Source organism: Streptomyces zaomyceticus, from assembly GCF_014656215.1.
Taxonomy (GTDB): Bacteria; Actinomycetota; Actinomycetes; order Streptomycetales; family Streptomycetaceae; genus Streptomyces; species Streptomyces zaomyceticus.
Map to the genome: position 1 here is coordinate 1 of NZ_BNBZ01000011.1, position 57,671 is coordinate 57,671.

The following is a 57,671-nucleotide window of genomic DNA, read 5'->3' on the forward strand; positions in this document are numbered from 1 at the left end:
TGGTGAAGGCGGGTGGTGCGTATGTGCCGGTGGATGTGGAGTATCCGGCGGATCGTGTGGCGCAGATTCTTGGTGATGCGCGTCCGGTGATGGTGATCGACGATCTGTCGGTCCTCGCGGAGGCGGATGGTTTCGCTGATGATCCGGTGTCGGTGTCTGTTTCTCTTTCGCATCCGGTGTATGTGATTTTCACGTCGGGTTCGACGGGCCGGCCGAAGGGTGTGGTGGTCGAGCATCGTTCGGTGGGCGCTTATCTGGAGCGTGCTCGCGCGGTCTATGGAGATGCTTCGGGTTCCTCACTTCTGCATTCCTCGGTTGCTTTCGACCTGACGGTGACGGCTCTCTATACGCCGTTGGTGTCGGGTGGCTGTGTTGTTCTCGGTGATCTGGAAGAGAGTTCCGGGGATGTGATCCGGCCTTCGTTCATGAAGGTGACGCCGTCGCATCTGGGTCTGCTGGAGGCTTTGCCGGCTGAGGTGTCTCCGTCGGGGACGCTGGTCACGGGTGGTGAGGCGCTGGTGGGTGAGGCGCTCGCCTCGTGGCGGGAGCGTCATCCGGATGCGCGGGTGGTGAATGCGTATGGTCCGACCGAGGCCACGGTCAACTGCACCGATTTCTGGGTCGAGCCGGGTGCTGGGGTGGGTTCGGGTCCGGTTCCGATCGGCCGTCCGTTCTGGAATACCCGCGCCTACGTCCTGGACAGCCGTCTGCGGCCGGTGGCTCCGGGTGTCGCGGGAGAGCTCTACATCGCGGGTGTTGTTCTGGCCCGTGGTTATTGGGAGCGTCCGGACCTGACGAGTGAGCGCTTCGTGGCGGATCCGTTCGGTCCGGCCGGTGCGCGGATGTATCGCACGGGTGATGTGGCCCGGTGGAATGCCGAGGGTCAGCTGGTGTATGTCGGCCGGGTCGACGACCAGGTGAAGGTGCGGGGATTCCGTATCGAACTCGGCGAGATCCAGGCCGTGGTGAGTGCCTTCCCGTCGATTTCCCGCGCCGCTGTCGTGGTCCGGGAGGACCGGGCCGGGGATCAGCGTCTGGTCGGCTATGTCGTGGGTTCGGCGGACGGGCTGCGGGAGTTCGTCGCTCAGCGTCTGCCGGACTACATGGTCCCCTCCGCGTTCGTCGAACTCGACGAGCTGCCGCTGACCTCCAACGGCAAGCTCGACCGCAAGGCCCTGCCCGCACCCGACTACGTCACCGAGTCCGCCGGCCGCGCCCCGCGCTCGCCCCGTGAAGAGATCCTCGCGGGTCTGTTCGCGGAGACGCTGGGTCTGACCGACGCCGTCTCCATCGACGACGACTTCTTCCAGCTCGGCGGACACTCCCTGCTCGCCACGAAGCTCGTCAGCCGCGTCCGCAGCGTCCTGGACGTCGAACTCGCCGTCCGGCAGCTCTTCGACACCCCCACCGTCGCCGGCCTCTCCGCCGCGCTCGACGGTGCCGACAGCGCCCGCTCCGCCCTGCGGGCGGTCACGCCCAGGCCCGAGCGGATCCCGCTCTCGTACGCCCAGCAGCGCCTGTGGTTCCTCAACCGGTTCGAGGGCCCCAGCGCCACCTACAACATCCCCGTGGCCCTCCGTCTCGACGGTCCTCTGGACCGTGAGGCGCTGCGCCTGGCGCTCTCCGACGTGGTCGCCCGGCACGAGAGCCTGCGGACCGTCTTCGCCGAGGACGGGGACGGCGCGTACCAGATCGTCCGGAGCGTGGAGAACGTCCGGTTCGAGCTGCCCGTCGTCGAGGTGGCACCGGAGGAGTCCGAGGCGCGGCTGAAGGAGGCCGTGCGCCGAGGGTTCGACCTCTCCTCCGAACTCCCGCTCAGGGCCACGTTGTTCGCGGTGTCCGAGGACGAGCACATCCTGCTCCTCCTCCTGCACCACATCGTGAGTGACGCGTGGTCGCGTGGTCCGCTGGCGCGGGATCTGACCTCGGCGTACGCGAGCCGGGTCGCCGGCGGGGCGCCCGCGTGGCAGCCGCTGCCCGTCCAGTACGCGGACTACAGCCTCTGGCAGCGTGAACTCCTCGGTTCGGAGGAGGACGCGCAGAGCGAGATCTCCCGTCAGCTCACCTACTGGAAGGACGCCCTCGCCGGGCTGCCGGACCAGCTGGAGCTGCCTTTCGACCGGTCGCGCCCCGCGGTCGCCTCGTACCGCGGAGAGAGGATTCCGTTCGAGGTCCCGGCCGCGCTCTACCGGCAGGTGGTGGAGCTGGCCCGGGAGGCCCAGGCGAGTCCGTTCATGGTCCTCCAGGCGGCGCTGGCCGCGCTCCTCACCCGTTTGGGCGCCGGGGAGGACATCCCGATCGGTACGCCGATCGCCGGCCGTACGGACGACGCTCTCGACGACCTCATCGGCGTCTTCATCAACACGCTCGTCCTGCGTACGGACACCTCGGGCCGGCCCTCCGCCCGTTCGCTCGTCGAGCGGGTACGGAAGCAGAACCTGGCCGCGTACGCCCACCAGGACCTGCCGTTCGAGCGGCTCGTCGAGGTCGTGAATCCCGAGCGGTCGCTCGCCCGGCACCCGCTGTTCCAGGTGCTGCTCGCGTTCAACAACACCGACACGGCCGTGACCGGCGCGACGGCAAGGCAGCTGCCCGGCCTCAGCGTGTCCCGGGCCGCGGCCGAGACGGGGGCGGGCAAGTTCGACCTGTCCTTCGCCTTCGCCGAGCAGCCCGGCGAGCGCGGCGAGCCCGGGGACGCCGATGCGAACGGTGCGGGTGGTGCGGGCGCCGGTGCGCTCGACGGCGTCCTGGAGTTCAGCACGGACCTGTTCGACACGGCCACCGTCGAGGAGCTCGGCCGGCGCTATCTGCGTCTGCTCCAGGGCATGGTCGACGCCCCGGACGCTCCGCTCGACCTCATCGGCCTCCTCGATGGTGTGGAGGAGGAGTTGGTGGTGTCGGGGTGGAACGAGACGGTGTGTGAGGTGCCGGGTCGTTCGGTGGTGGAGTTGTTCGCCGAGCGGGTGCGTGTGTCGCCGGATGTGGTGGCGGTGGTTGCCGGTGGTGAGTCGGTTTCGTATGCGGAGTTGGATGCGCGTGCGGAGCGGTTGGCTCGGGTGCTGGTGGCGCGTGGTGTGGTGGCGGAGCGGTTCGTGGCGGTGGCTCTGCCGCGGTCGGTGGAGTTGGTGGTGTCGCTGGTGGCGGTGTGGAAGGCGGGGGCCGCTTATCTGCCGCTGGACACGGAGTATCCGGCCGACCGGCTGGCGTACATGCTCGCCGACGCCGACCCCGCGCTGGTCGTCACCACGAGCGAACTCACCTACGAGTTGCCGGACTTCGACGCGCCGATGCTTCTGCTCGACGACCCGTCCCTGCCGGCCGAGCTCGCCGGCGCCGCCGAGGCGGACGCGCCGACGCTCACCGGCTCCGGTGCCGACAACTCCGCGTATGTGATCTATACGTCGGGGTCGACGGGGCGGCCGAAGGGTGTGGTGGTTCCGCAGGGTGCGTTGGTGAACTTCCTTGCTTCGATGGGTGATCGGTTCGGGTTGGGGGTGGAGGACCGGCTGTTGGCTGTGACGACGGTCGGGTTCGACATCGCGGGTCTTGAGCTGTTCGTGCCGTTGCTGAGTGGTGCTGCTGTGGTGGTGGCTGCTCGGGATGTGGTGCGGGATCCGGCTGGTCTGTGCCGTCTCGCGGTCGAGTCGCGGGCGACGGTGATGCAGGCGACGCCTTCGTTGTGGCGTGCGGTGCTGGCCGAGGATCCGTCGGTGGTGGGGCGGCTGCGGGTGCTGGTGGGTGGTGAGGCGTTGCCGTCGGATCTGGCGGTGGGTCTGGCCGAGCGCGCGGTGTCCGTGACCAACCTGTACGGGCCGACGGAGACCACGGTGTGGTCGACGGCCTGGGAGGTCACGCGGGACAGTGCGAGGGCTCCGCGGATCGGTCGTCCGATCTGGAACACGCAGGTGTTCGTTCTGGACGGTGGTCTGCGTCCGGTGCCGGTGGGTGTTCCTGGTGAGCTCTACATCGCCGGCGAAGGTGTCGTGCGCGGCTATCACGGCCGGCCGGGTCTGACGGCGGAGCGGTTCGTGGCCGATCCGTTCGGTACGGCGGGTTCGCGGATGTACCGGACGGGTGACCTGGTGAGGTGGACCAAGGACGGGGAGCTCGAATACCTGTCCCGTGTCGATGACCAGGTCAAGCTGCGTGGATTCCGTATCGAGCTCGGCGAGATCGAAGCCGTACTCGCCTCCCACGAGAGCGTCGCTCAGGCGGCGGTACTGGTACGGGAGGACCGCCCCGGCGACAAGCGCCTCGCCGCGTATGTGGTGGCGACGTCCGACAGCGCTGGGCCGGTGATCGCGGACCTGCGTGCGCTGGCGGCGGAGCAGCTGCCGGAGTACATGGTGCCGTCGGCGTTCGTGACGCTGGACGTGTTCCCGTTGACGCCGAACGGGAAGCTGGACCGGCGGGCGCTGCCCGCGCCCGAGTACGGGGTGGAGTCCGCCGGCCGTGCACCGCGCTCGCCGCGTGAGGAGATCCTCGCGGGTCTGTTCGCGGAGACGCTGGGTCTGACCCGGGCCGTCTCCATCGACGACGACTTCTTCCAGCTGGGTGGACACTCCCTCCTGGCGACGAAGCTCGTCAGCCGCATCCGCAGCGTCCTGGACGTCGAACTCGCCGTCCGGCAGATCTTCGAAGCGTCGACCATCGCCGCACTCGCCGGTGTGCTCGACGCGGCCACGGAGGCGCGAGGGCGGGTGGTCCGTGCGGTCCGGCCGGCCCGGGTGCCGCTGTCGCACGCCCAGCAGCGGCTGTGGTTCCTCCAGCACCTGGAGGGTCCGAGCGACGCGTACAACATGCCGGTCTCGGTGAACCTGACCGGTCCGGTCGACGAGGACGCCCTGCGCCTGGCCCTCGCCGATGTCGCGGCCCGGCACGAGAGCCTCCGTACCGTCTTCGCCGAGGACGCCGACGGCTCCGCCCACCAGGTCGTCCTCGGTCCCGAGCAGGTACGGGTGCCGCTGGTCGTCGAGCACGCGTCCGACGAGGCCGCGGCCGACCGGCTGATGCGGCGCGCGGCCGGATACGTCTTCGACCTCGGCGCCGAGGCGCCCCTCCGGGCCACCCTCGTCCGCCTGCCGTCGGAGATCGAGGAGCCCGAGGAGACCCCGAAGGCCGGGGAAGGCGGCGGCGCGGCCGTGCGCGAGCGCAGCGGGCTGCTCCTCCTCACGCACCACATCGCGGGTGACGCCTGGTCGCGCGGCATCCTGGTCCGTGACCTCACGGCGGCCTACTCGGCCCGCGTCCTGGGCGGTGCCGCCCCGCTGTGGGAGGCGCTGCCGGTGCAGTACGCGGACTACAGCCTCTGGCAGCGTGAGCTGCTCGGTTCGGAGGAGGACGCGCAGAGCGAGCTCTCGCGTCAGCTGTCGTACTGGCGGGAGACCCTGGCGGGTCTGCCGGAGGAGCTGGTCCTGCCCTTCGACCGGCCGCGGCCGGCGACCGCCTCGTACGAGGGCGACCGGGTCACGTTCGCCTTCCCCGAGGGACTCCACGAGCGTCTCACCGAAGTCGCCCGCGACCACCGGGCCAGCTTCTTCATGGTGCTGCAGGCGGGTCTGGCGACGCTGCTGAGCAGGCTCGGCGCGGGGGACGACATCCCTCTGGGCACCCCGATCGCGGGTCGTACGGACGATGCTCTGGACGACCTGGTCGGCTTCTTCGTCAACACCCTCGTCCTGCGGACCGACACCTCCGGCGACCCGACGTTCGCCGAGCTGATCGCACGCGTCCGGACACGGAACCTGGAGGCCTACGCCCACCAGGACCTGCCGTTCGAGCGGCTGGTGGAAGTGGTGAACCCCGAGCGGTCCCTCGCCCGGCACCCCCTCTTCCAGACGATGCTCAGCTTCGACAACGGCGCTCGCGGAGGCGGCGGCGCGGGCGGCGACGGCGGAGCCGTGCTCGGCGGACCGGCCGGTCTCGCCGTCACGGGACGCCCACTCGGCTCGCCCTCCGCCAAGTTCGACCTCTCCTTCGAGATCGTCGAGCACGGTACGGCCACCGGTGGAACGCCCGTCCTGAGCTGCGCCCTGGACTTCAGCACCGAGCTGTTCGACCGGGCCACCGCGCAGGGCATCGCCGACCGCTTCGTCCGGGTCCTCGCCGCGCTCGCCACCGACCCCGGCTCCCGGGCCGGTGACGTGGAGATCCTCGACGCGGCCGAGCGGCGCGCGATCCTCGTGGACGGCAACGCCACGGAGGTCGACCACCGCGACCGGACCCCGGTGCACGTGCTCTTCGCCGAGCACGCGGCCGCTCGGCCCGACGCCGTCGCCCTCACCGGCCCCGGCGGCACGCTCACCTACCGTGAGCTCGACGAGCGGGCCAACCGGCTCGCCCGTCATCTGGCCGGCCGGGGAGTCGGTGCCGAGACCCGGGTGGCGGTGCTCCAGGAGCGCACGCCGGAGCTGGTCGTCTCGACGCTCGCCGTCCTCAAGGCGGGCGGCGTGTATGTGCCGATCGACCCGAACCAGCCCGCGGCACGCTCCGAGTTCATTCTCCGCGACACCGGGGCGGCGGCGCTGCTCACCGACCGGGCGCCCCAGGACCTCGGGTTCGCGGTGGACGGCGACGTCCCGGTCCTCCGCGTCGGCCCCGGTCTCGGCGCGGCCGGTACGCCGGAGACCGGTCCCGGAGCCGGCGGCCCGAACGCCGGCGTCCTCGACCTCTCCGCCGAGCCGGCCACCGCCCCGGAGACGGTGACGGACGCCGAGCAGCTCGCCTACGTCATGTACACCTCCGGCTCCACGGGCACCCCCAAGGGCGTCGGCAACACCCACCACAACGTCGTCCACCTGGCGGCCGACCGCTACTGGCGCGCCGGCAACCACGAGCGGGTCCTGATGCACTCGCCGTACGCCTTCGACGCCTCGACCTTCGAGATCTGGACCCCGCTCCTCACCGGCGGCGCGATCGTCCTCGCACCGGCCGGCCGGCTCGACGCGGGGGACCTCGCCACGGCGATCGCCGACGGCGGGGTGACCGGACTCTTCGTCAGCGCCGGACTGTTCCGGGTGCTGGCCGAGGAACGGCCCGAGTGCTTCCGAGGGGTGCGCGAGATCTGGGCCGGCGGTGACGTCGTCTCCCCGGCGGCGGTCCGACGGGTCCTGGAGACCTGCCCGGGCACGGTCGTCGCCAACGAGTACGGCCCGACCGAGACCACCGTCTTCTCCACGGTCAACCAGCTGCGCACCCCGCAGGAGGTGCCCGAGGCGGTCGTGCCGATCGGACGGCCCCTGTGGAACACGAGGGTGTACGTGCTCGACGCCCGGCTCCGGCCGGTGCCGCCGGGCGTCGCGGGCGAGCTGTACATCGGTGGTGCCGGAGTCGCGCGCGGCTACCTCGGCCGGAGCGGTCTCACCGCCCAGCGGTTCGTGGCCGACCCGTTCACGGGCGGCGGCGAGCGGATGTACCGCACGGGAGACGTCGTGCGCCGGCTCGGCGACGGTCGCCTGGAGTTCCTCGGCCGGGTCGACGACCAGGTCAAACTCCGCGGCTTCCGCATCGAGCCCGGCGAGGTCGAGGCGGTCCTCACCGGCCGCCCCGAGATCGCCCAGGCCGCGGTGGTCCTGCGCGAGGACCGGCCCGGCGACAAGCGCCTCGTGGCGTACGTCGTGCCGGCGGCGGCGGAGCTCGCGGACCAGGACGCCCTGCGCGCCCATGTCGCCGCGGCCCTGCCCGAGTACATGGTTCCGTCGGCGGTCGTCACGCTCGACGTCCTGCCGCTCACCCTGAACGGCAAGCTCGACCGGCGCGCGCTGCCCGCCCCCGTCTACGGCACGGACCGGGACGGCACGGACCGGCGCGGCCCCCGCACCGAACGCGAGAAGGCGCTGTGCGCCCTCTTCGCCGATGTGCTCGGCCTCGACGACGCCGGGATCGACGACAGCTTCTTCGACCTCGGCGGCGACAGCATCATGTCGATCCAGCTGGTCAGCCGGGCCCGCCGGGCCGGACTCGAACTGTCCGTCCGGGACATCTTCGAGCAGCGGACCGTCGCCGCTCTGGCCGAGGTCGTCACGGAGACCGGCGGCACGCCCGCCGAGGAGCCGGGCGCCGGCGTCGGAGACGTACCCCTGACGCCGATCATGCACTGGTTCCTCGAACGGGGCGGCCCCGCCGACCAGTACAACCAGTCCCGGCTCGTCCAGGTCCCGGCGACGCTCGACCACGGGCATCTGCGGGCCGCTCTCGGCGCGCTCGTCGACCACCACGACGCCCTGCGGGCCCGGCTCTCCCCGGCGCCCGAGCGGCGCCTGGAGTTCCGCGAGCCGGGGGCCGTGGACGTGGACGCGATCCTGCGCCGCGTCGACGCGGCCGGACTCGACGAGAGGGAGCAGCGCGAGCTGGTCGGCCGGGAGACCCGGGCCGCCCGCGAGCGGCTCGACCTGGCCACGGGTGACGTCGTGCAGGCGGTCTGGTTCGACCGGGGTCACGACCTGCCGGGGCTGCTGCTCCTGCTCGTCCACCACCTGGTCGTCGACGGGGTGTCCTGGCGGATCCTCGTACCGGATCTGGCGGAGGCGTACCGGGAGGTGAGCGCGGGCCGGACGCCGGCGCTGCAGGCCGTGGGCACCTCGTTCCGGCGCTGGTCGCAGCGGCTGACCGAGGAGGCGGCGCGGCCGGCGAGGGCGGCCGAGGCCGGCTGGTGGCAGCAGGTGCTGCGGCCCGGCGACCCCCGTATCGGCGCGCGGGCGCTCGACCCCGGGCGGGACACCTACGGGACGGCGGAGCACCTGACGGTGACGCTGCCGGAGGAGGTGACCGAGCTGCTCCTGACCCGGGTGCCGGCCGCGTTCAAGGCCGAGGTGAACGATGTGCTGCTGGCCGCGTTCGCCCTCGCCTGGGCGCGCTGGCGGGGCACTCCCGCCGGTACGGCCCTGATCGACCTGGAGGGCCACGGGCGCGAGGAGGAGCTGGTCGGCGGCGTCGATCTGTCCCGTACCGTCGGCTGGTTCACCAGCCTGTACCCGGTGCGGCTCGACCCGGCGACCGCCGACCTGGCCGACGCCTTCGCGGGCGGCCCCGCCGCCGGAGCGGCGATCAAGCAGATCAAGGAGCAGCTGCGCGCCGTCCCCGACAAGGGCATGGGGTACGGCCTGACGCGTCACCTCGACGCGGCGACGGCCGCCGGCTTCGCCGGACTGCCCCGGCCCCAGGTCGCCTTCAACTACCTGGGCCGCTTCACGACGGCCGGCACCAAGGACGCGGGCACCGCCGCCGTGCCCGACTGGACCGTGCTGTCGACGGCCGCCGGAGCGGGCGGCACCGACCCGCGGGTGCCGCTGGCGCACCCGCTGGAGCTCAACTCCCGTACCAACGACGGGCCCGCCGGGCCCGAGCTGTCGGCCACCTGGACCTGGGCGCGGGAGATTCTCGGCCGCGCCGAGGTCGAGGAGCTGGCGGACCTGTGGTTCCAGGCCCTGAGGGCGCTGACCGAGCACGTGGAGCGCCCCGACGCGGGCGGACTGACCGTCTCGGACGTGTCCCTGAGCCTGCTGAGCCAGGACGAGATCGAATTGCTGGAAGACGAGTGGAGGACCTCGTGATGGCGACGCAGGCGATGACGCAGGCGACGACGCAGGACCCGACGCAGGCGACGACGCCCGCGCGGACGGAGGAGGAGCAGGGGCAGCGGCCGGGGCCGCAGTCGGGGGCGCGGTCCGGGGCGCGGCCGGGGGCCCCCTCCGGGCCGGCTTCCGGCCCGCGGTCCGGGCTTCAGGACATCCTGCCGCTGGCCCCCCTCCAGGAGGGGCTGCTCTTCCACAGCGTGTACGACGAGGCCGCACCGGACGTGTACCTCGTGCAGCAGGCCATCGACCTGGCCGGGGACCTCGACACCGAGGCCCTGCGGGCCGCCTGCCGTGCGCTGCTGCGGCGCCACGCCAACCTGCGGGCGGCCTTCCGGTACGCCGGTCTCCAGCGGCCCGTGCAGATGATCCCGCACGAGGTACGGCTGCCGTGGGAGGAGCTGGACCTGACCGGCCTCCCCGAGGCCGAGCGGGCGGCGGCCGCGGACCGGGCCGTGGAGGAGGACCGGACGCGCCGGTTCGACCTCGCCAAGCCCCCGCTGATGCGGTTCACCCTCATCCGCCTCGGCGAGGGCCGGCACCGCTTCGTCCTGACCAACCACCACATCCTGCTCGACGGCTGGTCCCGCCCGATGTTCGTGCGCGAGCTGCTCGCGCTCTACGCCTCCGGCGGCGACGACAGCGCCCTGCCCCGGGTCCGTCCCTTCCGCGACTACCTCCAGTGGCTCGCGGGTCAGGACAAGGGCGCCGCGCTGACCGCCTGGCGCGAGACCCTCGCCGGGCTCGACGGCCCCACCCTCGTCTCCCCGCAGGCCGGGGAGCGGACCCCGGTCGTCCCCGGCCGCCTGGAGACCGAGGTGGACCGTCCCACGTACGAGGCGCTCACCGCGCTCGCCCGGGAACGGGCCCTCACCCTCAACTCCCTGGTCCAGGGCGCCTGGGCGGTCGTCCTGAGCGGACTGACCGGACGCGACGACGTGGTCTTCGGCACCACCGTCTCCGGCCGGCCGCCGGAGATCCCCGGCATCGAGACGATGGTGGGGCTCTTCATCAACACCCTGCCCGTACGGGTCCGGCTGCGGGCCGACGAGCCCCTCGTCGACACCGTGCGCCGGGTGCAGGACGAGCAGACCCGGCTCCAGCCCTACCAGCACACCGGTCTCGCCGAGGTCCAGCGGCTCGCCGGATCCGGTGAACTCTTCGACACCACCATGGTGTTCGAGAACTACCCGGTCGACATCGGCGCCGAGAACGACCGGCCCGGCGGCATCCGGGGCGTCACCGTCACGGGGAGCCGCAACCGCGATGCCACCCACTACCCCCTCGCCCTGGTCGCCGTCGGCCGAGGCGGGCTGCGGCTCCGCCTCGACCACCAGCCCGACCTGGTCCCGGAGGAGACGGCCCGGTCGGTCATGGACCGGCTGGTACGGGTGCTCCGCTCGGTCGCCACCGACCCGGGACGGCCGCTCGGCCGCCTGGAACTGCTCTCCGCCGACGAGCGGCGGGCCGTCCTCGACCTCGGCCGGGGCGCGGACACCCCCGTACCGGAGACGAGCCTGCCCGAGGCGTTCCGCGCCCAGGCGCTGCGCACCCCGGACGCCCTCGCCGTCCGCTGCGGGACCACGGCGTACGACTACGCGACCCTCGACGCCCGCTCCGACGTCCTGGCCCGGCGGCTCGTCGGGCTCGGTGTGACGGCGGAGACGCCCGTCGCGCTCCTGATGGAACGCTCGGCGGAACTCGTCGTGTCGGTGCTGGCCGTCCTCAAGGCCGGCGGGACGTATGTGCCGCTGCGGCACGGGGACCCGGTCGACCGCCTCCGTCAGGTCGCCGGCCTCGCCAGCGTCCGCCTGGTCCTGACGGACCGGGAGCACGCCCCCCACGCCGGGGAACTGGGCGTGACCCCGCTGACGGTGGACGGGGAGCCGACCGGGGACCCGGCACCTGTGGACGGCCCCGAGACCGCCCTCCCGCGTCACCACGCGGGCGACCGCCTCGCCTACCTCATGCACACGTCCGGGTCGACCGGCACGCCCAAGGGCGTCGCCGTCAGCCACCGGGCCGTGCTGGAACTCGCCCACGACCGGTCGTTCTCCGGGGCCGCGCACCGGACCGTCCTCGTGCACTCCCCGCACGCCTTCGACGCCTCCACCTACGAGCTGTGGGTGCCGCTGCTCTCCGGCGGCACCGCCGTCGTCGCCCCGCCCGGGGACCTCGGCACCGCGCGGCTCGGGGAGCTCGTCGCTGAGTACGGGGTGACCGGCCTGTGGCTGACGTCCGGGCTCTTCCAGCTCGTCGCCGACGAGGCCCCCGAGGTCCTCGCCGGGGTCCGCGAGGTGTGGACCGGCGGAGACGTCGTGCCCGCCGCGGCCGTACGCCGGGTCATGGCCGTCTGCCCGGAGACCTCGGTCGTCGACGGATACGGACCCACCGAGACGACGACGTTCGCCGTCCGGCACCGGCTGCCGGCCGGCGGTCCCGTCCCCGCCGCCGTCCCGATCGGCACCCCGCTGGACAACACCCGGCTGCTCGTCCTCGACGCCGGACTGCGCCCCGTCCCGCGCGGCATGGCGGGCGAACTGCACATCGCCGGGGCGGGCCTCGCCCGCGGCTACTGGCAGCGCCCCGGCCTCACCGCCGAACGCTTCGTCGCCGACCCGTACGGACCGGCCGGCGCGCGGATGTACCGCACGGGCGACCTCGTCCGCTGGGCCCCCGACGGCACCCTCGAATACCTCGGACGCGCCGACGAGCAGGTGAAACTGCGCGGGTTCCGCATCGAACTGGGGGAGATCGAGGCCGTCCTCGGGCGGCATCCGGGCGTCGCCCAGGCCGTCGTCACCGTGCAGGAGCCGCGCCCCGGGGACAAGCGGCTCGTCGCCTGCCTGGTCGCCGAACGGGGCGCCGACCCCACCCCGGCCGAGCTGCGCGCCCATGTCTCCGCCGAGCTTCCCGACTACATGGTGCCCGGCGCGTTCCTGACCCTGGACGCGCTGCCCCTGACCGGCAACGGCAAGGTCGACCGGCGGGCCCTGCCGCAGGCGGAGGCCGCGCCGGCGGCCGGCGGCACACGGCGCCTCCCGCGCACCCCGCAGGAGGACATCCTGTGCGGGCTGTTCGCGGAGCTCCTCGGCGTGCCGCAGGTCGGTGTCGACGACGACTTCTTCGAGCTCGGCGGCCATTCGCTGCTCGCCACCCGGCTCGCCGGACGGGTCCGTTCGGTGCTGGGCGCGGAGATCGCCGTACGCCAGCTCTTCGAGAACCCGACCGTGGCCGCGCTGGCCCGCGCCCTGGACACGGCGGGCGCCGCCCGGCCCGCCCTCGAACCGGCGCGTCCGCGCCCGGAGCGGGTGCCCGCCTCGTTCGCCCAGCGCAGGCTGTGGTTCCTCCATCGCTTCGAGGGGCCGAGCCCCACGTACAACATCCCCTTCGCGATGAAGCTCACCGGGGACCTCGACCCGGCCGCGCTGCGAGCCGCCCTCGCGGACGTCGCCGAACGCCACGAGGCGCTGCGGACCGTCTTCGCCGAGGACGCCGAGGGGCCGTACCAGATCGTGCGGGACAGCGCCGACGCCCGCCCCGAACTGACCCACGTCCCCGGGGCCCTCGCGGCGGACCGGATCGACGCGGAGCTCGCCGCGGCCGCCGCCCACCCCTTCGCCCTGGACCGGGAACTGCCGCTGCGCGCCTGGCTGTTCGGTACGGGACCGGGGGAGCACGTCCTGCTGCTGCTCGTCCATCACATCGCGGGCGACGGCTGGTCCGTCCCGCTGCTCGCCCGCGACCTCGTCACCGCCTACGCAGCCCGGCACGCCGGCGACGCCCCCGGCTGGGCCCCGCTCCCCGTCCAGTACGCCGACTACAGCCTCTGGCAGCGCGCCGCGCTCGGCACCGAGGACGACCCGGACAGCGCGGTCGCCCGCCAACTCGCCCACTGGAAGGAGACCCTGGCCGGGCTGCCGGACGAACTGCCGCTGCCCACCGACCGGCCCCGGCCCGCCGTCGCCGGCCACCGCGGGGACCGGGTCCTCTACGAGGTGCCCGAGGCGCTGTACGGGCGGGTCCGCGGCCTCGCCCGCTCCGTCCAGGCCAGCCCGTTCATGGTGCTCCAAGCCGCCGTCGCCGCCCTTCTCACCCGGCTCGGCGCCGGTACGGACATCCCGCTCGGCACCCCCATCGCGGGCCGGACGGACGACGCCCTCGACGACCTCGTCGGCTTCTTCGTCAACACCCTCGTGCTGCGCACCGACACCTCGGGCGACCCCACCTTCAAGGAGCTCGTCGGCCGCGTCCGGGAGACGGACCTCGCCGCCTACGCCCACCAGGACCTGCCGTTCGAGCGGCTCGTCGAGGCGCTCAACCCCAAGCGGTCGCAGTCCCGCCACCCGCTCTTCCAGACCATGCTCACCTTCAACAACACCGACCGGCGGCCCGGCACCGAAGGGGAGGAGCTCCGGCTTCCCGGACTCACCGCCGCCCAACTGCCCTCCGCCACCGGCTCGGCCAAGTTCGACCTGCTGCTCTCCTTCGCGGAGCGCCACACCCCCGACGGCACCCCCGACGGGCTCGGCGCCGGCATCGAGTTCAGCACCGACCTGTTCGACCCCGCCACCGCGCGGACCCTCGTCGAACGGCTGCTCCGCCTCCTCGACGCGGTGACCGCGGAGCCGCAGCGCCGCCTCGGCGAACTGCCGCTGCTGAGCGGGGCCGAGCAGGACCGGGTCCTCGCCACCGGCACGGGACCGGTACGGCCCCGCGCCCTGGACGGCGGCCTCGCGGCGCGCTTCGCGGCCGCCGCCCTGCGCGCCCCGGAGGCCGTCGCGGTCGACACCCCGGACGGCGCGGTCGGTTACCGGGAGCTCGACTCCCGGGCCAACCGCCTCGCCCGGCTGATGGCCGCCCAGGGCGTCGGCCCCGAGGACCTCGTCGCCGTGGCCATGCACCGCTCGGCCGACCTGGTCACCGCGCTGCTGGCGGTCCTCAAGACCGGAGCGGGCTATGTGCCCGTCGACCCCGGTTACCCCGCCGACCGCATCGCGTACATGATCGAGGACGCCCGCCCCGCGCTGGTCCTCACCACGAGCGACCTCGCGGGCCCGGAGGCCCTCGGCGACGCCCTCGGGGGCGCCGCAGGCCCGGCCGCCCCTCGCCTCCTCCGCGTCGACGCCCCCGACACCCTCGCCGCCCTCGCCCGCCTGGACGACGGCGCCCTCGCGCCGGGCGAGCTCGTCGCCCCACCGCACCCCGCCCACCCGGCGTACGTCATCTACACCTCCGGGTCGACCGGCCGCCCCAAGGGCGTGACCATGCCCGCCGGGGCGTTGCTCAACCTGCTCGACTGGCACGAGAGCGAGATCCCCGGCGGCCCCGGCACCCGGGTCGCCCAGTTCACCGCCGTCAGCTTCGACGTCTCCGTCCAGGAGATGCTCTCCGCGCTCCTCGCCGGCAAGACGCTCGTGGTCTGCCCCGAGGACGTCCGCCGCGACCCGGCCCGGCTGGCCCGCTGGCTCCAGGACCGGCGCGTCCACGAGCTGTACGCCCCCAACCTCGTCCTCGACGCGGTCTGCGAGGCGGCCGTGGCGCAGGGGCTGCCGCTGCCGGAGCTCACCGACCTGGTCCAGGCGGGCGAGGCCCTCACCCCGCACGGCGCCATCCGCGCCTTCTGCGCGGCCCGCCCCGGCCGCCGGCTGCACAACCACTACGGCCCCGCCGAGACCCATGTCGTCACCGCGGTCCGGCTCCCCGAGGACCCGGCGCGGTGGGCACCCGGCGCGCCGCCCATCGGCGGACCCGTCGACAACACCTCCGTACGGCTCCTCGACAGGTGGCTGAAGCCGGTCCCGGTGGGCGTCCCCGGCGAGCTGTACATCACGGGCGCTGCCCTGGCCCGCGGATACGTCCACCGGCCCGACCGCACGGCGGAACGGTTCGTCGCCGATCCGCACGGCCCGGCGGGCACCCGCATGTACCGCACCGGCGACCTCGCCCGCTGGAACGGCGCGGGACACCTCGTCTATCTCGGCCGGGGCGACGCCCAGGTCAAGATCCGGGGCTTCCGCATCGAGCCCGGGGAGGTCGAGGCGGTCCTCGCCACCGCACCGGGCGTGGCCCAGGCCGCCGTCGTCGTACGGGAGGACAGGCCGGGCGACCGGCGTCTGACCGGCTACGCGGTCCCCGCCGAAGACGCCCGGCCGCACCCGTCCGAGCTGCGCGAGCACCTCGCGCGCCGGCTGCCCGAGCACATGGTCCCGGCCGCGTTCGTCCTCCTCGACGCACTGCCCCTCACCCCCAACGGCAAGCTCGACCGGGCGGCTCTCCCCGCCCCCGACCCGAGCAACGCCACCCGGTCGAGGCCCGCCTCGACGCCCGAGGAGCACGCCCTGTGCACCCTGTTCGCCGAGGTCCTCGGCGTCACCGAGGTCGGGGCGGACGACGACTTCTTCGAGCTCGGCGGCCACTCCTTCCTCGCCGCCCGGCTCGTCGGCCGGGTCCGCGAGGAGCTCGCCACCGACCTGCCGGTACGGGCCGTCTTCGACACCTCCACCCCGGCCGGCCTCGCCCGGGTCCTGACCGGCGCGGCGACGGCCACCGAAGGCGGGGACGGCGCGGAGGGCGAAGGGGGCCGGCGCGCCACCCGGGGGCTGCTGCCCCTGCGCACCCGGGGCACCACGGCACCGGTCTTCTTCCTGCACCCCGGCGGCGGCTTCAGCTGGTGCTACGCGGGGCTCGTCCGCCATCTCGGCCCCGACGTCCCGGTGTACGGCATCCAGGCCAGCGGCCTCGACGGATCGGGCGCCCTGCCCGCCTCCATGGACGAGATGACCGAGGACTACCTGGCCAGGATCCGCGCCGTCCAGCCCCACGGGCCCTACCGGCTGGCCGGCTGGTCCTTCGGCGGGCTGGCCGCGCACGCCCTCGCGACCCGGCTGCGGGCCGAGGGGGAGAGCATCGGACTCCTCGCGCTGCTCGACGCCTACCCGCCGGGCGAGAACGCCGTCACCGACGAGCCCGTGGAGCACGAGGTCGTCGCGCACAACCTCCAGGCGATGGGCTTCACTTTCGACATGGACGAGCTCATAGCAGACCAGAAAGCCGTTCTGCTGCGCTTCCGCGAGTTCCTGCAGAGCGGAAACCAGAACCTCCGGCATCTGGAGGCCCAGGACATCCTGGCGCTCAAGGATGTGTATGTGAACAATGTCCGGCTCATGCGGCGTTTCGAGCCGGAGTTCTTCGACGGCGATCTTCTCTTCGTCTCCGCGGAGACGAAGTCGGAGGCCGACAGGTCAAGCCGTCTGGATGTCAACTTGTGGCAACCCCTCACCGGGGGTTCTGTCGAGGTCTGCGCTATAGACTCGACACACGGAAATCTGATGACGGACGCCCGCCACATGGCCCGCATCGGGCGTTTTCTCGCGGAGCGTCTGTGACGCTCGGGGGAATTCGGCGGGACGATATGAATCCGACCAGAAGAATCCTCGAGATAAATCCTTCGAAAAGGAGCGATCGCATGAGCAGCAACCCCTTCGAGGACCCGGAGGGCACCTACCTCGTCCTCGTCAACGACGAGGGGCAGTACTCCCTGTGGCCGGCGTTCGTCGAGGTTCCGGAGGGGTGGAGCACCGCCCTGGCGGCGACCACGCGTGACGCGGCGCTCGAGCACATCAACACCCACTGGACGGACATGCGTCCCGCGAGCCTGGTGCGCGAGATGGAAGGCGCCGACGCCGCCTGATTCCACCGTGTGGCCCGCCCTCCGAGCGCTTACCGGCGCTCGGAGGGCGGGCCACACGCTTTTCCGCACCACCCCCGAAGAGCCCGGGGAGAAGAATCAGAGGAAGGGGCAGCACATGCCGGTCGTGCCGGTCAACGGAATACGTCTGAACTACGAGGACACCGGAGAGGGGGAGCCGGTGGTGATGATCCAGGGAACCGGTGGCGGACGCACCGCCTGGCAACTCCACCAGGTCCCGGCCCTCACCGCCGCGGGATTCCGGGTGATCACCTTCGACAACCGCGGAATACCGCCCACCTCGGAATGCCCGGAGGGTTTCACGCTGCAGGACATGGTCGGCGATGTCGCCGGACTCGTCGAACGCCTCGGCATCGGTCCCGTCCGTGTCGTCGGCACGTCGATGGGCGCCTTCGTCGCCCAGGAGCTGTCCCTCGCCCGGCCCGACCTGGTCCGGCAGACCGTCCTCATGGCCACCCGCGGGCGGACCGACGCGCTGCGCGCCGCGCTCACCCGCGCGGAGACCGAACTGCACGACTCCGGGGTGACCCTGCCGGCCCGCTACTCCGCCGTGCTGCGCGCCCTGAAGTTCCTGTCGCCGCGGACCCTCGACGACGAGCGGGAACTGGCCGACTGGCTCGACCTGTTCGAGCTGGCTCCGCCCGCGGGTCCCGGCCTGCGGGCACAGATGGAGGTGAGCCGGCTGGAGAACCGGCTCGCCGCGTACCGGGGGATCCGCGTGCCGTGCCAGGTGATCGCCTTCGCCGACGACCTGGTCACCCCGCCGCACCTGGGCCGGGAGGTCGCCGACGCGATCCCGGGCGCCGTGTTCGAGGTGATAGAGGGCTGCGGGCACTACGGCTACCTGGAGGATCCGGCCGCGGTGAACAAGGCGATGGTGCAGTTCTTCACCGGCCCGACGGCCGGCTGACGACGGCCCGCCCGCGGCGACTTGAGCCCCGCGGCGGCTCGTCCCCGGCGGCGGACCGACTGCCGGGCGACCGGGGCGGCCGGCGGGCAGATGCGCAAACGCCTTCGTCCGGGCCGCTGTTCGCGGTCCGGACGAAGGTGAGGAGGGGGAGAGAGGAGGGAGAGGTGCCCGACGGGGGATGGCAGGCACTTCCCCCTCCTCGTCGGAGGGGCCGGCCTACCTCTGGTAGGGGTCGGGCCGGCCGTCGTGGCCCTGCTGCCCCGGCTGCGTCCACCCCGGCGTCGGGGCGTACGGGTCCTGGGAGGCGTACGGGTCCTGAGGGGCGTAGGAGTCCTGAGGCGCGTAGGGCTGCTGGGGTGCGTAGGAGTTCTGCGGGTTGTACGCCTGCTCCCGCTGGTGCCCGGGCTCCTGGGCGTAACCCTGGCCCCGACTCTGGCCCTGACCCTGTGCGTACCGCGTGGCGCCGGCCGGTACCGGCTGCGGGAGGCGCAGCTGCCGGGTGTCGTCGGCGCCGGCCGCGTGCTGGGCGCGGCGGGCGCCGGAGAGGCCGCCCGGCCACCAGTTCCACTTGCCGAGGGCGGTCATCAGGGCCGGCAGCACGAAGATGCGGATGATCACGGCGTCGAGCAGGATCGCCGCCGCCAGGCCGACGCCCAGCTGCTTGAACTCCACCATGCTGAGGGTGCCGAAGATCGCGAACACGGCCACCATGACGATCGCCGCGCTGGTCACGACGCCGGCGGAGCGGGTGATGCCGTCGCGGACGGCGTCACGGACGTTCGCCCCGCTGAGCGCCGCCTCGCGGATCCGGCTCACGACGAACACGTGGTAGTCCATCGACAGGCCGAACAGCACCACGAAGAGGAAGAGCGGCAGCCAGGAGACGACCGCCCCCGAGCTGTGGAAGTCGAGCACGCCCTCGGCCCAGGTGTTCTGGAAGACCGCGACGAGGACACCGAACGAGGCGGCCGCCGACAGCAGGTTCAGGAGGATCGCCGAGAGCGCCACGGCGAGAGAGCGAAAGATGATGGCCATGGTGGCGAAGGTCAGCAGCAGGATGAAGCCGACCACCCACGGCATCCGGTCCTCCAGGTGGCCGGTGAAGTCGACCCCCTGGGCCACCTTGCCGCCGACCGCGCCCTCGGCGTCCTGGACGGGTGCGATCGCCTCGGGCACCCAGGCCCGCAGCAGTGCGAGGGACTCCCGGGCCCCGTCGCTCCTGGGCGAGTGCGGCGTTCCGACGGCGACGGTGTGCACGCGCTTGTCGGCCGAGGCGCGGATCGCGGGCTTCTGGTCGTGGGCGAACAGCTCCTGGCCGTCGGTGCGGTCCAGCAGGGTCTTGAGCGCGGCCTCGACCTCACCGGCCTTCTCGGCGGGGGCCCGCACGGCCACCTGGTGCACGGTGCCCTTGCTGGGGAAGGCGGCGGTCAGCCGGTCCATGGCCTGGACGACCGGGATGTCGCGGGAGAGATCGTCCGAGCCGGGCTGCTTCAGCTTCATGTCGAGAGCGGGCAGGGCGAGGGCGAGCAGGGCGCCGACGGAGACCACGAGGGTGAGCACGGGCCGGACGAGGGCGGGACGGAGCAGCACGGGCCACAGCCGGGACTCGTTGGAGCGCATCGTCAGCCGCCACAGCAGCGGCACCTTCGGCCGGTCGACCCAGCGGCCGAGCTTGGCGAGGAGGGCGGGGAGCACGGTCAGCGAGGCCAGGACGGCGACGGCCACGACGATGATCGAGCCGGTGGCCAGGGAGGCGAAGGTGGCCTCCTGGGCGAGGTAGAGGCCGGCCATGGAGACGATGACGGTGGTGCCGGAGACGACGACGGTGTGTCCGGAGGTCTCGGCGGCGATCTCGATGGCGTCGAGGTGCGAGGCGCCCTTGTGGCGTTCCTCGCGCTCCCGCTTCAGGTAGAAGAGCGAGTAGTCGACGCCGACAGCCATGCCCATGAGCAGGATGACGTTGCTGACCGCGCTGGTCTCGGGCATGACGTGGGAGGCCAGGGTCGACAGACCGATGGCGGCGCCGACGCAGGACATCGCGAGGAGGACCGGCACGCCGGCGGCGATGATCGCGCCGAAGACGACGAGCAGGATCAGCAGGGTCAGCGGAAGGCTGATCAGCTCGGCCTTCTTGAAGTCCTCACCCAGGGTCTCGCCGAGCCCCTTGGCGGTCGAGCCGGTGCCGATCTGGTCGATCCTGATGCCCTCGTGGGCCTTCTGGGTCGCCGCGCTCGCGTCGAGCAGCGGCTGGACGCGGGTGTCGGCGTTCTCCGTGTCGCCCTTCATGGTGACGGGGAGCAGCAGGGCCTTGCCGTTGGGGGAGGGGAAGGCGGTGCCGACGCTCTCCACCTCGGGCAGGGCCTTCATCTTCCCGGTGAGCTCCTCGGCCGCCTTCCGAGCGGTGGCGAGGTCCAGTTTCCCGCCGTTCGCGGCGCTGATGAGGACGTTCTCCTCGGGCTTCTCGGTGAAGTGGCCCGAGGCGGTGATCCGGCCGGCGCGGCCGGACTCGCCCACCCCCGACTCCTCGTCGCTGATCTTGTTCGTGCCGGCGGCCCCGCCCATGAAGAGACACAGCGCGACGAAGACCACCCAGAGCCCGATGGCGGACCACGGATGCGTGGCGCTCCATCGTGCGATCCGTACCGTTGCGGGTTTCTTTCGCACCTTCTGTTTCCTTCCATTGCTGCGGAAACCGCCGGGGCGGCTGCCGTTCTGCGACGAGTAGAACGCTAGTCACGGGAGGAGGGCGTGGACACGAGGTAAACCGCCTGGGTAGCCCCAGTTTTCCGCAGCCCTGGCCCTGTGGTTTCCCGTAACGGGGACCCTGCGGTTTCCCGTAACGCCCTGGAGCAAAATCTTGACCTGAGTAAATCCGGGCGGCTAGCTTCATTTTCTGATTCACCCTTCTGAGCCGCACGGCAAATCGAGTCCGGCGGCAGGAAAATGCCATCCAGTGGCGTTAGTCAAGGGGAAATAATGGAAACTGTTGTCCTGACGCGGCAGCATATTGCCAAGATCGTCAATGAAAAGGGATTCGACGATTTCATGGACCGGATGATCGCCCGCCTGGGCGAGGTCTTCCGGGAGGGCGGCCACGGGGGCATCACCCCGGCCCGCGACGGGTTCGTACGGGGTCCCGGAGACACGGCCATCCTGGAATGGATGCCGCACCACCGGCCCGGTGAGTCGATCACGATCAAGACCGTGGGCTACACGCCGTCCAACCCGGCGGAGTTCCGGCTGCCCACGATCATCGGGACCATGACCAGGTACGACGACGTGACGGGCCGGCTGCTCGCGGTCTGCGACGGCATCCTGCCGACGGCGATCCGTACCGGCGCGGCCTCCGCGATCGCCAGCCGGCTTCTCGCCCGCCCGGACAGCCGGGTCCTCGGGCTCGTCGGTGCGGGTGCGCAGGCGGTGACCCAGGCACACGCCCTGAGCCGGGTGTTCCCGCTGGAGCGGATCGTCGTCCACGACATCGATCCGGAGCACGCGCGCTCCTTCGCCGAGCGGGTGGAGTTCCTCGGGCTCGACGTGAAGGTGGCCACGGTCGCCGAGATCGAGGCCGAGGCCGACATCATCTGCACCGTCACCTCGGTGGCGGTCGGCGACGGCCCGGTGCTGCTCGGCGAGAACCTCCGCCCGCACGTGCACATCAACGCCATCGGCGCGGACCTCATAGGCAAGTTCGAGGTGCCGCGGCACGTGCTGAAGTCGGCGTTCGTCACGGCGGACCACCGCGACCAGTCCCTGCGGGAGGGGGAGGGCCAGCAGCTGGCCGACTCCGACCTGGGGCCGGACCTCATGGAGCTGTGCGCGCGGCCCGCCCTCGCGGCGGACCACCGGGACGGGATCACCGTCTTCGACTCCACCGGCTTCGCGCTGGAGGACCACGTGGCCTTCGACGTCCTGCTCGAACTCGCCGCGGAGGCCGGTCTGGGGGACCACCTCCAGATCGAGCAGCTGCCGGAGGACGCGCTCAACCCGTACGCCTTCGCGTAGGCGTGCCGCGGGCCGTCCCCACCGCCGCGATCGGCGGGGACGGCCCGTTCCGCCCGCTCCCCGGAGCCGTGCCGTCCCTTCCGGATCCTGCCCGGCCGCGTCGCCGCGGGCCCGACGGGCGAGATCCGACAGGGCGGGCCTAGGACTCCAGGTAGCGGAGCACCGCCAGGATCCGCCGGCTGTACCCGGTGGTGTGGGACAGCTCCAGCTTGTCGAAGACCGTGTTGAGGTTCTTCTCCACCGAACTCAGCGAGATGTGCAGCTTCTGCGCGATGGCCGTGTTCGTGTGCCCCTGGGCGAGTGCCTCGAGGACCGTGCGCTCCCGGGGCGTCAGCCGCGCCAGCGGGTCCCCGTGGGTGGTCCGGATGACCAGCTGCCGTACGACCTCCGGGTCGATCGCCGCGCCGCCGGCGTGGATCCGCTCCAGCGCGTCGAGGAACTCCTCGACCTGCGCCACCCGGTCCTTCAGGAGATAGCCGACCCGCTCGGCGTTGGACGCCAGGAGCTTGGCCGCGTAGTTCCGCTCGATGTGCTGCGAGAGCACGAGCACACTGACCTCGGGCCAGCGCTCCCGGATCTCGACGGCCGCCCGCAGCCCCTCGTCCGTGTGCGTCGGAGGCATCCGGATGTCGACGACGACGATGTCCGGCCGCTGCTCCTCGACCTCCTTGAGCAGCGTCACCGCGTCTCCCAGCGCCGCCAGGACCTCGTGGCCCTCCTCGACGAGCAGCCTGACCAGGCCCTCTCGCAGCAGGGTCGAGTCCTCGGCCAGGATTACGCGCATGGAAGCTCCGCGGTGATGGTGGTGGGTCCCCCGAGGGGGCTGTGGATGTGCAGCACGCCGTCGAGCGCGGCCACGCGGCTGCGCAGTCCCGTCAGCCCGCTGCCGGTCTCGTTCGCGCCGCCCGTGCCGTCGTCCTCGACCCGCACCGTGAGCCGCGCCCCGTCGAGGGCCACCCCCACCGAGATCGCCGAGGCCGAGGAGTGCTTGGCCGCGTTCGTCACGGACTCCGACACCACGAAGTACGCGGCGGTCTCCACCGGCCGGGGCAGCGGGGCGTCGACCTCGAACCGGGTCCGCAGCGGAATGCTGCACCGCTCCGCGACGCCGCCGATCGCCTCTTCGAGACCGAGGCTGTCGAGCGCCGACGGGTACACCCGCCAGGCCACCTCGCGCAGTTCGGTCAGCACGCCCTGGGACTCCTCGTGCGCCTGGAGCAGCAGCGCGTCGGCCTGCTCGGGGTTGCGGCCCCGGCGTGCCCGGCCGATCAGCATGGCGAGCGCCACCAGACGCTGCTGGACCCCGTCGTGCAGATCGCGCTCGATGCGCCGGCGTTCGGCGTCGACGGCCTCGACGACCGCGGCCCGGCTGGTGGCGAGTTCGTCGATACGGCGCTGGAGCAGCTCCCGCTCGGAGGGGCCGAAGCACTCCCGGGCGGTACGTGCGTCGAGCGCGGCCAGCGAGTAGAGCCCCTGGACGTCGAGGAAGAGGAGCACGCTGCCGAGCAGGACCTGGGTGAGCAGCTCGTCCCAGCCGAGGGTGCCCCGCACGACGCCGTTGATCAGGAGGCCGGCCAGGACGCCGCCGAAGACGAGCAGTCCGACGACCACTCCGCAGAGCAGTCCCGTGTAGCTGCGGATCGCGAGGTAGCGCAGGATCTTCTGGTCCGAGGCCTTGTAGTGCTCGGGGAAGAGATCGCCGAAGAAGGCGGAGCGCCGGACCCGTTCGAGGGTGACCAGGCGCCGGGCGCCGGCCATCAGGATCTCCAGGGCGCTGGAGCGGGTCCGCGGCCAGAGCAGGAACGGTCCGAGGGCCGCGCCGACGACGAGGAAGTAGAGGGCGCCGACCAGGGCGGTCGCGCAGCCGAGGAGGATCCCCAGTCCGCGACGGGGCCAGGACGGTGTGGTCGTACGGGTCACGGTCTCGTCCTCACCGGCGCCGTTCCCGCCGGAATGCCTCGGCGGTCGGTCGGACGCGGTGCCTGCTAAATCCCCTTGCACGGGGCCCGAGACTAGTGCGCCCGCACAGCCCGGGCAAGATCGCCCGGGCTGTGCGGGAAGCGGTGCCGTACCGGTGGGGCGGGAGCCGAGGGTCACGAGGCGCGCCGGTGCTGGGCCTGGCCGCGGCTGCGGACACGGACCGCCACGTAGGCGACGATGGCGACGACGACCATGACCAGGACGACCTTCGACAGGACACCGACGTAGGTCTCCACGACGTCCCACTGGTCGCCCAGCCAGTATCCGGCCATCACCAGGATGCTGTTCCAGATGAGGCTGCCGAGCGTGGTGAGCATGATGAAGAGAGGCATCGGCATCCGCTCGACGCCGGCGGGCACCGAGATCAGGCTGCGGAAGATCGGCACCATCCTGCCGAGGAAGACGGCCTTCGTCCCGTGCTTGGAGAACCACTCCTCGGTGCGGACCAGGTCGGACGCCTTCACCAGGGGCAGCTTCCCCCAGATCGCGTGCATCCGCTCCCGGCCGAAGAGCACCCCGATCCAGTAGAGCGCCACCGCGCCGACCACCGAACCGAGCGTCGTCCAGAAGAGCGCCGAGGCCAGGCTCAGCACGCCCTGGCCGGCGGCGAAGCCGGTCAGCGGCAGGATGACCTCGCTGGGCAGCGGCGGGAAGAGGTTCTCCAGGGCGATGGCGAGACCGGCTCCGGGGCCGCCCATGGTGTCGACGAGGTCGGCGGCCCAACCGGCGACGCCGTCCGCGGGCTGCTGGGCGAGCGCCATGGTGGTGAGGTTCATCAGGGACTCCAAGCTGGCGGGGACGGTGGGGGCGGGCGCCCCGTTCTTCTTCCTCAAAGTTAGAAAACGCTGCTCAGCGCCGGTATGAGGGTTGCCGTCCACCCCGGTGGTGTTCTCCGCACGTCCGACCCTGCGGTTTTCCGCAGGGTCGGACGTGCGGGGAACCGCCGGCGGGACGTCCCCGCCGGGCGACCCGCCGGACGACCTGTAGGGGGAGCGGGTTCGGAGGCGGAGGGGCGGACACGGCGGACGGCCGGACACGGCGGAGAGGCGGACGGGCGGACACGGGGGCGCGCCGACGGCCGCGTTCGGGGGCGGATCGACGGCCGCGCTGACCCGTTCCTGCCAGGTCCCCGGGAATCCCTGTTCCTTTCCGCGGGCCCGGGTCTACGTTGAATCCCGTTCGAGCGAATCACCGCCCGGACATTTTCCAGGTCCGTCGACAACAGGAGGTCTGTCATGGAGAAGGAGATCGAGACCGGTCAGGTCTACGAGGTTCCCGAGCTCTCCGAGCTGGGCGACTACGACGAGCTCACCCGAGGCGTCGGCTTCCCGCTGGCCGACTTCTTCATTCACTTCGACTGATCCCCGCAGGGGTTCGTTGTTGACCGAATGAATTAGTTGATGCCATGCGGCGGCGGAATGCGGGGTTTCCCCTCGCATTCCGCCCTGCCGCCGCCCTGCCGGAATCGCGGAGGAAACATGCTGGAGAACCCGGCCCTTTCCGGGCCCTGGTTCGTCGCCCTGCCCGACAGCGCGTCCGCGCTCCCGGTGGCGCGGCGGCTGCGCGACCGTATCGGATTCACCCTCACCCACGCGTCGGGACGGCCCTGGGTCGTCGGCAACGCCCCCGACGGGGCCACCGGGACCGCCGTCGCCGCCCGGCACGGCGCCACCGCGCTCCTCGTCACCGGCACACACGCCCTCACCGCCGGCGAACTCGCCGACTGGGCACGGCGCGTGCGCACCACGGCCGACCTCGACGCCCTCGCCGCCTCCCTCACCGGCAGCGCCCACCTCGTGGCGAGCGTCGACGGCCAGGTCCGCGTCCAGGGCACCGCCTCGGGTGTCCGCAGGGTCTTCACCGCCACCCTCGCGGGTACGACCCTCGCCGCCGACCGGGCCGATCTGCTCGCCGCCCTCACCGACGCGCCGCTCGACCCGGTGCGGCTCACCGCCCGGCTGCTCGCCATGACCCCGTCCTCGCTCACCGAACCGGTCTGGTCCGGGGTCGACCTGGTGCCGCCGGACGCCTGTCTGCTGATCGCCGCCGACGGCACGGCCCGCACCCGGACGTGGTGGCTGCCGCCGGCCCAGGAACTGGACCGTACGCAGGGCGGCCCCGTGCTCGCCCGGGCCCTCGCCGACGCGGTCGCCGTCCGGGTGCGCGAGCACGCGGTCGTCGGCTCCGACCTCTCGGGCGGCCTCGACTCCACCCCGCTCAGCTTCCTCGCCGCCGAGGCCACCGGCCGCGCGGCGGGCTCCCTCGTCACCGTCCGGATCGGGGTGGCCGACCCCACCCACGACGACCACATCTGGGCCGCCAAGGCACAGGACCTGCTCGACGGCGACCACATCACCCACACCGTCTTCGGACCGGGCGAACTCCCCGACATGTTCGAGGACGTGGCCCGGCCGGTCACGGGTCTCGACGAACCGACCCGCTGGATACGGCCGGTGGCCAGGCTCCGCGAGACCGCCCGCCGCCTCGCCGCGGTCGGCGCCAGTGTCCATCTCACCGGCCACGGCGGCGACGAGGTCCTCGCCGTCAAGCCCAGCTATCTGCACGACCTGACCCGCCGCCGCCCCGCCCTCGCCCGCGAACACCTCGCCGGCATGCGGGCCCTGCGCCGCTGGTCGACGACCGCGACCCTGCGGGCACTCGCCGACCGCCGCCCGTACGGCAGCTGGCTCACGGCCGAGGCCGACGCCCTCACCAACTCCTTCCCGCCCCCCAACCAGCCGCTGTTCGGCTGGGAGTACCCGCTGAGGCTGCCGCCGTGGGTCACCGGCGACGCGGCCGTCGGCCTCTCCGACGAGATGCGCCGCCGCGCGCGGGACGCCCGGCCGTACGCCCCCACCCGCGCCGCCCACACCACCGTCGACCTGGCCCGCCAGCTCGGCGCCGCGGTCCGGCTCGCCGAGACCGTGACCGCCGGCGCCGGCGCGGTCCTCCAGGCCCCGTACCTGGACGACCGGGTCCTGGAGGCCTGCCTCGCGGTACGGCCCGAGGAGCGCAGCTCCCCGTGGACGTACAAGCCGCTCATGGTCGAGGCGATGCGCGGCACCATGCCCGAGGGCTCCCTCAAGCGGGCCACCAAGGGCGAGTTCTCCGACGACTTCTTCCGCGGCCAGCAGCGGCACCGGGGCCAGATCGCCGAACTCTTCGACGAGCCGCTGCTCGCCGGGCTCGGACTGATCGACACGGCGACCCTCCGCCACATGGCCCTCGCGGCCTACCCGCCGGGACTCCCCTGGGGCGCGCTCGACGCCACGATGGCCGTGGAGAACTGGTTGCGGGCCAGGTCGAGCTGGAACCTTCCGCCGGCGGAGGAGACCGTACGGATCACGCCGGCCGCACCCGCCACGCCGGCCGCCACTCGGCCCGCACCCGCCACGCCGGCCGCCACTCGGCCCGCCCCCGTGAACCCGACCGCTGCCGCAACCCGCCCGACCGTGCCGGCCGTCCCGACCGTGCCTGCCGAGCCGACCCAGGAGGAGAACCACCGTGTCCCTCAGCCTCGCTGACGGAGTGTCGATCGCCGAGACCGACGACGGCGCCGTCCTCCTCGACGAACGGACCGGCCGCTACTGGCGGCTCAACGGCTCCGGCGCGCGCCTCCTCCGGTCGCTGCTCGCCGGCCGGGACACCCGGCAGGCCGCCCTCGACGCGGCCGCCGGGGCCACCGTCCCCGCCGACCGGGCCGCCCGGGACGCCGCCGGGCTCGTGGACAAGCTGCGCGGCGCCGGACTGGTGACGGCATGAGCTCGCCCGTCGCCATCGTCGACCGCCCGAGGCTCGCCGTGCACCGGCGTCCTCTGCCGTGGCTCGCCGTGGCCGCCGCCCGGCTCCTGATGCGTCAGCCGCCCGCCCGCATCCGTACCGTCCTCGAACTCCTGCGCAGGGGCGCCCGCCCCGCCACCACCGAGGAGGCGGCGCGCAGCCGCGCCGAGGTCGTCGCCGTCAGCGTCAGCTGCGCCGGGGAGGGCTGCGTCCAGCGCTCCCTCGCCACCACTCTGCTCTGCCGGCTCCGTGGCCACTGGCCCACCTGGTGCTCCGGCGTCCGCGTCGTGCCCTTCCTCGCCCACGCCTGGGTCGAGGTCGACGACGAGCCCGTCGACGAGCCGTACCCGCGCGGCTACCACACCACCCTGATCCGCGTACCTCCCCGGGAGAGGTCATGAAGACGACGGAACTCACCGACTTCGGTCTGGGACTGCGCGTCGACGGCTTCACCCCCGCGAGGGGACCGGAGACCCTGCGCACCCTGCTCTGGGAGTACGGGGTGCTCCATCTGACCGGATTCCCGCGCGACCCCGAGGCCCTCACCGCCCTCGCCCGCCTCTTCGGCGAACCCCGCACGGTCTTCCCCGCCGAACACCGGATGCCCGGACAGACCCACGTACGGCTCCAGTCCAATGTGCGGGGACTCGGCGCCAACGCCGGCGGGCAGTACTGGCACGCCGACGGCTCCTTCGCCCCCGACACACCCCTGGTCACCGTGCTGACCTGTGACGAGGCACCGGAGGCCGAGGGCGAGACGCTGTTCGCCGACCTCCGCGCCGGATACACGGCGCTCCCCGGCGACCTGCGCGACGAGGTCGACGGCCTCGACGGCGGCTTCCCCTGCCGGCGGATCGCCGAAGAGGACATGCGGCGCGCCACCGCGATGCGGACCGTCAGCCTGTCCGAGGCCGAACGGAGCCGCCAGCTCGCCGAGCTCAGGGACTTCGTCCGCCCCCTCGTCACCACCCATCACACCACCGGCCGCCGCGCCCTCGTCCTCAACGAGCACTGGCTCAGGGAGATCCCGGGCCGCACGCCGGAGGAGGGCAGGCGCCTGCTCGGCCGCCTCTACGAGACGGTGACCCGGCCCGCCCGCGTCCTGCGGCACCACTGGAGCGTCGGCGACGTGCTGGTCTGGGACAACGCCTCCGTCCTGCACAAGGCGGTCCCGGCGGCTCCCGGCCTGCGCAAGATCACGCGCCGGATCACCACCGCCGTCCCCGTGGCGGAACCGCCGTGGCCGGCGGAGCCGACGGGAGAGCCGGCGCCCGGACGGACGACCGGGGGCACGGCGCGGCGCACGGCCGAGGACACCTCCGAGCACCGTGGGGCACGGACCGCGGCTCCGGACCGCGACCGCGCCGCCCTCGCCACCACCCCCTGAACGGCGACGACGGTCACCCCCTTGACCGACGTCGTCCCGACCGCCGGGGTCTTCGCCGCAGCGCCGCCCGCGCACACCCCCCACAGCGGCGAAGACCCCGAAGGTCTTCCCTCCGCCCCGTCCGAACCGGCCCGGCAGGCCCACGACCCCCGGGGAACCCACCGTGTCCCATGTCTCCGCCACCGAGTCCGCCACCGCCTCCGACGCGTTCCGCGCCACGACGTCCGTCGCCGAGTCCGTCGCCGCGTTCGGAACCCTCCTGGACGGCTCCGACCCGGCGTCCGGCCCGTTCGGCGCCGCCGCCAACGCCGAGCTCGACCGGCGCGAGGACTTCCCGGCGGAAGCCTGTGCCGCGCTCGACGCCCTCGGGCTGCCCGCCCACTACGTCGACGTCCGGCACGGCGGACGGCTCCGCGCCATGCCCGAACTCGTCGGCCTCCAGCGGGCCGTGGCCCGCCGCGACCTCACCGTGGCCGTCGCCCACGGCAAGACCTTCCTCGGCGCGGCCCCCGTCTGGCTCGCGGGCCGCCCCGACCAGGCCGCCCGGCTCGCCGAGTCCGTCCGCCGCGGCGCCGTCGTCTCCTGGGCCCTGACCGAACGCGACCACGGCGGAGACCTCCTCGCGGGCGGGCTCACCGCCCGGCCCGTCCCCGGCGGCGGCTGGCGCCTCGACGGCGAGAAGTGGCTGATCAACAACGCCGGCCGGAGCCGGTACGTCTGCCTCCTCGCCCGCACGCGGGAGAGCGGCGGACCCCGCGGCTTCAGCGTGTTCCTCGTCGACAAGACCCGTCTCGCCCCCGGCTCGTACCGTGTCCTGCCCAAGGTCCGTACCCACGGCATCCGGGGCGCCGACATCAGCGGCATCGCCTTCGACGGGGCGGTGATCGACGACGACGCCCTCGTCGGGGAGGCCGGCACCGGACTCGACACCGTCCTGCGGACGCTCCAGCTCACCCGCGTCCTGTGCACGGCGCTCTCGCTCGGCGCCCTCGACCACGCGCTCGACGTCGCCGTCCCGTACGCCCGGGGCCGCAACCTCTACGGCCGCGATCTCGCCACCCTGCCCCGGGTCCGCCGCACCCTGGGCGAGGCGGCGGCGGCGCTCGACGTGGCCGAGACGGTGGTGGACGTCGCCGCCCGCGCGATCCACACGCTCACCCCGGAACTCGCCCTCGTCTCCGCCGTCACCAAGGCCCTGGTCCCGAACCTCGTCCAGGACACCCTGGACCGGATCACCGAACTCCTCGGCGTACGGGGCTTCCTGAGCGAGGGATACCTGGACGGCTCCTTCGCCAAGCTGGAACGCGACCACCGGATCGTCGCCGTCTTCGACGGCAGCACCGCCGTCACCCGCAACCTCACCGCCGACCACTTCCCGTCCCTGGCCCGCGCCTGGCGCGCCGGCCGTGCGAACCCGGCGGCCCTCCCCGCCACCGTCACGGGCGCCCTGCCTCCCTTCGCCCCGGAGCGGCTCCGGCTCCTGTCCGCGGGCAGCACGGTCGTCGAACTCCTCCCGGAGGCGGCCGGCGAGGTCCGCCGCGCGGCCAGGCACGGAATGCTCCCCAGGGAGACGGCCAGGATGGCGGCGGAACTGGAAGCGGTGACCCGGGCGGTGCACCGGACCATGGAGTCCCTCGACCGCACCCCGAGAGACGTCCCCCAGACCGCCTTCGACCTGGCCGAACGCTACGAACTCTGCTTCGCGGGAGCGGCCGTCCTGCACCGCTGGACGGCCGGCCCCCGCACCGCGGACGCCGGCCTCCGGCTCCGCGCGGGTCTCGCCCTGGTCCTGGGCCGACTGGGCCTGCCCATCGACGAACGCCGGGCGGAGGCCCACGACCGCCTGGCCGACGGCCTGCTGGGACCGGCCCACCACTCACTGACCCTGCCCTCGCCCCGAAAGCAGGAGGGCGCGCGATGAGCACGACGACACGAGACACGGGCGCACCGCCCCTCTCACCGCCCTCGCCTCCTCCACCGTCCGGGCCCGCCCGGCTCGGCGCCCTCGACGCGCTGCTCGGCGACCCCGACGACCCGGGGAACCCGGTCGGCCGGGCCGCCGTCCTCGACGCCGACGAGCGCGGCGAGATGCTCGCCGCGGGCGAGGACGCCCTGCACGCGTACGGCCTGCACGCCGAGTTCGTCCCCGCCGGACTCGGCGGCCGGCTCACCCGCCTCGACCATCTGGTCGAGGTGATGCGCGCCGTCTACCGCCGGGACCCCTGTCTCGGACTCGGCCACGGCGCCGCCTCGTTCATCGCCGCCGTCAACATCTGGACCGCCGGCGACGAGCGACAGCGCGCGGAGGCGGCGCGGCTGCTCCGCGGCGGCGGCCGGATAGCCGTCGGCTACCACGAGCTCGCCCACGGCAACGACATGGCCCGTACGGAGTTCACCGCCCTGCCCCGGGGCGACCGGCTCGTCCTCGACGGGCGCAAGGAGGTCATCACCAACGCCCGGCGCGCGGACGCCCTGGTCCTCCTCGCCCGCACCTCCACCGCCCCCGGCAGCCGCAGCCACTCCCAGGTGTACGTCCCGGTCGCGGACGTCCCCGCCGGTCGGCTGACCCATCTGCCCCGCTACCGGACCACCGGCATGCGGGGGGTCCAGCTGGGCGGCCTGCGGTTCGACTCCTGCCCGCTGCCCGCCACGAGCGTCCTGGGCGGGACACCGGGCCGCGGCCTGGAGACCGCGCTGCGCTCCTTCCAGATCACCCGCACCACTCTCGTGTCGATGTCCGTCGGCATCGTGGACACCGCCCTCGACACGACGCTGCGGCATGTGCGGAACCGCCGGCTGTACGGCAGGACCGCGGCCGACCTGCCACACGTGCGGTCCGTCCTCACCGGCGTCTACGTCGACCTCCTCACCGCCGACTCCCTCGCGACCGTCGCCACCCGCGCCCTGCACCTGCTGCCGGGCGAGACGGCGATCCACGCGCAGGCGGTCAAGTACGTGGTGTCGGGGATCCTGATGGAGGCGATGAACCGGCTGTCCGGAGTGCTCGGCGCCCACTTCTACCTGCGGGAAGGCCCCAGCGCCCTCTTCCAGAAGCTGCTGCGGGACATCCAGCCCGTCGGCTTCGGGCACGCCGCCCGCGCGGCCTGCCAGGTCTCGCTGCTGCCCCAACTGCCGCTGCTGGCGCGGCGGGCCTGGCGGGAGCACCGGACACCGCCGGCCGCGCTGTTCGCGGCGGGGGAGGACCTGCCGCCGCTGGACTTCGGGGCCCTGGCGCTGAGCGCCGGAGGCCGCGAGAGCCTCAGCACCTCGATCGCCGCCGGTCTCGACGGGCTGCCGGACGGCGCGGGAACCGCGTACGGCCTGCTGCGCGCCCACGCCGAGCGCTTCGCACGCGAACCCGTGCGGCTGGCCGAGGCGTGCGCGGCGCTGGACCCCGGCGACCTGTCGGTGGCGGCGAGCCCGTACGCGTACGAGCTGACGACCCGGTACACCACGCTCCTGACCGCAGCCGCCTGTCTCGGGACCTGGTCGTGGGCGCGCCGCACCGGCGTCCCGGAGCTCTCGGAACCGGACTGGGCGGCGGCGGCGCTCCACCGCCTGAGCACTCCGCGCGGCGCGGCGGCCCGCGCCCTGCCGCGCCCGCTGGAGGACGCGCTGTGGGAGCGGCTCGTCGAGCGCCACCGGACCGGCGGCGGGTACACCCTCCTGCCGCGCGCCTCCCGACACTCCGCCGACGCAGAAGGACGAAACCCGTGAGCCACAGCCGAACAGTCATCGAGCACGGCACCGAGCAGGAGCCGACGGCCACCCGGGCCTGGCTCGCCGCCCGGGTGGCCGAACACCTCCGGATGTCCCCGGCGGACCTGTCCCCGGACACCCCGCTGAGCGAGTACGGCCTGGACTCGGTCTACGCCCTCTCGGTGGCGGCGGACCTGGAGGACCGGCTGGGCGTCACGGTCGACCCCACGGTCCTGTGGGACAACCCGACCCTGAACGCCCTGTGCACCGCGGTGGAACGCCCCGCCCCGACGGCACCCGCCTCGACCGGTCTCGCCCCGACCGCACCCGCCCCGGCCGAGACCGTGTCCCCGGACCCGGCCCCCGCGACCACCCGGCAGGACCCGGCCGGACCGACGGGGCAGGCCGGACCGACGGGGCAGGCCGGACTGACCGGCGCCGCCACCGCCGTCGGCCTCGCCCGGCTGGGCCTCGTCGACGCCGCCGACCCGGCCGCCGGCCCCGCCCCGTCCCACGCCGACGTCCGGGCGGCCGTCCGGTGACCCCCGAGACCTCACCCGCCCCCGCGCCCCCGACCTCGACCCGGGCCCGGGGGCGCCCCCGGCACCTCGCCGCCGCGCAGTACGGGATCTGGGAGAGCCAGCGGCACGCCCCCGCGGTCCCGCTCCACGAGTGCGGGGTCGCGCTCACCCTCATCGGTGCCCTCGACCGGCTCGCCCTGCACCGCGCCGTGGCACGCGCGCTCGGCGAGACGGAGACGCTCCGGACCCGCTTCCACATGACGCCCCACGGGCCCCGCCGCGCCCTCGTGCCGCCGCCCCTGCCCGTGCTCACCGTCACCGATCTCCGCCACGAGGCGGATCCGGAGACCGTCGCCGACGCGCGGATACGGGCGGACCTGGCCACGGTGACCGACCTCGCCCGGCAGGACCCCTGCGCGCACGAACTGTTCCTGCTCGGGCCCGAGCGGGCCCTGCTGTACTTCCGCTACCACCACATCGTTCTGGACGGCTTCGGCCAGTACCTCTATCTGCGGCGGCTCGCCGAGCTGTACGAGGCCTTCGAGAGCGGCCGGGCCCCGACGGCCCCCGCCGCCGTACCCCTCGAACGGCTCGCCGCCGACGAGGCGGCCTATCTCCGTTCGCCGCAGTACGCGGAGGACGCCGCCTACTGGCACGCCGAGCGGTCCTCCACCGCCCCACCCGACGGTTCCGACGGGCCCGACAGCCCTGGACGCCCGGCCGCCGCAGGCGCCCCCGGCACCCCTCGTCACCCGGTCGCCGCCGACGGCCACGTCGCGCCTCCGGGCCCCGCCGTCTCCCGGACCGCCGTCCTGACGCCCCACCGGCTCGGCACCCTTCTCGCCGCGGGCCGGGGCGAGGGCCCCGCGCCCGTCGGCCACGAGGCGGCCACCCTGATCGCCGCCACCGCGGTCTGGTCGTACGACCGGCACGGCGGCCGTACCGGGATCGTCGTCAACCTGCCCGTGACGGCCCGCCGTTCACGCGCGGAGCTCGACACACCCGCCCAGCTCGCCAACGAACTGCCCCTCCGGCTCGCCGTCGACCCCGACGCCAGCTTCGCCGCACTCGTACGGCACACCGGGGTGAAGGTCCGCGAGGCACTGCGCCATCAGCGCCACCGGGCCGTCGGACCCTCGCCCCGTACGGCGGAACCGGTCGCGACGCCGCCCGCGCCGCAGGTCAACGTCATGACCTTCGGAGCGCTGTCGCGCTTCGGCTCCTGCCGTGCGACCTGCCGCCCGTACCCGGTGGGGCTCGTCGCGGACATCGACCTCAACGTCTACCGCGAGCTCCCCGCCCCGAACGAGGGGAGCGAGAGGGAGGAGGTGCGGACCGGCCCCGGCCACCTCCCCCCGCACGGACTGCGCCTCGAGTTCCGCGCGAACTCCCACCGGCACCGCCCCGACGACGTCTCCCGCCACCGGAGGCGGTTCCTCGAACTGCTCGACGCCGTCGCCGGACGGTCCGACCTCCCCCTGGCCAGGCACCTGTGATCGGAACCCTTCTGCCGGCCCCCGTGTCCGTGGCCGAGGCCTTCGAGGACCCGCCCGGACTGACCCTCATCGGCCTGGAACGCGAGGCGGTCCGCACCGCCGCGCCCAAACGCCTGGCCGAGTTCACCACAGCCCGCTGGTGCGCCCGCCGCGCGCTCGCGGGCCTCGGGATGCCGCCCGTCCCCATCCCTCGGGGGCGGCGCGGCGCACCCGTGTGGCCGCCCGGCATCGTCGGCAGCATGACCCACCACGACGGCTACCGCGCCGCCGCCGTCGCACGGCAGGCCGACGCCCGTTCCCTGGGCATCGACGCCGAACCCCATCTGCCCCTTCCGGACGGGGTGCTGGAGCTGATCGCGCTGCCGGCCGAGCTGCGCCGGATCGCCGAGCTGTCCGGCCGGCACCCCCTGGTCCACTGGGACCGGCTGTTGTTCAGCATGAAGGAGTCGGTCTACAAGGCCTGGTTCCCCCTCACGTACCGGTGGCTGGGGCACGAGGAGGCCGACATCGTCATGGACCCGGCCGGCACGTTCACGGCGCACCTGTTCGCCTCCCATCCCCGGGTTCCTCCCGAGGGGTTCACGGGACGCTGGACGGTGGACAGGGGGCTTGTCGTCACGTCGATCCTGGTGCCGCCGTACCCGACGCCGTCGGGAGGAGCGCCGAGGTGAGAGGACCGCGCAAGTGGGGGAACCCGTATGAGATCTTCATGTGCGCGGTGTGTTCACTGACCTGTCCCGGCGCCGGAAGCCTGCCGATACTTTCAGGAGACATCCGTCTCGACCGGGAAGGCCCCATTGAGCGACACGGATGAGCATCAGGTGGTGCACCTCTGGTCGTTGGACGAGGACGTGGTTCTCGTCGGGGGAGACGACGACTTCGAGACCGTCCTCAGCGGTCGGTGGGGTGCCCAGCGGCTCAAGACCGACGGCCTCGTACGAGAGGCCCTGCGCCGTATGCAGCTGGGGCCGGTGCGCCTGACCAATGTGGGTCAGGCGCCCGGCACCGGCGCTCCCGGCTGCCTGATCCTGCTCCCCGTCCTGCGGGAGGTCGCGCACCTGGTGGTGCGGACCATCGCCATGGACGATCTGCTGGGCCCGCTCCTCTCGGCGCATCCGCTCAGCAGGGACGCGGTGTTCCGCCTCGGCGCGGTGCCGGCCGACCGCCGCTTCCGGCTGGTGGTCGGCACCTCGCTGGTGCTGCGCGCGGACGGCCTGGTGATGGAGGTGCGCGACAGCGCGTACCGGGTGGTGGTGCACCGCCCGGAGGCGGTGTGGATCGTGGGCATGCTGACCCGGCCGTGCCGGGCGGAGGAGGCGGTGGCCGCGCTGCCGCTGCCGGCGGGCGTCACCCGCGGGGTCATCGGCTACCTCCTGGCGGCGGGCATGGCGGTCCCGGTGGATCCCCCGCACGGGGTCATGGTGGACCCTCCGCCCGGGGTCCCGGTGGACCTAGCGCCCGGGTTCCCGGTGGACCTCGCGCCCGGGGTCCCGGTGGACCCCGCGCCGGGGTTCCCCGCGGACCCCGCGCCGGGGTTCCCCGCGGACCCCTCGCCCGGGTTCCCCGCGGACCGCTCGCCCGGGGTCACGGTGGCCCCCCTGCCGGGGCCCACGGTGGATTCCCCGCCCGGATTCCCGGTGGACCTTCCGCCCGGGGTCCCCGTGGACCCCCTGCGCGTCGTCCCACCGCCCGACGCGCCCGCACCCCCGCGGTACGGCCCGTCCGGATCGTCCGGTCCGCCGGCGCTCCCGGCACCCGACGTCTCCTAGCCCTCGGCTACACCAGCCAGCCGGCCTCCCGCGCGGTGCGGATCGCGTCCACCCGGTTGCGTGCGTTGAGCTTGGAGACGATGGTCGTGAGGTAGTTCCGTACGGTGCCCAGGGAGAGCCGCAGCACCTTGGCGATCTCCGCCGGGTCGCGGCCCTCGGCCGCCAGTTGCAGGACCTCCGTCTCCCGTTCGGTGAGCGGGGTCTCCTCGCTGTTCCAGGTGTCGAGGGCCAGCTGCGGGTCGATCACCCGCTGGCCGGCGGCCACCCGCCGTATCGCACTGGCCAGTTCACCCGGTGGCGCGTCCTTGAGGAGATATCCGGACACCTGCGCCATGAGGGCCCGGCGCAGTGTTCCGGGGCGTCCGAGGTTGGTCAGGATCAGGATGCGGCACTCCGGCATCCGTTCCCTCAGTCTCGCCGCCGCGCTGAGGCCGTCGAGTCCGGGCAGGTCGATGTCGATCACGGCGACGTCGGGGCGGTGTTCGAGCGCGGCCTGGACGATCTCGTCGCCGCGCGCGACCTCGCAGACGACGGTGAGGTCGTCCTGGAGGCTCAGCAGCGCCACCAGCGCCCCGCGCACCATGTGCATGTCCTCGGCCAGCAGAATGCGGATGTCCATGGCGGTAACTCCTCTGGGCCTTGTGGGCCCGTGATGACGGCGCGGAGGATCTCCGCTGATGGGGGGATACGAAGGATCAGGCGGCCGGGCCGGTACACGGCAGCGTCGACGGCTCCTCGGCCCGAGGCCGGCGGAAGGCGTCCTCGCTCGCCTCGCGGGGGGCCGGGACGAAGGCGACGGGAGCCTCGGCGGTGAGCCGGAACGTTCCGTCGGACCCGTGGGCGATGGTGAGCCGACCGGAGACGGAGCGCAGTCGCATCGCCAGGTTCTGCAGCCCCGCGCCGCTGTCCTGAGAGGTGTCGCGGTAGACCGCGGCCACACCGTCGTTCGTGACGACCAGCCGCACCCGCCCGCAGTCCTGGACCGCCTCGATGGAGCACTCCGTGGCGCGCGAGTGGCGCAGCATGTTGGTGATGGCCTCGCGGAGCACGGCGGCGAGGACGGTGTTGACCTCGGGGCCCAGCTCGTCGAGCCGGACCTCGGTGCTCACCTTCACGTCGGTCGCCTCCAGGAGGCCGGTGACCGAGGCGAGTTCGCTCTGCAGCGACATGTCGCGCAGACCGCGCGAGACGCGCCGCACGTCGGCGAGGGACTGCCGGGAGAGGGCGAGGACGTCCTCGATCTCCGCCTTGGCGCGCTGCGGCTGGGTGAGGACGAGCCGGTGGATGAGCTCGCTCTTGAGAGTGATGGCGGAGAGGCTGTAGCCCAGCAGATCGTGGAGGTTGCGCGAGATCCGCAGCCGCTCCTTCGTCACCGCCATCCGGGCGAGCTCGTTCTTGGTCTCGTGCAACTGGCGTACCAGTGCGGCCAGTCGGGAGAGCCCGTAGACCACGAGCCCGGTCAGCAGGGTCGACTGGAAGAGATAGATGCTGTCGATCAGCGGCCGTCCGTCGATCGCGGGCGGCGCCAGCATGCTGAGTCCGACGGCTCCGTACATCGGCCAGGCGATCCGAGGGGGGAGCAGGAGCAGCAGGGAGCCGGCGAGGAAGCCCGCCATGGCGCCCCACTGGGACTCGAAGACCATCACCGGCAGATAGGTGAGGAGGGCCTGGAGGCTCAGGGTGATCCGTTTGCGGACGGGGGACACCAGGTCGGCCCCCGGGCGGGAGTGCTGGAGCTGGAGCACGAAGATGGCGACCAGGCACAGCAGGCAGACGCCCATCGGTAACGGCCCGAGCGAGGTCCCGGCGATGTTCAGCGCGGTGATGCCGAGGTAGCTCAGGAGCGCCGACGTCAGGATCACCGTCGCGAATCTCGGGGCGATCGGAATGTGCTGGGCCCCCGCCCCCTCCGGTCTCTCCTCACGGTCCCGTCGACCGGTGACGTCGTCATGGCTGAGCTCATCGGGAACTGGCATCGTCCTCGCGGCCTCTTCTGTTCGCACCCCTGTGCACACTCGTGTCGCACCCCTACACACTCGTGTTCGATCATAAGCCTCGTTGGTGAATTATGAGTGGAGCGTTTTGTGTTGATGGATGTCTCACGTGGTACCGGCGGATACGGCATGATGCCTCCGTGCGCGCCGAACTGTCCTGCCGGCTGGTGCCGGACACCCTGTGGGATCTGACCGCTCCCCTGCTGCCCCGGTTCTCCAGAAGGCCCCAGGGCGGGGGGACTTCGCCGCTCTCGGAGCGCGCCGTCTTCACCGCCGTCGTCTACGTCCTGACCAGCGGATGCTCATGGCGGCTGCTGCCCGACACCTTCGGGGTGTCGCCCGCCACCGCCCATCGCCGCTTCACCGTCTGGTCGAACTCCGGGCTCTGGCACGCGCTCGACCGGGCGGCCGCGGAGGCGCTCGGCCGGGGGAGCGAGGCGGGCTGGGTGGCCGCGATCGTCGACGCGGCCAACCTCCGCTGCTGCGCCGACGGCTGAGCGGGGCGACGGTGCGGGAGCCTGCCGTCGGCAGGTCCCGCCGACGGCAGGAAGGGGCCGACCCGCGTGCCGGTCGACCCCTTCACCGGTCCGCCCCGCGGACCACGTGAGACAGCCCCTTACACGAACAGCGGTACGGGATTGAGTTCTTCGCGCGACAGAGGAGAACTCAGGCGTCCGAGCGCCACCGGTACGTCGAAGAGCCGCCCCGGCGCGAACCGCGCCCAGAATTGCCGCATCCCGGGAACGATGACCTTCACCACCGGAATGCCGAGGTCCGCTCTCGTCTGGTCGAGGACCAGGAGTTCCATGCCGCGTTCCCGCGTCAGCTCCGTGATCCTGTGAACATCGTCGAGGAGATCGCTGGTCGGGACGTACGTCCAGTCCTCCGGCCGGCGCGGCCGCACCGTCGGATCGGGCGTCAGATAAGGGCGGCCCGCCGCCGTCGCGGTGTGCCACCAGTCGAGCGCCTCGGGATCGTCCACACGGTATCCGGAGTTTTCTCGAGTAACCCCACTCACCGCCGGGAGGAGTTGTCCCATTTCGGTGAGGGCGCGCCGCAGGGCGAGCCGGGGATCGAAGTGGGCGCCGAATCCGAAAATCACGTCTTCGGCGGGCTTGTCCGTACGCCGGGACAGTGCCGCCATTACCGGAATTCCGAAATCCGCGGTGAGGTCGATCACCCATACCGATCGGTTGACCGCACGGTAACCGGCCAGTAATTCCGGTAGGTAATCCCCGGGAAAAGCGGAGAGGTCCACGGCCGGCTGCCGGGTGCGGTTGTACCACCACAGCGCGACCGCGTCCCGCTCCACCAGCTCCAGGAAGCCCTGGACCAGCGCGTCCTCACGCGTACTGCCGGCCGCGTTCCCGTTCGAGTCCGCCCACAACCCGTCGGACCCCGCCTCGGGACCGAAGTACAGCATCGACGTGGGCAGCAGCCGCTGGGTCCGGCCGGTGAGCGACCAGACCGGGGTCCAGTCGGTGGGACGTGCCGGATCGAACCGCTCGGGCACGAACTGGAAGCGCGACCCCCGCGCGTTCCACCGGTCCCGCTCCCGGAACTGCCCCTCGCCGTACAGCTGGCAGTCGTTGGGATGGATCGCCGCCGGGCCCAGCCCGCGCAGCGAGTCCCTGACCACCGGCTCGTCACCCTGCCGGGTCCCGCTGTGCCGCTCCACCGCCTCGCACAGGGCGCTGACCCGCGCCTCGGTCTCGGTCAGCCCCTTCCCTCCGCTGAGGCTCCGCAGCCCCGCCCGCAGCCCCGCGAGGGAGCGCCCCGGCATCGCCAGGTTGTGCCCGGACAGGAAGGTCTGCAGGAAGGCGGGGCTGCCGGGGGCGCGACGGATCTCCTTCACGACCCCCGTCACGGGATCGACGAGATGCCCGTACTTCTCCAGCATCCGCTCCGGGGTCAGCGCCCGGTGCCCGTTGCCGGCCCCGGTCACCTTGGGCCGGGAGACCGGGGTGAAGGGGGCGCGGACCTGCCGCGCCACCAGATCGGGATCCCCGCACGACCGGCACTGCGGGATCCGGGCCACCGGATGGGCGGTCGTCGTCAGCCGTACGGTGTCCAGCGTGCGTACGGTCGACTGCTCCGGACTGCGCAGCCCGCCCAGCCACTTGGCGGCCTCCAGGGCCGCGAGGTGCAGGGCGAGCGCCCGGACCACGGGCAGCGTCGCCGGCGGCAGCGGCACCGGGTCGGGCCGCCCCAGCGAGTGCTGGAGCAGGCCCTCCGACAGCCGGTGACCACGCAGCCGCGAGGCGAGGCAGTGCCAGCAGGGTCCGTCGCCGGGCTGGAACACCGGCCCGATCCAGGGATCCGACCAGCCGATCCGCACCGGGAGCCAGGCCGTCCCCGCCCGCCGGTGCGCCCCGTCCACCTCGGCGAGCCCGGGGGACAGGAAGTCGTCGCAGAGGACGACGGACAGCTCGGCCGGAGCGCTCGCGTCCGTCACCGGGCTGAGCCCGGCACCGCGCAACGCCTGGGCGAACTCGGCGGGTTCCGTGTCCGTCAGGCTCACGACCCGCACCCGGGCCCGGGCGAGGGCGTCCGGCACCCGTCCGCCGTCGAGCCCGAGCAGATCCCAGAACGCCTCGGTCGCCGTGGACGTGGACGCACCGGCCACCGGCCCCGGCCCGGCGGGCCGCACCCGCAGCAGCCCCGCCGACTCGAGCGCCCGCAGCGAGCCGAGGACCTCTTCCGCGGGCAGGACGCGCGAGGCCTCGCGCAGAACGCCCGCCGTACTTCTTGTGCCGTCGAGCAGCGGCGCCAGTACCTCGGCGTGCTCCCCTCGCAGCGTCGTCAGCCCCCGCTGGGACACCAGATACACCGCCTGCCCCGGCACCGTCTCGGGACGCAGATGGCTCTTGAAGCCCACCCGGTCCGCGTCGACGGCGACCGTCGGCAGTTCTTTCCCCCGTGTGACGGTCATGCGCTGAGCCGTGCACCCGACGTCGGGGCGGGGGCGGACTGGGCCGCCATGACACAGATGGTGAACAGTGCCACGGACTGCGGCGCCAGGTTGTCGATGTCCTCGATCACCAGGCCCGCGACACCGGCGCCGGAGACCGGGCCGAAGGAGGTGTCGCCGGCGAGAGTGCGGTTCGTGAGGATGTCGCTCATCGGTAAGGGGTCTCCTAGGTCGAATCGTTCGATCGGCACGGACGTCACGCGGCACGGAGAGCACGGAGTGTGCGATGAGCGTGCGATGACCGTGTGGTGATGCGGTGTCTGCCAAGATTCTGCAAAATGCGGCACGGCGCCGGACAGTGCTGCGGTCACTGCCCGCATGTGAAGCCGTCACGCCCGAACCCTGACTCCCCACCCCGACCTCTCGTACTCGTCCCGCACTCCGACCCCACACCCGGACCCCGGCCGTCCCGCCGCCACCCCCCCGGCCTCGAACGCCCACACCGACACCCGCCCCCGGGTCCTCCCGCCGGCGCCCGCCCTCAGGCCGTACGGAACGCCTGAGGTGCGACGACCCTCCGGCCCGTCCCCACGCCGTTGTTCCCGCGCACGCCGCCCGGTCTGGAGGCCCGGGGGCCGCCGCTCCCGGCACCCGCGGCGCCCCGCGCGTCCCGTGCGGCCGTGAAGGGCAGCACGTTGAGCGGCTGCCCGCCGAGCAGCGCCCTGCCCAGCGGGGTCACCGTGTGCAGGGCGCTGCTGCCCACCCTGCGCGTGGTGATCAGGCCGGTCTCGCGCAGGACGGCCGCGTGGCGGCTCGCCACCCCGGGCGAGACGCCCAGCCGGGCCGCGAGCTCCGAGTTCGTGGAGGTGTCGGTGAGCACCCGCAGCGCCGCCGCCCGGGTCTGCCCCACGAGCGCGCTCAGCGCCCTGACCTCCCCGTCGTCGTCGCCGTCGTCCGCTCCGGCCGCCGCCGGCGTCTCGTTCCACCCCTCCGTCAGCTCCGGGTCGGCGGCGAAGACCAGCACGGTCTGGCCGCTCTCCCGCTCCGGCGCGAGGACCCGGCCGGCCTCACCCGGCAGGAATACGGAGGGCTTGAGGACGAGCCCCCGACCGTTCAGGCGGATGTCCCGGTCGGGCCCGCCCTCCACCTCCAGGACCGGGCCCCGCCAGGAGATCCGCGGGTGCAGCGTCGACAGCAGCCCCTCCACGCCGCCCGCCGCCGCCTCCCGGCAGTGCGCGTGGCAGACGGCCTCCAGCCGTTCCACCATGCGTTCCGCGTACGGGAAGACCCCCGCGCGCCACACGTCGAGGGCCAGCCGCTCCGCCTCCGTGCGCTGCGCCGGCACCCCCCGGTCCCGGTCCGTCGCCTCGAGCAGTCTCAGCAGCGGCACCTCGGCGCCGGGTGTGGCCGGCCGTGGGAGCGCGGCCCGGCTGGTGCCCCGTAGGGAGTTCCGTACCGCGATGCGCCAGCGGGCGTACACGTCGCCGCGTGTCGGCCGTACGAGCAGTCGGGTCGCGAAGACGCCCTCCAGAAGGGGCCCGAGACTGCTCCGCAACCGGACGCGCGCAAGATCGGTCCCGGTGAAGTGAATCCGCTGCATCGATGCCGCCCCGTTCGGTGTCGAGTGAGAACACCTCGACAGTGCGCCGACGACGCCCGTGGGAACAGTGCCTGCGTACCGGAGCCGGTGTGCGTGCGTCACCCGTTCCCACATGAGAATCTCAGGTCGCCGCCCACCGCCGCGGAGCCGGGCGCTCCGGCGGCCGCCGTCCCCACCGGAGCCGCGCGCTCCGCCCCCCGGCCCGGAGCCGGGGCTCCCGTGCCGGGCGGAGGCTCTCCGGGGACCGCCTACCCTTGGACGCATGACGAGCAGCAGCGACCGGAGCACCGCAGTGAGCGTTGACGGCACCAAGACCTATGAGATCCGCACCTACGGGTGCCAGATGAACGTCCACGACTCCGAGCGGCTCTCCGGTCTGCTGGAAGAGGCGGGTTACGTCCAGGCCCCCAAGGGCTCCGACGGGGACGCCGACGTCGTCGTCTTCAACACCTGCGCGGTCCGTGAGAACGCCGACAACAAGCTGTACGGCAACCTCGGCCGGCTCGCCCCGAGGAAGACCACGCGCCCCGGCATGCAGATCGCCGTCGGCGGCTGTCTCGCCCAGAAGGACCGCGACACCATCGTCGAGAAGGCCCCCTGGGTCGACGTGGTCTTCGGCACCCACAACATCGGCAAGCTGCCCGTCCTCCTGGAGCGCGCCCGCGTGCAGGAGGAGGCGCAGATCGAGATCGCCGAGTCGCTCGAGGCCTTCCCGTCGACGCTGCCGACCCGCCGTGAGTCCGCGTACGCCGCCTGGGTCTCGATCTCCGTCGGCTGCAACAACACCTGCACCTTCTGCATCGTCCCGGCCCTGCGCGGCAAGGAGGAGGACCGCCGCCCCGGCGACATCCTCGCCGAGATCGAGGCACTGGTCGCCGAGGGCGTCTCCGAGATCACCCTCCTCGGCCAGAACGTCAACGCGTACGGCTCCGACCTCGGCGACCGCGAGGCCTTCTCCAAGCTGCTCCGCGCCTGCGGACAGATCGAGGGCCTGGAGCGGGTCCGCTTCACCTCGCCGCACCCCCGCGACTTCACCGACGACGTGATCGCGGCGATGGCCGAGACGCCGAACGTCATGCCGCAGCTCCACATGCCGATGCAGTCCGGCTCGGACTCGATCCTCCGGGCGATGCGCCGCTCGTACCGGCAGGAGCGTTTCCTCGGAATCATCGAGAAGGTCCGCGCGGCCATCCCGCACGCCGCCATCTCCACCGACATCATCGTGGGCTTCCCCGGCGAGACCGAGGAGGACTTCGAGCAGACCATGCACGCCGTCCGCGAGGCCCGCTTCGCGAACGCCTTCACCTTCCAGTACTCCAAGCGCCCCGGTACCCCGGCCGCCGACATGGAGAACCAGATCCCCAAGGAGGTCGTGCAGGAGCGCTACATGCGGCTCGTCACCCTCCAGGAGGAGATCTCCTGGGAGGAGAACAAGAAGCAGGTCGGCCGCACGCTGGAGGTCATGGTCGCCGAGGGCGAGGGCCGCAAGGACGGCGCCACGGACCGACTCTCGGGCCGCGCCCCCGACAACCGGCTCGTCCACTTCACCAAGCCCGACGAGGACGTCCGCCCCGGCGACGTCGTGACCGTCGAGATCACCTACGCCGCCCCGCACCACCTGCTCGCCGAGGGCCCCGTCGGCGCGGTACGCCGTACCCGCGCCGGTGACGCCTGGGAGAAGCGCACGACCGCCGCCGCGGCGAAGCCGGCCGGCGTGCTGCTCGGACTCCCGAAGATCGGGGTCCCCGAGCCCCTCCCGGCGGCCGAGGTCCCGGCCTGCGGGACGCACGCGTAGCTCGTACGGAGGTCCGGGGGGACTCACGTGTAGGGGACAGCGGCTCCGTGGGCGGGGCGCAGTAGGCTGCGGATCATGCTTGTCGCCGCAGCCGTCTGCCCCTGCCCGCCGCTTCTCGTGCCCGAGGTCGCGACCGGCGCCGCCCCCGAGCTGGACGCCGCGCGCACGGCCTGCGCGGACGCCGTCGGGCTGCTCGCCGCGGCCCGCCCCGACCGGCTGTACGTCGTGGGGCCCGCGCCCGGGGGTGCCAACGGTGTCTACCCGGCCGGTACGGCGGGCTCCTTCGCCGGATTCGGCGTCGACCTGTCGGTACGCCTCGGCGAAGGCTCCGCCGACGAGGGCGCCGGCCGGCCCGCCGACGGACGGTCGGCCGAGGCCGGCGAGGGGGGCCCTGCCGACGGACGTCCCCTGCCCTCCTCCCTCTCCGTCGCCGCCTGGCTGCTCGGCCGCGCCGGCTGGGCCGACGCGCCGATCGAGGGCCTCGGCGTCGACGAGGCGGCCACGCCCGACGTCTGCGCCGGGCTCGGCCGAGGGCTCGCCGACTCCGCCGCACGGGTCGCCCTCCTGGTCATGGGCGACGGCAGCGCCTGCCGCACCGTGAAGGCCCCCGGCTACCTGGACGAGCGGGCCGCCGGCTTCGACGCGGAGGCCGCCCGCGCGCTGGGCACGGCCGACACGGCCGCGCTGCTGGCCCTGGAACCGGAGCTCGCGTACGAACTGAAGGTGGCGGGCCGGGCCCCCTGGCAGGTCCTCGCGGGCGCCGCCGAGGGCGCGGGACTCGACGGCCGGCTGCTCTTCGAGGACGCCCCGTACGGCGTGGGCTACTTCGTCGCCGCCTGGTCCTGAGTCACCGGCAGGCGTCCAGGCAGCCCCGAACACACGGCGCGGGGCGCACGGCACGGGAACGGCGGACGGCCGCGGAGCGAGATGCTCCGCGGCCGTCCGCCGTGCGGAGGGGCTGTCGGGTGACGCCGGACGTCAGGAGGCGGGCGGCGGGGTCGGGCCGCCACCGCTCCCGGGCGTCCCACCGGCCCCCGGCGTTCCACCGGCCCCCGGCGTTCCACCGGTGCCGGGCGTCCCACCGGCCCCCGGCGTTCCGTCGTCCTTGTGGGCGATCCGGTCGACCGCGCCCTTGGCCTTGCCCGTACCGGACTGGATCTTGTCGCTGTACTTGCCCTTGGTCTTCTCGTCGACCAGTTTCGCGGCCTTGTCCAGCCCGTGGTCGATCTTCTCGCCGTGCTGCTGCGCGAGGTCGGCGACCTTGTCCTTGGCCGGGCCGAGCTTGGCCTTCAGCGAATCCAGGAGACCCATGGGGCACCTTCCCTCCGTGGACCCTCGTGGGGTCCGTGTCCGTGTTCCGTGTCCTGCCCCCTGGACCCCGGGGGGCCAGGGGGTGTCTGACGTATGCCCGCGGCGCCGCCGTTCAACGGACCGTCCCTAGCGGCGGGCGCTCTCGCCCGCCTCGTTGTCCGCGGCGGCCTCGGCCGACTGCTGCTTCGGAATGTCCACGGCCTCCACGGCCTCCGCGGCGGCCGCTCCGGTCACCTCGTCGTCGTCTTCGTCCTCGTCGTCCCCGTCCGCGTCCTTCGCACCGGCCACGCCCGCGACCTCGGTGTCCGCCGTGTCCTCCGCGGTCTCGGCCGTGCCCTCCGCCGCCGCGATCGTCAGGGCGTCCGGGGCGTCCGAAGCGGTATCCGTGTCGCCGTCCTCCGCCGGAGCGGTGGCCCCGGCCTCCTCGGACGGGACCACGGCCGCATCCTGCTTCTTACGGCGAAACATCGCAAAAACGCCCATATTCACTCCATAGCGTACTCGGATGGGAGGGATTCCGTGGCGATCGACGGCCGGAACCTCGCAACAGGCAACGAAGCCGCATGGGGCCCGTCACGTAGCTCATTCGGGGACGGGCCCGGAGGTTTGCGAGACTGGGCCGGTGAGAAGCGCAGCTCCCGCCCCGCGGGTCATCGCCGTCGTCGGCCCCACAGCGGCCGGTAAGTCCGATCTGGGTGTATTCCTGGCCCAGCAGCTCGGGGGCGAGGTCGTCAACGCAGACTCGATGCAGCTCTACCGGGGGATGGACATCGGAACCGCCAAACTGACGCCCGAGGAACGCGGCGGCGTTCCGCACCACCTCCTCGACATCTGGGACGTGACCGAGGCCGCCAGCGTCGCCGAGTACCAGCGGCTCGCCCGCGCCGAGATCGACCGGCTGCTCGCCGCCGGCCGCACCCCCGTCCTCGTCGGCGGTTCCGGTCTGTACGTACGGGGGGCCGTCGACGCCCTCGAGTTCCCCGGCACCGACCCCGCCGTCCGGGCCCGCCTGGAGGCCGAGCTCGAGGAGCACGGCTCCGGCGTCCTGCACGCCCGGCTCGCCTCCGCCGACCCCGAGGCGGCCCGCGCGATCCTGCCGAGCAACGGCCGCCGCATCGTTCGCGCCCTCGAGGTGATCGAGATCACCGGCAAGCCGTTCACCGCCAACCTGCCGGGCCCCGATTCCGTCTACGACACCGTCCAGATCGGCGTCGACGTGGCCCGCCCCGAGCTGGACGAGCGGATCGCCACGCGCGTGGACCGGATGTGGGAGGCCGGTCTCGTCGACGAGGTGCGCGCCCTGGAGGCCCGGGGCCTGCGCGAAGGGCGCACCGCCGCCCGCGCCCTCGGCTACCAGCAGGTCCTCGCGGCCCTCGCCGGGGAGTGCACCGAGGACGAGGCGCGCGCCGAGACCGTGCGGGCCACCAAGCGCTTCGCCCGCCGCCAGGACTCGTGGTTCCGCCGCGACCCGCGTGTCCACTGGCTCAGCGGAGCCGCCGAGCACCGGGGGGAACTCCCGGGGCAGGCGCTGTCGTTGGTCGAACGAGCGGTTACAGCCTGATCACGTGATGGCATCGGGACGCCCTGCCCGTCATTTCGGCGGTCGTGAGCGTGCCATCATCGAGCATCGATCGACCAAGTGGAGTCCGAGTGGGGAGGGCGCGTGGCGATGGAGGCCGGCCCTCGCGACAGAGAACAGCACGAAGCGGCGCTCGGTGACCCGACGGGTGTGACCCCGGGCCACCCGACCGACGACGACCTCCCGGTCGGTGCCCCGGGGCTGACCCCGGACGGCCCCGACGACGCGGTGGGCACCGCCGTCGAGGTGGACGCCGACGAGGTCGAGGTCGAGCTGCGTCCCCAGCGTCGGCTGAGGATCTGGCAGCTCGCCCCGATCGTCGGTCTGGCGGCCGTCGGCTCGCTGATGTTCGCGTTCCCCCTCGCCTTCGGTTCGGGGGACGGCGGCGCCGTCCTGGCCATGCTCGGACTCCTGATCAGCTTCTGCGCCGCGGGCTGGGGCATGATGGCCGCCCGCAAGGTCGGCTACACCTGGCCGGGCCTCCCGCAGCGCGGCTCCGGCGAGCGCCCGAACTGGCGCTACCTCGCCCTGTACGCGACCACGATCGCGGCCCTGGTGGCCCTCGCGGTCTGGCGCGTGGCGCGCCTGCGCTGACACTCCGTCCGCGGCGCGGAGGCGGGGGTGCCGAAGCCGTCCGCGCGGCGCCGGGCCCACCCTGTGGACGAGCGGGCGGCCCCCCGCGACCACCCCGTACAGTTGAACTCGTGACCAGCACGCTGACCTCGCCGCTCCCCTTCCTCAAGGGCCACGGCACCGAGAACGACTTCGTGATCGTCCCCGACGCGGAGAACGCCGTCGACCTGTCCGCGGCCGCCGTCGTGCGGCTCTGCGACCGGCGGGCCGGCATCGGCGGCGACGGGCTGCTGCACGTCGTGCGCAGCGCCTCCCATCCCGAGGCGCGGCACATGGCCGAAGAGGCCGAGTGGTTCATGGACTACCGCAACTCGGACGGCTCGATCGCCGAGATGTGCGGGAACGGCGTCCGGGTCTTCGCCCGCTACCTGGAGCACGCCGGGCACATCACCGCCGGCGAGGTCGCCGTCGCCACCCGCGGCGGGGTCAAGCGCGTCCACCTCGACAAGGACGGCTCGGTCACCGTCGCCATGGGCCGCGCGGTCCTTCCGGAGGCCGGGGTCACGGTCACCGTCGACGGCCGCAGCTGGCCCGCGCGCAACGTGAACATGGGCAATCCGCACGCGGTCGCCTTCGTCGAGGACCTCGCCCACGCCGGCAACCTGTTCACCGAGCCGCCGTACGAGCCCGCCGCGGTCTACCCGGACGGGGTGAACATCGAGTTCGTCGCCGACCGCGGCCCCCGCCACGTCGCCATGCGCGTCCACGAGCGGGGCTCCGCCGAGACGCGCTCCTGCGGCACCGGCGCGTGCGCCGTGGCCGTCGCCACCGCCCGCCGGGACGGCGCCGACCCCGCCGTGAGCGGCACCCCCGTCACGTACACCGTGGACGTGCTCGGCGGGACCCTGCTCATCACCGAGCACCCCGACGGCCGGATCGACATGACGGGCCCCGCCGAGATCGTCGCCGAGGGCACCGTCGACCCGGCCTGGCTCGGCTGAATCGCCCTCCCGGCCCGGCCGCGGCGCCCCGGCGCGGCCCGGCCGAATCGAAGGAAGCGACGGAATCGAAACAGTCAACGACTGATTTGTCGCTCGAATGGGTGATCCGGTTCACGCTGAGCGAGAGCGCGACTGCGCCACGTGGTGGGGTCGGTAGCATCAAGCACCGGCCCCCCGGGTACGCCTGGCCCGCCCACCGCCGGTCGACGTTGCCGGAGGTGCCCCATGAGCGCAGAGGCCACCAACCCTGTGAGCGCGGCGGAAGCCGCCGTCACCGATGCGACCGCCCGCAGACGCGGACGTGCCCGGATCGACCTGCGCCGGCTCGGCCGCGCCGCCCTGCTCGGCGCCACCGCCGGACCGGCGCCCCGTGACCGGCTGCCCGACGCCATCAGCCATGTGGCCGAGGCGCACCGCGCCCATCACCCCGAGGCCGACCTCACGGTGCTGCGCCGGGCGTACGTCCTCGCCGAGTCCTCGCACCGCGGCCAGTTCCGCAAGAGCGGCGAGCCGTACATCACCCACCCGCTGGCGGTGACCCTCATCCTCGCCGAACTCGGCGCCGAGACCACCACCCTGACCGCCTCCCTCCTCCACGACACGGTCGAGGACACCGAGGTGACTCTGGATCAGGTGAGCCGTGAGTTCGGGGACGAGGTCGCCTATCTCGTCGACGGTGTCACCAAGGTGGAGAAGATCGACTACGGCGCCGCCGCCGAGCCCGAGACCTTCCGCAAGATGCTCGTCGCCACCGGCAACGACGTCCGGGTGATGTCGATCAAGCTGGCCGACCGGCTCCACAACATGCGCACCCTCGGGGTGATGCGGCCCGAGAAACAGGCCAGGATCGCCAAGGTCACCCGGGACGTCCTCATCCCGCTGGCCGAACGGCTCGGCGTCCAGGCCCTCAAGACCGAGCTGGAGGACCTCGTCTTCGCCATCCTCCACCCCGAGGAGTACGAGACCACCCGCGCGCTCATCGCCGGGAACCCGCACGCGGGCGACGCGCTCGGCGCCGTCGCCGAACAGGTGACGACGGTGCTGCGCGAGGCCGGCATCGGTGCCGAGGTCCTCGTCCGTCCCCGGCACTTCGTCTCCGTCCACCGGGTCCGCCTCAAGCGCGGAGAGCTGCGCGGCTGCGACTTCGGACGCCTCCTCGTCCTGGTCGCCGAGGACGCCGACTGTTACGCGGTCCTCGGCGAGCTCCACACCTGTTTCACCCCGGTGATCTCCGAGTTCAAGGACTTCATCGCGGCCCCCAAGTTCAACCTGTACCAGTCGCTGCACACCGCGATCGCCGCCCCCGACGGCGCCGTCGCCGAGGTCCTCATCCGGACCCACCGGATGCACAAGGTCGCGGAGGCGGGGGTCGTCGCCCTCGGCAATCCGCACGTGGGGCAGGACCCGGCCGACCGGCCGGGAGGCACCGGCACGTCCGGCGGCACCGACCGGCAGGACCGTGCCCGGGACACGGATGCCGCCGCTCTCCCGTGGGACGCGGACCGGCCGGGAACGGCAGGACGGGACGACGCCGGCGGGCCCGCCGGGCCCGCGGTGTCCGCCGAGGACGGCGAGCGTGTCGACCCCACGCGCCCCGGCTGGCTCTCCCGGCTCCTCGACTGGCAGCAGGCCGCCCCCGACCCGGACACCTTCTGGACCTCGCTCCGCGCCGACCTCGCCGAGGACGACGAGATCACCGTCTTCCGCGCCGACGGCAGCGCCCCCGGCACGATCAGCCTGCCCGCCGGAGCCAGCTGCGTCGACGCCGCCTACGCCCAGCACGGCGAGGCCGCCCACGGCTGCCTCGGCGCCCGCGTCAACGGCCGGCTCGCACCGCTGAGCACCGTCCTCGCGGACGGGGACACCGTCCAGCTGCTGCTCGCCCAGGACGCGGTCTCCGGCCCCTCCCCGGAGTGGCTCGACCACGCCCGCACCCCGGCCGCCCGGATCGCGATCACCCGCTGGCTCAGGGACCACCCCGAGAGCGCCGCGCCCCCGGCCGCCGCCACCGGACCCCGACCCCAGGTCCACGTCGCCGCCGACCACCGGTCCGGCGCGGAACTCCACGCCGATCTGGAGGGCGAACCGCGCGCGTCCGTCCGCCCGGCCGGCTGCTGCACCCCCGTACCACCGGACAAGATCACCGGATTCCGGGTGCGCGGGGGATCGGTCACCGCCCACCGCTCGGGATGCGCGGCCGTCGACACCATGCGCAGGCTGGGCCGCGAACCCGTCGCCGTCCGCTGGGGCGACACGGCACAGGGCCGGGTCACCCTGGTCGCGGAGTCCTTCGGACGGCCCGGGCTCCTCGCCGACCTCACCGAGGCCATCGCCGTCGCCGGGGCCGCCGTGGTCTCCGCGACCGTCGAGCCGCCCAGCGAGCAGCGGGTCCGCCACACGTACACCCTCCACCTGCCCGACGTGGCCCGGCTCGCCGCCCTCATGCGGGCCATGAGGGACGTGCCCGGGGTGTACGACGTGAGCCGCGCCCGCCGCGGCTCGTCGCCCCAGCAGCGCCGGGCCTGACCAACCACGGGGCGGTGACCCGCCGCGCGACAGTCACTCGCCACAGGCGGGTGCCTCGCCACGCGGCGACAGGGAGGGGCGGGGAGCCCGGGCCATGACCCCCTTCGAGTGGCGGGCGAGCGCGCCGCCCGGGGGAGCGGGCGTAGCCCTGGTAGCCGTAGGGCCAGTCCTCCGGAAAGGCCTGGCCCATGCCGCTCGTCCGTACCGCCCTGCCCCGCGCGCGGTGGCTCCGCTCCGCCGTCCTGGTCGCCGCCTCGGCCGGGCTCGTCGCCGCCGCGCTCCCCGCCCCGGCGCCGCTCGGCATCGGGGACCCGCTCTTCCCGCACCTCGGCAACCCCGGCTACGACGTCCTCGCGTACGCCGTCGACCTCACCTACCCCGGCGTCAACACGGAACCGCTGGCCGCCGTGACCCGGATCGACGCGCGCGCCACCGACGACCTGGAGCGGCTCAACCTCGACTTCACCCACGGCACGGTCTCCGCCGTCACCGTCGACGGGCTGCCCGCCGCGTACACGAGCAGCGGTGAGGACCTGGTCGTCACCCCCGTCGTACCGATCGACGAGGGCGAGCCGATCGAGATCACCGTCACCCACACCAGCGACCCCAGCGGCCCCGCCGACACCGGCGGCTGGGTCCGCACCGGCGACGGACTCGCCATGGCCAACCAGGCCGACGCCGCCCACCGGGTCTTCCCGTCCAACGACCACCCGGCGGACAAGGCGTACTTCACCTTCCGGATCACCGCCCCCAGCGAGCTCACGGCCGTCGCCAACGGACTGCCCGCCGGCCGGGTCACCCGCGGCTCCACCACCACCTGGACCTACCGCACCCGCCACCCCATGGCCACCGAGCTCGCCCAGGTGTCCATCGGCCGCTCCACCGTCGTCCACCGCGCCGGACCCCACGGGCTGCCCGTACGGGACGTGGTCCGCACCGCCGACCGGGAGCTGATGGAGCCCTGGCTCCGCAAAACCCCCGGCCACCTGGAGTGGATGGAGCGGCAGGTCGGCGCGTACCCCTTCGAGACCTACGGGGTGCTCGTCGCGGACGCCGACACGGGCTTCGAGCTGGAGACCCAGACCCTCTCGCTCTTCGAACGCCGCCTCTTCACGGAACCGGCCTACCCGGAGTGGTACGTCGACTCGGTCATGGTGCACGAGCTGGCCCACCAGTGGTTCGGCGACAGCGTCTCGCCCCGGACCTGGTCCGACCTCTGGCTCAACGAGGGACACGCCAGCTGGTACGAGGCGCTGTACGCCGAGGAGACCGCCGGCAAGTCCCTGGAGCGGCGCATGAAGGCCGCCTACGCCGCCTCCGACGGATGGCGCGCCGACGGCGGGCCGCCCGCCGCCCCCCGGCCCCCCGCGCCCGGCCACAAGATCAGTCTCTTCCGGCCCGTCGTCTACGACGGCAGCGCCCTCGTCCTCTACGCGCTCCGCAAGGAGATCGGTACCGAGGCCTTCCGGCGGCTCGAACGCCGCTGGGTCGCCGACCACCGCGACGGCACCGCCACCACCGCCGACTTCACCGCCCTGGCCGGTGAGATCGCCGGACGCGACCTGACCGCCTTCCTCCACGCCTGGCTGTACGAGGCGAAGACCCCGCCGATGCCCGGCCATCCGGACTGGCGCAGCCGCCCGGCCGAGGCGGCCCGAACCGCCCCGAAACCCGGGTGACGGGCCCCGGCGGGCCGTGTCACCATCGTCGGGTCGGCGACGCGGCCGGCGGGCCGGGAATCTTCCGGTTCCCTCACGCGTTGCCACGGCATAAGACTCATCGCTTCATCGAAGCAATCGACGTAAGGATCAAATGACCTCCTCTTCTTCCCCTTCCCAGGACGAGCAGAGCTTCGCGGAGACGAGCCGTACCGAGAGCCTTCGGGCCGATGCCCTGATGGAAGAGGACGTCGCCTGGAGCCACGAGATCGACGGAGACCGGGACGGCGACCAGTTCGACCGCTCCGAGCGCGCGGCCCTGCGCCGTGTCGCGGGCCTCTCCACCGAACTCGAGGACGTCACCGAGGTCGAGTACCGCCAGCTGCGCCTGGAGCGCGTCGTGCTGGTCGGTGTGTGGACCTCGGGGACCGCCCAGGACGCGGAGAACTCCCTCGCGGAACTCGCGGCCCTCGCCGAGACGGCGGGCGCCCTCGTGCTCGACGGCGTGATCCAGCGCCGTGACAAGCCGGACCCGGCGACCTTCATCGGCTCCGGCAAGGCGCGCGAACTGCGCGACATCGTGGTCGAGACCGGCGCCGACACCGTCGTCTGCGACGGCGAGCTCAGCCCCGGCCAGCTCATCGCCCTCGAAGACGTCGTCAAGGTCAAGGTGGTCGACCGGACCGCCCTGATCCTCGACATCTTCGCCCAGCACGCCAAGTCCCGAGAGGGCAAGGCGCAGGTCGCGCTCGCGCAGATGCAGTACATGCTGCCGCGCCTGCGAGGCTGGGGTCAGTCGCTCTCCCGTCAGATGGGTGGCGGCGGCGGTGGCGGCATGGCCACCCGTGGTCCCGGTGAGACCAAGATCGAGACGGACCGGCGTCGTATCCGCGAGAAGATGGCGAAGATGCGCCGGGAGATCGCGGAGATGAAGACCGGCCGTGACATCAAGCGGCAGGAGCGCCGCCGTCACAAGGTGCCGTCGGTCGCCATCGCCGGCTACACCAACGCCGGCAAGTCCTCCCTGCTCAACCGCCTCACCGGCGCGGGCGTCCTCGTGGAGAACGCGCTGTTCGCCACGCTCGACCCGACCGTCCGCCGGGCCGAGACGCCCAGCGGCCGGGTCTACACGCTGGCCGACACCGTCGGCTTCGTCCGACACCTGCCGCACCACCTGGTCGAGGCCTTCCGCTCCACCATGGAGGAGGTCGGCGAGTCCGACCTCATCCTGCACGTGGTGGACGGCTCGCACCCGGCGCCGGAGGAGCAGCTGGCCGCCGTGCGCGAGGTCTTCCGGGACGTCGGCGCGGTGAAGGTGCCGGAGATCGTCGTCATCAACAAGGCGGACGCGGCGGACCCGCTGGTGATCCAGCGTCTGCTGCGGATGGAGAAGCACTCCATCGTGGTCTCGGCCCGTTCGGGCCAGGGCATCGACGAGCTGCTCGCGCTCATCGACTCCGAGCTGCCGCGCCCGCAGGTCGAGCTGGAAGCCCTGGTGCCGTACACGCAGGGCGGTCTGGTCTCGCGGGTGCACGCCGAGGGCGAGGTCGAGTCCGAGGAGCACACCCCGGAGGGCACCCTGCTCAAGGCCCGGGTGCACGAGGAACTGGCGGCGATGCTCGCGCCGTACGTTCCCGCCGCGCACTGACGGCACGTACGACAGCCCTGAGGGCGCTGTCCTCCTCCCCGCCCGGGGAGGAGGACAGCGCCCTCGGTCGTTCATCTGTGGTGCTTCGGCGCCGTGGTGCCCCTGGTCGGGGTCAGCGGGCGAACTTCTTGCTGACCATCTCGTGGGCCGCCTTGGCGCCCCGGCCCAACTGCGGTCCGGCGAGCCAGCCGTTGCCGCCGGCCGGGCCGATCGAGGTGTTCGACACCAGCGCCGTCTTTCCGTTCGGCAGCACACGGAACCAGCCGCCGCCCGAGGAACCACCGGTCATCGTGCAGCCGATCCGGTACATCGTCGGCGTCGCCGGAGCCGTGGTGTACCGCGACGCCCGGTCGAGGCACTTGTGCATGATCATGCCGTTGTACGGCGGCGCCGCCGGGTAGCCCCACGCGCCCACCGTCCCGGACTGCGCGGGCGTCGGCGCGGAGAAGTCGACCGGAAGCGCGGCGCCGACGGTCTCCTCCAGGGACTTGCCGCCCCGCTGCGGCTGCACGTGCAGCACGGCGTAGTCGTACGGCCAGGCCTGGTTGCCGCCGCCGGACTTGATCCACTCACCCGAGGTCACGGCCCAGTCGGCCCAGTACTGGCCGTAGGGGTATATCTCGTGCGGCTTCGCGTTGTTGAGCGCGGCGGGGGACTTGCCCAGGTCGTTGAAGGCCGGGACGAAGGTGATGTTGCGGTACCAGCCGCCCTTCTTGCCCGCGTGGACACAGTGACCCGCCGTCCAGACCATGTTGGACTTCCCGGGCCGGCGCGGGTCCTTCACGATGGTGCCGGAGCAGACCATGTGGCCCTGCGGAGAGTCGAAGAAGATCTTCCCGACCGGGGCCGCGTTGCGGTGGTACGGGGTCTTCTCGCGCTGCGCCCTCACGGGGCGGGGCGTCGGGTCGGAGCCGCTGCTCCCGGCCTGTGCGGTGATCGTCGGGTCCGGGCTCTTCGCGGACTGCATCCGCGCCGGGTCCCAGAGCCCCTCGATGACCGGGTTGACGAAGTCCTCGGCCTCACGGAGCCAGGTGTTCGTGTCCCAGTTCTTCCACTCGCCGTCCTTCCACTTGTCCAGGTCGACGCCGTGCTTCTTGAGCTTGTCGGCGAGGTCCTTGGTGAGGTCGGCGCCACCGCCGTCGGTGGCCGGCGTGGAGCTGTCGGCCCCGGCGGACGGCTTGTCCGCGGCCGGGGTCTCGGTGGGTCCGCAGGCCGTGGCGGTCAGCGCGAGCGCTGTGGCCAGGCCGAGGGCGGCGGGAAGGAGTCGTACGGAACGCATGTGGTGAATTCCCCCTGTGATGATTCCCGCGTCCGGGACGGGCCACGTGTCCGGCTGTCCGGCTGCAAGGCCGACCGGGTTCCCGGATTTCCGGCCTGCCGGCATTCCGGCGCGAACTCGCCTCGACGTTCGCGCTCCGGCCCTTCACGTTGCCATGGACGCGTCACTTGCGGTGCACAGTATGCCGGTCGGACGAAACCCGGACGGGATAAGGGTCCCGCCCCGGGCGGACATGAGGGTGGCGGGACCCGGAGGCCCCGCCACCCCGCCGCGGCCTACTGCCCGGCGTACTTCTTGCTGACCTCGTCGAAGATGGCCTTGGCCTCGGGACCGAGGCGCGGACCCGCGAGCCAACCGGCCGTCGACGGACCGATCGAGGTGTTCGACACGAGCGCCGGCTTGCCGTCACCGCCCTTGGCGACCCAGCCGCCACCGGACGAACCACCGGTCATCGTGCAGCCGATCCGGTACATCGTCGGCTGGTTCGCCTCCAGGGACAGCCGGCCCGGCTTGTCCTCGCACTGGAACATCCGCTGGCCGTCGAACGGCGGCGCCGCCGGGTAGCCGGTCGCCTTCATACCCGTGATCTTCGGCACGGCGGGGGCGTTGAAGTCCACCGGAAGAGCCGAACCGACGGTCTCCTCCAGGGACTTGCTCGTGCCGCCCTTCTCCGGAGTCACCTGGATGACCGCGAAGTCGTAGGGAGCGCCCGCGCCACCGGTGGAAGCGCCCTGGGAGATCCACTGGTCGGAGGTCTTGACCCAGTCCGCCCACCACACGCCGTACGGGGCGATCTGCTCCCGGGTCGCCTTCTCCAGGTCGGCGGTCGACAGCGCGGCGTCGTTGTACGAGGGCACGAAGGCGATGTTGCGGTACCAGCCGCCCTTCTTGCCCTTGTGCACACAGTGGCCGGCCGTCCACACCATGTTGGACTTGCCGGGGTGCGCCGGGTCCTTCACGACCGTG

At 73.0% G+C, this 57,671-nt stretch carries 38 protein-coding genes (1 of these 38 running past the window's edge); 25 read left to right on the plus strand and 13 right to left on the minus strand.

What is annotated here, in order from left to right:
* From IE311_RS16440 to IE311_RS16455, 4 genes are all read left to right on the plus strand, one after another.
* A partial coding sequence (locus tag IE311_RS16440) for a non-ribosomal peptide synthetase (protein WP_189832432.1) occupies nt 1-9,551 on the plus strand: 9,551 nt, incomplete at its 5' end.
* Entirely contained in the window at nt 9,551-16,960 is a 7,410-nt protein-coding gene (locus IE311_RS16445; RefSeq protein WP_189832433.1) for an amino acid adenylation domain-containing protein, read from the plus strand. The genes IE311_RS16440 and IE311_RS16445, both read left to right, overlap by 1 nt.
* Before the next feature lie 80 nt (nt 16,961-17,040).
* Nucleotides 17,041-17,265: an MbtH family protein gene (locus IE311_RS16450; protein ID WP_189832434.1), complete on the plus strand. Its 225-nt coding sequence runs from the start codon at nt 17,041-17,043 to the stop codon at nt 17,263-17,265.
* A 115-nt stretch (nt 17,266-17,380) separates the two neighbouring features.
* Nucleotides 17,381-18,193, plus strand: coding sequence for an alpha/beta fold hydrolase (locus tag IE311_RS16455; RefSeq protein ID WP_189832435.1), 813 nt, complete (start codon nt 17,381-17,383; stop codon nt 18,191-18,193).
* A gap of 216 nt (nt 18,194-18,409) precedes the next feature.
* Here the strand turns inward: IE311_RS16455 and IE311_RS16460 are convergent, their stop codons facing one another.
* Nucleotides 18,410-20,857 (minus strand): MMPL family transporter, encoded by a 2,448-nt coding sequence (locus IE311_RS16460; protein WP_229901953.1) that lies wholly within the window; start codon nt 20,855-20,857, stop codon nt 18,410-18,412.
* 312 nt (nt 20,858-21,169) lie between these two features.
* On the opposite strand from IE311_RS16460, the gene IE311_RS16465 reads away from it, so the two are divergent.
* Complete coding sequence (locus IE311_RS16465) at nt 21,170-22,198, plus strand: ornithine cyclodeaminase family protein (protein ID WP_189832436.1); 1,029 nt, start codon at nt 21,170-21,172, stop codon at nt 22,196-22,198.
* Nucleotides 22,199-22,337: 139 nt separating this feature from the next.
* On the opposite strand, the gene IE311_RS16470 is transcribed toward IE311_RS16465, so the two are convergent.
* From IE311_RS16470 to IE311_RS16480, 3 genes are all read right to left on the minus strand, one after another.
* On the minus strand, nt 22,338-22,982 hold the full coding sequence (locus tag IE311_RS16470; RefSeq protein WP_189832437.1) for a response regulator transcription factor: 645 nt from the start codon (nt 22,980-22,982) through the stop codon (nt 22,338-22,340).
* Nucleotides 22,973-24,118: a sensor histidine kinase gene (locus IE311_RS16475; protein ID WP_189832438.1), complete on the minus strand. Its 1,146-nt coding sequence runs from the start codon at nt 24,116-24,118 to the stop codon at nt 22,973-22,975. The genes IE311_RS16470 and IE311_RS16475 overlap by 10 nt, the downstream gene beginning before the upstream one ends.
* A 173-nt stretch (nt 24,119-24,291) precedes the next feature.
* A complete protein-coding gene (locus tag IE311_RS16480; protein ID WP_189832439.1) occupies nt 24,292-24,954 on the minus strand; it encodes a DedA family protein in 663 nt (220 codons plus the stop codon).
* 459 nt (nt 24,955-25,413) lie between these two features.
* On the opposite strand from IE311_RS16480, the gene IE311_RS16485 reads away from it, so the two are divergent.
* From IE311_RS16485 to IE311_RS36695, 11 genes are all read left to right on the plus strand, one after another.
* A complete protein-coding gene (locus tag IE311_RS16485) occupies nt 25,414-25,539 on the plus strand; it encodes a lasso RiPP family leader peptide-containing protein (protein WP_125666437.1) in 126 nt (41 codons plus the stop codon).
* A 117-nt stretch (nt 25,540-25,656) separates the two neighbouring features.
* Nucleotides 25,657-27,702 (plus strand): asparagine synthase-related protein, encoded by a 2,046-nt coding sequence (locus tag IE311_RS16490; RefSeq protein WP_189832440.1) that lies wholly within the window; start codon nt 25,657-25,659, stop codon nt 27,700-27,702.
* A complete protein-coding gene (locus IE311_RS16495) occupies nt 27,683-27,940 on the plus strand; it encodes a lasso peptide biosynthesis PqqD family chaperone (protein WP_189832441.1) in 258 nt (85 codons plus the stop codon). Before IE311_RS16490 ends, IE311_RS16495 begins: the two co-directional genes overlap by 20 nt.
* Complete coding sequence (locus IE311_RS16500; protein ID WP_189832442.1) at nt 27,937-28,359, plus strand: lasso peptide biosynthesis B2 protein; 423 nt, start codon at nt 27,937-27,939, stop codon at nt 28,357-28,359. Before IE311_RS16495 ends, IE311_RS16500 begins: the two co-directional genes overlap by 4 nt.
* Complete coding sequence (locus tag IE311_RS16505; RefSeq protein WP_189832443.1) at nt 28,356-29,345, plus strand: TauD/TfdA dioxygenase family protein; 990 nt, start codon at nt 28,356-28,358, stop codon at nt 29,343-29,345. Before IE311_RS16500 ends, IE311_RS16505 begins: the two co-directional genes overlap by 4 nt.
* Before the next feature lie 163 nt (nt 29,346-29,508).
* Nucleotides 29,509-31,266, plus strand: a complete 1,758-nt coding sequence (locus IE311_RS16510) for an acyl-CoA dehydrogenase family protein (protein WP_189832444.1) — start codon at nt 29,509-29,511, stop codon at nt 31,264-31,266.
* Entirely contained in the window at nt 31,263-33,062 is a 1,800-nt protein-coding gene (locus IE311_RS16515) for an acyl-CoA dehydrogenase (RefSeq protein WP_189832445.1), read from the plus strand. Before IE311_RS16510 ends, IE311_RS16515 begins: the two co-directional genes overlap by 4 nt.
* Nucleotides 33,059-33,586, plus strand: coding sequence for an acyl carrier protein (locus IE311_RS16520; RefSeq protein ID WP_229901954.1), 528 nt, complete (start codon nt 33,059-33,061; stop codon nt 33,584-33,586). Before IE311_RS16515 ends, IE311_RS16520 begins: the two co-directional genes overlap by 4 nt.
* Nucleotides 33,583-35,061: a condensation domain-containing protein gene (locus tag IE311_RS16525; protein ID WP_189832446.1), complete on the plus strand. Its 1,479-nt coding sequence runs from the start codon at nt 33,583-33,585 to the stop codon at nt 35,059-35,061. Before IE311_RS16520 ends, IE311_RS16525 begins: the two co-directional genes overlap by 4 nt.
* Nucleotides 35,058-35,732 (plus strand): 4'-phosphopantetheinyl transferase family protein, encoded by a 675-nt coding sequence (locus IE311_RS16530; RefSeq protein ID WP_189832447.1) that lies wholly within the window; start codon nt 35,058-35,060, stop codon nt 35,730-35,732. Before IE311_RS16525 ends, IE311_RS16530 begins: the two co-directional genes overlap by 4 nt.
* Nucleotides 35,733-35,858: 126 nt before the next feature.
* Nucleotides 35,859-36,830, plus strand: coding sequence for a hypothetical protein (locus tag IE311_RS36695; protein WP_229901955.1), 972 nt, complete (start codon nt 35,859-35,861; stop codon nt 36,828-36,830).
* Nucleotides 36,831-36,837: 7 nt separating this feature from the next.
* Here IE311_RS36695 and IE311_RS16540 read toward each other — a convergent pair whose 3' ends face one another.
* Nucleotides 36,838-37,449: a response regulator transcription factor gene (locus tag IE311_RS16540; protein ID WP_189832448.1), complete on the minus strand. Its 612-nt coding sequence runs from the start codon at nt 37,447-37,449 to the stop codon at nt 36,838-36,840.
* 76 nt (nt 37,450-37,525) lie between these two features.
* Nucleotides 37,526-38,692, minus strand: coding sequence for a sensor histidine kinase (locus tag IE311_RS16545; protein ID WP_229901956.1), 1,167 nt, complete (start codon nt 38,690-38,692; stop codon nt 37,526-37,528).
* 272 nt (nt 38,693-38,964) lie between these two features.
* On the opposite strand from IE311_RS16545, the gene IE311_RS16550 reads away from it, so the two are divergent.
* Nucleotides 38,965-39,321 (plus strand): transposase, encoded by a 357-nt coding sequence (locus IE311_RS16550; RefSeq protein ID WP_189832450.1) that lies wholly within the window; start codon nt 38,965-38,967, stop codon nt 39,319-39,321.
* A gap of 119 nt (nt 39,322-39,440) precedes the next feature.
* On the opposite strand, the gene IE311_RS16555 is transcribed toward IE311_RS16550, so the two are convergent.
* From IE311_RS16555 to IE311_RS16565, 3 genes are all read right to left on the minus strand, one after another.
* Nucleotides 39,441-41,756, minus strand: a complete 2,316-nt coding sequence (locus tag IE311_RS16555) for a TOMM precursor leader peptide-binding protein (protein WP_189832451.1) — start codon at nt 41,754-41,756, stop codon at nt 39,441-39,443.
* Nucleotides 41,753-41,947, minus strand: coding sequence for a hypothetical protein (locus tag IE311_RS16560; RefSeq protein WP_189832598.1), 195 nt, complete (start codon nt 41,945-41,947; stop codon nt 41,753-41,755). Before IE311_RS16560 ends, IE311_RS16555 begins: the two co-directional genes overlap by 4 nt.
* Nucleotides 41,948-42,276: 329 nt before the next feature.
* Nucleotides 42,277-43,335 (minus strand): ArsR/SmtB family transcription factor, encoded by a 1,059-nt coding sequence (locus IE311_RS16565; RefSeq protein WP_189832452.1) that lies wholly within the window; start codon nt 43,333-43,335, stop codon nt 42,277-42,279.
* 262 nt (nt 43,336-43,597) lie between these two features.
* On the opposite strand from IE311_RS16565, the gene miaB reads away from it, so the two are divergent.
* Together miaB and IE311_RS16575 are read left to right on the plus strand one after the other, a co-directional pair.
* A complete protein-coding gene (miaB, locus tag IE311_RS16570) occupies nt 43,598-45,130 on the plus strand; it encodes a tRNA (N6-isopentenyl adenosine(37)-C2)-methylthiotransferase MiaB (protein WP_189832453.1) in 1,533 nt (510 codons plus the stop codon).
* Nucleotides 45,131-45,205: 75 nt separating this feature from the next.
* On the plus strand, nt 45,206-45,976 hold the full coding sequence (locus IE311_RS16575) for a class III extradiol dioxygenase subunit B-like domain-containing protein (protein ID WP_189832454.1): 771 nt from the start codon (nt 45,206-45,208) through the stop codon (nt 45,974-45,976).
* 132 nt (nt 45,977-46,108) lie between these two features.
* Here IE311_RS16575 and IE311_RS16580 read toward each other — a convergent pair whose 3' ends face one another.
* Complete coding sequence (locus IE311_RS16580) at nt 46,109-46,441, minus strand: antitoxin (protein ID WP_189832455.1); 333 nt, start codon at nt 46,439-46,441, stop codon at nt 46,109-46,111.
* Between the two features lie 126 nt (nt 46,442-46,567).
* On the minus strand, nt 46,568-46,879 hold the full coding sequence (locus IE311_RS16585) for a hypothetical protein (RefSeq protein WP_229901957.1): 312 nt from the start codon (nt 46,877-46,879) through the stop codon (nt 46,568-46,570).
* 184 nt (nt 46,880-47,063) lie between these two features.
* On the opposite strand from IE311_RS16585, the gene miaA reads away from it, so the two are divergent.
* The 6 genes from miaA to hflX all read left to right on the plus strand — a co-directional run bounded on the left by miaA (nt 47,064) and on the right by hflX (nt 55,426).
* Nucleotides 47,064-48,002 (plus strand): tRNA (adenosine(37)-N6)-dimethylallyltransferase MiaA, encoded by a 939-nt coding sequence (gene miaA, locus IE311_RS16590; RefSeq protein WP_189832457.1) that lies wholly within the window; start codon nt 47,064-47,066, stop codon nt 48,000-48,002.
* Nucleotides 48,003-48,110: 108 nt separating this feature from the next.
* Nucleotides 48,111-48,614 (plus strand): hypothetical protein, encoded by a 504-nt coding sequence (locus tag IE311_RS16595; RefSeq protein WP_189832583.1) that lies wholly within the window; start codon nt 48,111-48,113, stop codon nt 48,612-48,614.
* Nucleotides 48,615-48,724: 110 nt separating this feature from the next.
* Entirely contained in the window at nt 48,725-49,594 is an 870-nt protein-coding gene (gene dapF / locus IE311_RS16600) for a diaminopimelate epimerase (RefSeq protein WP_229901958.1), read from the plus strand.
* Nucleotides 49,595-49,819: 225 nt separating this feature from the next.
* The gene (locus tag IE311_RS16605; protein ID WP_189832458.1) at nt 49,820-52,120 is read left to right on the plus strand and encodes a RelA/SpoT family protein; all 2,301 of its coding nucleotides are present in this window, start codon (nt 49,820-49,822) and stop codon (nt 52,118-52,120) included.
* A 188-nt stretch (nt 52,121-52,308) separates the two neighbouring features.
* Complete coding sequence (locus IE311_RS16610) at nt 52,309-53,799, plus strand: M1 family metallopeptidase (protein WP_189832459.1); 1,491 nt, start codon at nt 52,309-52,311, stop codon at nt 53,797-53,799.
* Nucleotides 53,800-53,932: 133 nt separating this feature from the next.
* Nucleotides 53,933-55,426: a GTPase HflX gene (hflX, locus tag IE311_RS16615; RefSeq protein ID WP_189832460.1), complete on the plus strand. Its 1,494-nt coding sequence runs from the start codon at nt 53,933-53,935 to the stop codon at nt 55,424-55,426.
* Between the two features lie 112 nt (nt 55,427-55,538).
* Here hflX and IE311_RS16620 read toward each other — a convergent pair whose 3' ends face one another.
* Both IE311_RS16620 and IE311_RS16625 read right to left on the minus strand, forming a co-directional pair.
* Entirely contained in the window at nt 55,539-56,705 is a 1,167-nt protein-coding gene (locus tag IE311_RS16620) for a trypsin-like serine peptidase (RefSeq protein ID WP_189832461.1), read from the minus strand.
* Between the two features lie 275 nt (nt 56,706-56,980).
* Nucleotides 56,981-57,671, minus strand: partial view of a trypsin-like serine peptidase gene (locus IE311_RS16625; protein WP_189832462.1) — the 3' portion only. Its footprint extends 488 nt past the window's final position; only the last 691 of its 1,179 coding nucleotides appear in the window; its start codon lies off the right edge, out of view; the stop codon is at nt 56,981-56,983.

Bases quoted from the DNA above. Each gene is read 5' to 3' on its own strand.
- IE311_RS16445 (WP_189832433.1), top strand. From the start codon at position 9,551: ATGGCGACGCAGGCGATGACGCAGGCGACGACGCAGGACCCGACGCAG.
- IE311_RS16450 (WP_189832434.1), top strand. From the start codon at position 17,041: ATGAGCAGCAACCCCTTCGAGGACCCGGAGGGCACCTACCTCGTCCTC.
- IE311_RS16455 (WP_189832435.1), top strand. From the start codon at position 17,381: ATGCCGGTCGTGCCGGTCAACGGAATACGTCTGAACTACGAGGACACC.
- IE311_RS16465 (WP_189832436.1), top strand. From the start codon at position 21,170: ATGGAAACTGTTGTCCTGACGCGGCAGCATATTGCCAAGATCGTCAAT.
- IE311_RS16470 (WP_189832437.1), bottom strand. From the start codon at position 22,982: ATGCGCGTAATCCTGGCCGAGGACTCGACCCTGCTGCGAGAGGGCCTG.
- IE311_RS16480 (WP_189832439.1), bottom strand. From the start codon at position 24,954: ATGAACCTCACCACCATGGCGCTCGCCCAGCAGCCCGCGGACGGCGTC.
- IE311_RS16485 (WP_125666437.1), top strand. From the start codon at position 25,414: ATGGAGAAGGAGATCGAGACCGGTCAGGTCTACGAGGTTCCCGAGCTC.
- IE311_RS16490 (WP_189832440.1), top strand. From the start codon at position 25,657: ATGCTGGAGAACCCGGCCCTTTCCGGGCCCTGGTTCGTCGCCCTGCCC.
- IE311_RS16500 (WP_189832442.1), top strand. From the start codon at position 27,937: ATGAGCTCGCCCGTCGCCATCGTCGACCGCCCGAGGCTCGCCGTGCAC.
- IE311_RS16505 (WP_189832443.1), top strand. From the start codon at position 28,356: ATGAAGACGACGGAACTCACCGACTTCGGTCTGGGACTGCGCGTCGAC.
- IE311_RS16515 (WP_189832445.1), top strand. From the start codon at position 31,263: ATGAGCACGACGACACGAGACACGGGCGCACCGCCCCTCTCACCGCCC.
- IE311_RS16540 (WP_189832448.1), bottom strand. From the start codon at position 37,449: ATGGACATCCGCATTCTGCTGGCCGAGGACATGCACATGGTGCGCGGG.
- IE311_RS16555 (WP_189832451.1), bottom strand. From the start codon at position 41,756: ATGACCGTCACACGGGGGAAAGAACTGCCGACGGTCGCCGTCGACGCG.
- IE311_RS16560 (WP_189832598.1), bottom strand. From the start codon at position 41,947: ATGAGCGACATCCTCACGAACCGCACTCTCGCCGGCGACACCTCCTTC.
- IE311_RS16565 (WP_189832452.1), bottom strand. From the start codon at position 43,335: ATGCAGCGGATTCACTTCACCGGGACCGATCTTGCGCGCGTCCGGTTG.
- miaB (WP_189832453.1), top strand. From the start codon at position 43,598: ATGACGAGCAGCAGCGACCGGAGCACCGCAGTGAGCGTTGACGGCACC.
- IE311_RS16575 (WP_189832454.1), top strand. From the start codon at position 45,206: ATGCTTGTCGCCGCAGCCGTCTGCCCCTGCCCGCCGCTTCTCGTGCCC.
- IE311_RS16580 (WP_189832455.1), bottom strand. From the start codon at position 46,441: ATGGGTCTCCTGGATTCGCTGAAGGCCAAGCTCGGCCCGGCCAAGGAC.
- IE311_RS16595 (WP_189832583.1), top strand. From the start codon at position 48,111: ATGGAGGCCGGCCCTCGCGACAGAGAACAGCACGAAGCGGCGCTCGGT.
- IE311_RS16605 (WP_189832458.1), top strand. From the start codon at position 49,820: ATGAGCGCAGAGGCCACCAACCCTGTGAGCGCGGCGGAAGCCGCCGTC.
- IE311_RS16610 (WP_189832459.1), top strand. From the start codon at position 52,309: ATGCCGCTCGTCCGTACCGCCCTGCCCCGCGCGCGGTGGCTCCGCTCC.
- hflX (WP_189832460.1), top strand. From the start codon at position 53,933: ATGACCTCCTCTTCTTCCCCTTCCCAGGACGAGCAGAGCTTCGCGGAG.
- IE311_RS16620 (WP_189832461.1), bottom strand. From the start codon at position 56,705: ATGCGTTCCGTACGACTCCTTCCCGCCGCCCTCGGCCTGGCCACAGCG.